Genomic DNA, 43824 nt, shown 5'->3' with positions numbered 1-43824 from the left:
AACAAAAAATGGACGAAAACCAAAAATCGGTTTTCGTCCATTTTTTATTGTACAGAGAACACTTATGTCACATTCTCTTTTTTACTGTTCATTATTCTGTAATTTTGAGTGATGCAATCCATAGGCGAAGTAGAAGATTACTCCTAAGATTAGCCAGGATGTTACTGAGATTTTTGTTAGGTTCGGTAACATTATTATGAAGTAGACGCTTAGTAGGCCTGATAGGATCGGTAAGAATGGGTACCAGGGCATTTTGAAGCCTTCGTTTACTATGTCTTTTCTTTTTCTTAAGGGGATGATCCCGAAAGAGATGAAGGCGAAGGCTAGTAGGGTTCCGGCGTTTATTAGGGATGCTAGTTCTGTTAGTGGTACCATTCCGGCGAAGAAGGTTTGTACTATTGTGGCTATGATGATGGCGTTGGTTGGGACGGCGTGTTTTTTGGTGATTTTACCCATGAATTTTGGTAAGAGACCGTCGCGTCCTAGGGCATAGACTAGTCTTGAACCACCGAAGAACATGGTGATCATAGCTGTGAAGATTCCGATCAAGGCTCCGATGGTGATTATCTTGTTCCAACCACTTAGTCCTACTACCTGTAGGGCGTAGGCTGCTGGGTCATCGACGTTTAATTTCGAGTAGTTGACTACTCCGGTTAATACGAATGAGAAGGCTACGTACAAAATAACTGCTACGATGACTGTTCCGATGATTCCTTTGACTACGTTTTTTCCAGGGTCGACGGTTTCGGCTGAATTAGCTGCCAGGGCATCGAATCCGATGAAGGCAAAAAATACGGTCGCTGCTGCGGTCGAGATTCCGCCTAATCCCCAAGGGGAGGAGTGGAATTGTTTTGGATAAAACGGTACGTAGTTGGATGACTTAATATAGAAGATACCGACTACGATGAATAAGATAATTATGGCTACTTTGATGACGACTGCGGTGTTTTCGATCCGTTTGGATAAGTCGACGCCGTGCAAAATTATGACGGCAACGACTAACACGATTAGAGCTGCTGTTAAGTTGATAACGCCACCTTCCATTGGTCCTGCTTGTAAGGCTTTAGGAACGTGGACGCCAATGGCTGCCAGGATGTTGTTGTTGAAGTACGAGGCAAAACCGGTCGCTTCCGCTGAGACGGCTAAGAAGTATTCTAGGATCAAGGCCCAACCGAGGAGCCAACCGACAAATTCTCCGTAGATGACTGATCCGAAGGAGTAGGCTGATCCCGCAACTGGCATGGCAGACGAGAATTCTGCATAGGCCATGCCGACCATTCCTGAGACTAATGCTGCGATCAGAAAGGCGATGGAAACTGCCGGTCCTGCATGTAGTGCTGCTTCGTGACCGGGGAGGATGAAGATCCCTGTTCCGATCACAGCGCCGATCCCTAGGGCTACTAGGTCTTTTGCGTGGAGGGATCTCACTAGGTGAGAGTCGGCTTTGACGTAGTTTTCGACGCTTTCTTTTTTAAAAATGTTTTTCATAATGATAACCTTTGATATTTTTTGAAATGCATATTCCATTATGGTGGAGATTAGAGGGAAAAACAATGATTATTTTAATATTGTGATAGTGGTTTTAATAATGATAGAAGAGAGCTATGGCAGACAGAAGAGTTTTTCTTGGGGCACGTTTTGTTAGTTTGTTTGGTGGTTGGGGTGTTGAGGTAGTATTTTGGGTGTACGTTCAATGCCGACTCCGGGGCCCGGGGATACAGACGCTGGAACGTGGTGGGCACATTTTGAACCAATCGAGCAAGGTGCGCTCGCTTGTTTCAAAACTGCACCTTCATCTAAGCTCCTTCGTCGCCAAGATGAATTTCACCACTGAGGTCTGTATCCCCGGGCCCCTCCGTCTAGATGAGGGGCACAATCCTTTTTTTGTTGAGTTTTACCGATTTATTTTGATCAAGTTGGCACTGTTTGCGCGTCCTATTTCTCACATGTCTATCTCAGTCTCTATTTATGTTGGTAAGATCAAAGACCCAAACCCAAACCCAAACTCCAAAACCAAATTTTTTAAAGGTAAGATATTTTTTTATTAAGTACATTTAATAGTAAGTACATAAAAAGCTCGTCACACTTATGTGTATGACGAGCTTTTGGATATGCTGAGTTTATTTGTTGATTTCTTTTACTTGTTCTCTTAGTTTGTTTTGACTTTTGATCAGCCATAATTCGTCTGGGTATTGGGCCATGATGTCGTCGCAGAATTTTACTGGGTCTTCGCCGATTATGTTTTTTACGGGGACGCTTTGTTCGGCGTTTTCTTGGAAGATTTCTAGGATCTGCTCGAGTATTGTTAGGAAGCCGTCTCCTTTGGCGAAGTTCCACATGTATTTTTCTAGGGCTTCGAAGGTTTCTTTATAGGGTGTTGGTAGGTTGGCTACTTCTGCTTTGAATTGACGGTATTTTTTCTTGTCGCCTACCATTTTCTTTAGTAAGTTTTCCATGATTAATTCTCCTTTAGTTGTTCCATTTTTTCAGATAGGAAGGTCCATTTGGTCCAAAATTCGGCTAGGTAGTCGGTTCCTGCTGTTGTTAATTTGTAAAATTTTCTAGGTGGACCGACTTCAGATTTTCTCTTTTCACTGTCGATCAAGCCGTTTTTTTCCAGTCTCAGTAGTACGGTGTAGACGGTTCCTTCGACGATGTCCTCGAAACCTAGGTCTATTAGGTAACTGGTTATTTCATAGCCGTAAGTTTCGCCTTTGCTGATGTGTTGGAGGACGATTCCTTCTAGGGCACCTTTTAGTAATTCGGTTAAACCTTTCATGTTTGAATACCTCATTTCGACTACTTAGTAATACTAAGTACATGTATATAGTAATACTAGGTAGTGCTTATAGCAAGGAAAAAATCCTTATTCTAATTCTTTTTTCAATTGCTCGATAAAAAGCTGACCAGCTTCGGGTAGTTTGCGCTTCTTGGACCAGATCAAGGATGCACCTTCGGTTAAATCGGGGCTCAAGCGCTTGAAAACTAATTCAGTATTACTCGTGTCGACGAGTGATTCGTAGGTCAAAGCCATGCAAGCGCCAGTTTCCACTAATAGCATTGCATTGAAGATCAAGTTGTAAGTTCCGATGTAGTTGTACTGCAGGCTTAGTCCGTGACTCCATTCTTCAAAAAATTCACTGATTTGCGATTGCCGTGAAGTGATCAAGGGTCGACCGACTAGATCAGTTGGCTTGATCGTCTCTAAACTGGCTATTTGTTCATCTTTTCGCATCAAAACGCCCCAGTGGTTGACCGTTGGGAATTTGAGACTGTGATAATTTTCGTATTTTTTATCGCCCATCATGGCTGAAAATTCCAGGATACCTGAATCTAGTTCGGCCAAGGTATTTAGTGAGTCGCCACTGTGAATATTGACTTTGATGGCGGGGTTTTGGTAGATGACTCTTTGAATCGATTCCATCATCGGACGTAAAACAATGCTTTCTCCGGCACCAATGTCTAACACTCCACTGACTGTGTCTTGTCTTTGAAGGTTAAAAGTTGTTTTATCGACTAAATTTAGGATTTCATTAGCTTGTTCTTGTAAATAATAACCGTCTTGAGTCATCTGGATCTGCCTATTTCCTCGGATAAATAGTTTAGTGCCTAATTGGTTTTCTAGTTCAGCAATCTGTCGTGACAAAGCTGGTTGTGAGACATGCAAACGGGCTGCAGCATGGGAGAAATTTAATTCTTCAGCGATGGCGATGAAGTAGCGTAAAACACGGATGTCCATAATAAACTCCTTTTTGATATAACAAAATGTAATAACTTGATATCAACTATAAGTATTTAACATTATCATATTCAGCCCATATACTGTAGTCAACCCTTAAGGAGTGAAAACAATGCAATCAAAAATGGATTTAGGAACTAAAGCTTATGACGAGATCGAGAAGATCGTCCAGAAAAATCAGGTTTTAGTTCAGCAATTAAATACTGGTGTTCACAACAGCGAAGAAGTTCGCAATGTGGTTAGTCAGATCACCAACGAAAAAATTTCTGACACGACCGAGATCAGATTGCCATTCACAACTGATTTTGGGCAGAACTTACATATCGGAAAAAATGTTTTTATCAATAGCAATTCGATGTTTACCGATATGGGAGGCATTTATCTCGGCGACAATGTCTTGATCGGACCAAACGTGACGATTGCTTCAGTCGATCACAACTTGGAACCTAGTATTAGAAGAAACTTGCAGCTGAAACCAGTTTACGTTCATCAAAATGCTTGGTTAGCAGCTAACGTTACTGTGACGCCGGGCGTGACTATTGGTGAGAACTCAGTTGTTGGTGCAGGAGCTGTGGTTACTAAAGACGTTCCTGCCAACAGTATCGTTGCTGGTGTGCCAGCCCGTTTTATTAAAAAAATTGAAAAATGATCCTTGTGTTCGAGTCAGCACGAAGGGATAAGATCAAAATACAAATTAGAAATAGCTATTAAGTAGCTTGAAGGAGAAAAATATGACAGTCGAAAATAAAGTAGTAGTGATCATGGGAGCATCAAGTGGTATTGGAGAAGCAACAGCTAATCTTTTAGCCAGTAAAAAAGCTAAGTTGACTATTGCTGCTAGAAGAATGAGCCGTTTGGAAGAGATCCAACAAAATAATGCAGGAGCCGACATTTTAGCCGTTGAAGCAGACGTTTCTAATGCTGATGAAGTACAAAATGTTATCGACAAAACAGTTGAAAAGTATGGTCGCATCGATGTGCTTTTTAATAATGCCGGGATCATGCCAGTTAACAACTTGAGTGCACTGGCTCGCGATGAATGGAAGAACATGCTCGAAACTAACGTCGAAGGTGTGTTGAATGGTATTGCTTCAGCACTTCCAGTAATGAGAAAGCAAAAGAGCGGTCACGTGATCACAACTTCATCTGTTTTAGGCTATGAATTGCTTCCTGGTTATGCTACATACTCTGGGACAAAATTTGCTGTTCGTGCCATCATGGAAGGCCTTCGCCAAGAAGAGCGTAGCAACAATATTAAGACAACGATCGTTGCTCCGGGAACTGTTCAAACAGAGTTGTTCCAATCGATCAATAACAAAGAAGTTCGTGAACAATTAGAAAGTATGCAAGACTTACCAGGTGCCGAAATGCAAGCTCTTCAACCAGAAGAAATTGCCCAAGCGGTAGCTTTTGTCATCGATACACCAGCTAACATGGCAGTCAATGAAATGATCATCAGACCTACAGGACAAGAAGTTTAATTCTTTAATAGCTTGCCTTAAAGCCCACTTGAGGGTTTATTAGCAAAGTGTTAAAAATTATCAATATTCAATTATATAAAGGAGAGATCATATGAGTGTTTTTGATGAAACAATCACATTAAACAGTGGCGTGAAGATCCCAAAATTAGCACTCGGAGTTTGGGAGATACCAGACGACGAAGTTGCTAAAGCAGTTGAATCAGCTATCGAGATCGGCTACAAGCATATCGACACAGCCCAAGCTTATGGCAACGAACGTGGCGTTGGCGAAGGCGTTAGAAATTCTGGTGTCGACCGTGATAAGCTTTTTGTTAACTCAAAAGTTGCTGCAGAATTGAAAAATTACGACGACGCTAAAAAGTCGATCGATGAAACGCTTCACAAGATGGACATCGACTACTTAGATATGATGATCATCCACAATCCACAACCTTGGAAAGAAGTTAATCAATCAAACGACCGCCACTTTGAAGGAAATCTTGAAGCATGGCGTGCTTTGGAAGACTCTGTTAAAGAGGGAAAACTCAAGACTATCGGTGTTTCAAGTTTCAATAAAGAAGACTTGGACAACTTGATCAAGAACAGCGACACCAAGCCAGCTGTTAACCAAGTCCAAGTCCACATTGGTGATACTCCATTAGATATCATCAAGTATTCACAAGACAACGACATCGCTGTCGAAGCCTTCTCACCAGTGGCTCACGGTGCAGCTTTGAAAGATGATCGTATCGTTGAAATGGCCAAGAAGTATAACGTCAGTGTTCCTCAATTGTGCATTCGTTACGATTGGCAATTGAACACCATCATCCTGCCAAAATCAGCTAACCCGGAACATATGAAGTCAAACGCTGAACTTGATTTTGAGATCAGTGATGAAGATATGAAGACATTAGCCGGAATTGACAATATGGATTACGGTGATGCTAGCGCTTATCCTGTATTTGGTGGAAAAATGTAATTATTTTAAAAAATAAAACTCAAAGCTGTGGGTTTTATTTTTTTGTATTAAAATAGTCTCATTAACAACTTGCTGGAGGTTTTAGTATGGATGTTGAAATTCAACGTGATGGATTGACTTTACGGGGGACACTAACCTTGCCTAAAGCCGATTCATTTGATCTAGCTATTTTGATGCACGGTTTTACTTCTGATCGGGGGATGAATCCTGATCAGTTATTATATCAAATGGCTGACCGATTGAGTGCTGAGGGATTTGCGACTTTGCGGGTCGATTTTAATGGTCACGGTCAAAGTGATGGGGCTTTTGAGGATATGACTGTATTGAACGAAATCAGTGATGGTAAGGCTATTTTGGATTATGCCCGAGAACTTTCTGGCGTGAAAAAAATTTATCTGGTTGGTCATTCGCAAGGTGGCGTTGTCGCTAGCATGTTAGCAGGTTACTATTCTGATTCGATCGAACGTATGATTTTACTAGCTCCAGCTGCTACTTTGAAAGATGATGCTTTGAAGGGCGATACTCAAGGCTACACTTATGATCCGCAACATATCCCAGATAAATTGCCGATCAAAAAAGGTTTGACTCTGGGTGGATTTTATTTACGAACAGCGCAGACTTTGCCTATTTATGAAGTCGCTCGTCAGTTTCGAGGTCCAGTTCAGTTGGTGCACGGATTGGATGATATGGTCGTCGATCCGATTGCTTCGAAACGATATGATGAAGTTTATGAAAAGAGTGATCTTACACTGTTACCGCATGCTGATCATGGGTTTACTGAAGGGGGATCTCGTGAGGAAGTTTTGGATATTGTTTGTAGTTTTTTGGGTGAAGATAAGTAAGAGAAGAAAGGAAAAGACATGCCGGGTAGCATGTCTTTTTATCATGAATTTTGTTGAGATTGGATTGGAGACGGTGAATTGATTTTGTTATTTAGGCAATTCTATCTTCGCATTTCGAATGGCACCTAAATATTTTTCCAACAATTTATTTTTAACATTATACTGAGCCCCAGGTCGTGTGTAGGCTGCGACTTGGAGTACCAGGGTACCGTCGTTTTGATTGGAGAATCCTACTATGTAAGGGCGTTTAGTTATTTGGAGTTTTTCTAGGTCGAGATTTTGGTTGATATTGTTGATTATTTTGGTGATTTCGTTGAATGGAGCGCCACTGGAGATAGGGATTTCCATCAAGGCTTGCATGCTGTTTCTCGACATGTTGCTGACGATAGTGATATTTCGATTCGGGATGTAGTTTAAAGTTCCGTCGATACTTTGGACTTGGGTAGTTCTGATACCGACGTAAGTCACACGACCTTCGATCGCACCGATCTTGATCATGTCGCCAACGCTGATCTGCTGCTCTAGCAAGATAAACAAGCCGTTGACCATGTCGGAAACGAAGCCTTGAGCTCCAAGACCTATTGCCAAACTGAAGATCCCGGCACCAGCGATCAAGGTCCCAACAGGAACTCCGATGGCTGACAGGAAGGCGTAGATCCAGAAGAATATTAGAACGTATTTGAAGACATTCAAAACTAGCGTATAAATTGTATCCAATTTTTTCGTGGGAACTTTGGCTAGCGATTTCCAATTGTTTTTAAAAATATGTCTGATGATCTTATTACCGATCCAGTTGATCAATAATAAAACAACCGTCAAAAAAACTAGTTGGATGACGACACTAGTTATGTGTTCTAAGACTTGTTCCCAATCGATCTTGAGAAACATTTTCTTGGCGATATTGAATACGTTAAATGACAAATTCAAAATAAAAAATCCTCCGATAATATCTATCAAACTATCTTATCACAGAGAACTTAAAACATTTCTGATAGAATGGTGGCGATAACCAAAATAATATCGGGAGAATCTTGTGAGTAAATTAGAAATAAAACCTTTGAAAAAATCAGACTATCGAAAATGCATTCAATTTGCGAAAAAAGGGATGCATTTCAATAAGTACACGAAAAATCCCGTCGGACTGGAGCTGTATAGTCGCTATTTTTGGTATAACGAATTGATTTCTGCAACCAAAATATACGCCGCTTATCAAAATGAGCAGTTGGCGGGAGTTTTGTTATTGAATGAGTTCGGCAAACAAAAACCTGCTGCGACTTTTTTTAAACGTGTCTTTGTTGAAATCATGGAAAAGCTCGTCCGTAACTTTGACCGAGCAAATCCGTATGATGATGTGAACAAGGTAATGTTAACTGACTATCGCAAACATTACAAACCAACGGCTGAGATCAATTATTTGGCCGCTGATCCCGATAATCAGACTAAAGGGATCGGGACGTTTTTGTTAGATCAAGTGGCTCAAGACTATGATGGTTGTGAGATTAATTTGTACACCGACACTGATTGCAGCTATCAGTTTTACGATTATCGAGGTTTTGAAAGATATCGTGAGGCTACTATTAGATATCGCCGCGGAGAAAAATTCGTACCGTTAACTTGTTTCTTGTATCGTCGAAAATTTTAAAATTTACACAAAAAATCTCTGAGGGAGTTGTCCTTCAGAGATTTTTTTACTTCACGAAGTTAGTTTTGAAACGTTTCAAAGAAATGGCACGAGGTGAGAATTCGTAGTCGGTCAAACCGAGAGTGATCGCGAAAGTAGGTGTGAATCCTTCGGGGATGACTCCTTCAGGGATCGAGCCTAGGCATGCCATGTTCAAGTTCGCACCAACTCGCTGATTTTCTGCTTCTAGTGCCATGTTTTGAGCAATGCATCCGGTGGAGATGAATTCCATTTGGCCAGGATCTTTGACGGAAATAACGATGACAGTGGGAGCGTCGTAAATGCCATTCATTTTTGAAAGTACGCTTTGGTCTTGGATGACAGTGAAGCGGTAGTTTTCGTATTCACCCATGCCGACTGGTCCCGCATAGCCAGCTTTTAAAATGCTGTCGAGTTGCCAATCTCTCATTTGTCCCTTGTATTCACGGATCGCCTTACGTGAGTTGATCATATTGGTAGTTTCCACGTTGATTCCTCCAATCATTTACTACTCCCATCATAAGCATTTATCGTCAATAATGAAACCGCTACCGGAAATGGAATAGGTATTTTCACAAAAAACATGAAAGTATTTCACTCGTCAATGGTCAACAATGGCTGTTTGTTCAAAAAACAGTAATATAATTTTGAATAATAAGTTATTTAGTATAGCATGATATATAATTTTCTGATAAAATATTAAATAGAGGGATATAAATAATTAAGTTTCGAGTAATTTTACGATTATTTTTTGAAAAGTAATTTTAAATGCTTGTTTTCACTTAAACACATGAAAGGATTGATTTTCTGACTAAATTTCACCAACTAACAACTACGGATGTATTAGACGAGCTATTAGTCGATGAAAAACGTGGCCTGAGTAATGACCAAGTCAAACAAAATCGCCAACTATATGGAACCAATAAATTAGATGAGGAAAAGGCTGACCCGATGTGGAAAGTTTTTCTTCGGGGCTTTAAAGAACCGATAGTGATCGTGCTGCTTGGGGCAGTTTTATTATCGTTACTAAGTTCTTTATACGCTTTTAATATCCAAGCTGACCCTAAACATGGGATGGAAGCTTTATATGAAGCTATCGCCATTAGTATCTTGGTAATAATCAACGCGTCGATCGTTTTTTATCAAGAGATGAGTACGAAGAAAAGTCTCGATGCTTTAAAGGAGATGAACGACCGAACCAGTGTCGTTTTACGAGACTGGGAGTGGAAGAGTGTGCCAACGACTGACTTAGTTGTTGGTGACATTGTTAAAGTTAAGATGGGGGATTTCGTGGAAGCCGATGTTCGCTGGCTAGAAAGTTCTGAACTACAAGTGATCGAATCCCACTTAACTGGTGAGCCCGACGCAATTCAAAAAGATATCCATCCGATCGAGGATGATGTCCAACTAGCTGACCGCAATAATATGGGATATTCAGGTTCGACGGTCGCCAATGGACAAGGCGTTGGTATCATCGTGGGCATTGGAAGTAATACTGAATTAGGTAATATTGCTTCAATGCTACAAAATACCGTGAAAAAGCCATCTCCTCTACAAAACACTATTAAGAAATTAACTAGCAGTTTGATGAAAGTTTCTGGATTGATCATTTTCCTAACTTTTGCCATTGGTATTATTAAGGCCGGTGAATTGAGCGTAGCTTCGATCACATCGGTGCTTTCGACATCGATCTCATTAGCAGTTGCCTCGATCCCTGATGCGATGCCAATCGTCTTGTCGATCGTATTAACTATCGGTGCGACCAAAACTGCTCTCAACAATGGTTTGATCAAATCGCTCAATAGTGTTGAGACCTTAGGAAGTACTTCTTATATTGCTTCTGATAAAACTGGTACATTGACACAAAATCAAATGACCGTGACGAAATTTTATGATGGAACTAACGATCATGAAGTGGAAGGGCTCGGTTATGATATCAACGGATCGATCAGTGACAGTACTGGACAATTCAATAACCATTCGTCCGAATTTTTAAAAGGTGCTGTTTTGAGTAATGAATCGAGTGTTAAAGAAGTTGATGGCAAAATGAAGCCGTTTGGTAATCCGACTGAGATTGCCCTAAACGTGCTCGGACAAAAAGCAGGAGTTACGAAAGAATCCCTCTTAAAACAAAGCGAACTCATGCGAACATTGCCATTTACTAGCGCACGTAAGATGATGAGCGTGATCATTAAAAATGACGGAGGATATCGCCTGTATACTAAAGGTGCTCCGGACGTCTTGCTGAAAAATAGTAAGAATGTATTAATAGATGGAAAATTACAAGATAGTCAACACCATGAAAAATTTACTGAAATTGTTGACGGATACGCTAAAAAAGCTTTAAGAACTCTAGCTGTCGCATATCGAGATATTACGCAACACCAAGCCGAAACTGGCAGTGTCGAAGAGCTAGAGCAAGAACTAAATATCGTTGGTGTGGCCGGCATCATCGACCCGCCAAGACCGGAAGTTAAGCAATCGGTCAAAACTTTAAACGAAGCTCAAGTCGAAGTAGTCATGATCACGGGTGATCACGCACAAACCGCCCGGGCCATCGCTTACGACTTGGGTATCGTAAAATCAAAAAATGCTCGAGTAATTGAAGGTGCCGAGATCGAGCAAATGACGGACGATCAGCTTTTTAATGCCGTCATTGGTACCAATGTCTATGCCCGAGTAACGCCAGAACACAAGCAACGGATTATCAAACAATTGCAAAATCATAAACAAGTCGTTGCTATGACTGGTGACGGTGTCAACGATGCACCAGCTTTGAAGGCTGCTGATATCGGGATCGCCATGGGGATCACAGGGACTGAGGTTACGAAAGATTCAGCCGATTTGATCCTATTAGATGACAAGTTCACCACGATTGAAAAATCGGTCCGAAACGGTCGGATGATCTACGCCAATATCAAAAATTTCATGCGTCACGAATTAACGACCAACGTTGCCGAAGTATCGGCCTTACTATTTGGGTTATTGTTTACTCAATCAGTGGGCCAAGTGACTGCCGGAACCGCGACATTAAGTGCTTTAATGGTCCTCTGGGTCAACATGATCAGTGACTCTTTACCGTCGTTTGCCTTAGGATATGATGTTGCCGAATCAGACATCATGAAAGAAAAACCACGTGACGTCAATGAATCAGTCCTAGCTAACCACACTTGGTCCAGGGTCTTGATCAGAGGTCTAGTAATGGGACTAACTGTCTTCTTTGCCTTCACCATGGCAGCAAGAGCTGGTTTCACCAGCAATCAAGCACAAACCGTGGCCTTCTTGACCTTAGTCTTCGGTCAATTATGGCACGTATTCGACGCCAGAAGTTCCAAATCGATCTTCAGAAGAAATCCATTTGAAAACAAACACTTACTACTAGCCGTAGCATTTGCCAGCGTAAGTTCGATCCTAGTAACAGCGATCCCATTCTTCAACACAGTAATGGGAACAGCACAGTTACCGTTCGTAGTTTACATAATGGTAGTATTCTTACCGGCGATCCCAACCTTGGTATTGTCGGGGATCAAAGAAATATTTGGGGTCAAAATCTGGTAAAAAACACAGAGAGCGCAGCGAGGTTGGTCAGCTGCTGAGGATTTAGAGACTGTCAGCACACAAGGTGCGACGAAGTCGTGCCTTGTGTGCTGACAGTTTCTAAACCGGAGGCCGCTACCTCGCGGAGCTCGTTTCAACATCCTTGAGGATAAAGAAAAACACCACTATCCAAACCACTGCAAATTTATCAGACAGAAATAGATGCCTCTATTTTTATTCAGCAAGTTTAGGAAAAATTCAAACAAACGTGCCGCGACCACCCGTGTTAACCGGTTACCGCTGTCACCAGGAGCTCGTTTCAACATCCTTGAGAATAAACAAAAACACCAACTCAAAATCAAAAATGGGTTGGTGTTTTTTCCGAAAAGAACTAAATCACTCAATCTGCTACAATTATTATTACCAAGCTAAAAATCCAGGAGATGAGTCCGACATGTCAATACAAGCAATTATCCTAATCGTGATAATAGTAGCAATAGCTCTTCAATATTTATTCGGCTACTTGAAAAATCCGTACTTGGGATTAATAGTGCCAGTTCTATCCATAATCCTAGTAATATATTTATTCGTCAAAGGAACGATGTCCTTAAATGTTAAAAACATCTTAATGCCAGTGATAGGACTATCAGCAATGGCTTTTCTTTACAGTGACGGCAAAACCAGACGACTCAAAAAAGAAGCAAAAGACGCTAACTAATTTTTATCAGAAATACAAAGATACGATTTCATATTTTATTTTTGGAGTATTAACTACGCTAGTAAATATTGTTTGTTTTTGGCTATACCACTATCCACTGGACATCAATTATCAAGTGGCGAATGTCATTGCCTACTTTCTATTGATCTTGTTTGCCTATGTACTAACAAATTATGGGTTTTAAAATCTCATACCACTAGCTGTAAAGCGTTCTGGTTAGAAATGAGATCATTCTTCTTGTATAGAGCCTCTTCGTGGGTAATCGTTTTAAATTATTTCTTCAGTAAATTCATCATTTTCAGAAAAAGAGAAAAAATTTCTCCTCATAATAGCGGAACTGCCCATTCAGATAAGCAATGTGGCAGTTTTTTTGATTGAAAAACCTTTCAAAAATATCTTTATCACAAAAATATAGAGAACATTCAACTAATTCAAAAAAATAATCATGATATATTGGTTCATTTTTCAAAGTAATCCTTATCGTTTTTAAAAGTATAATCTAATCTAACATTGCTAAAATCAACCATTAGATATCAATTGAAACGATAGGAGATCACGGTATGAAAAGAGCTTATTCTGCTATTTTAGTACTTGTTTCATTGCTAGTTTTAGCCGTTGCTATGGGTTTTACTAAGAAAGAATCCGAGGTAAATGCTGTTGAGCCAGTGACCAGCAGTGTCAAAATTAGCAAAACCGAAACCATACAAACTGGTAGTAAAAGCACCATCTCGTACAAACTAGATAAGGAACGACCGATATTGCATTTAACATCACCGCAAATAAAAGATGTGGATGTCGGATCTTTACAAAAAGAAATTGGCGATGACAATGTTGGAATTGACGATGAACATCAACAAATTCATCTTAATTTAAAAAATAAAGTAGATGAAAATGGAGAAGGGTCATTTACTTTAGTTACTAATAGTCCTGAACAAGTAATCATGGGATTTTCAGATATTAATGAAGAACAGTTGCTAGTAACAATGTTAAATCCTGAAGGTTCTAATTCCTATGCTGAGGGTAAGATCAGCGATGGGAATGAAGAGGAAATTGCCGGGGACAATAACGACGATGGCGTGGATGAAGATCCTAATATTTATGAGAATGAGGATGATCCAACGAAGGGCTGGACCAGGACGAATAGAATGATGATCTCACCTGGTCATGTTAAAACAAACCCTGATGGTTCTAAAACGTATCCTGTTATTTATTTTGGAGCCATTAATTATGCTTTACAAGGAATTACGATCGAAGATGCTGTTGCTGGTCGTCCACTATCTACGGGTGTAGCAGGACTACTCGGTAGGGTACCGATCGGTACCGGAAGAAAAGATAATGTTACGGCGGCGAATACTTCAATTATTGAAGTTCCCAAAAATGGAAAGATGACTGATTTACAAACAAATAAAAAATCTGAAAGCAATAAATTTTACACTAATACTTTTGGTGACGGAATGTTACCGCCACCAGGATTTGGACCCAATATTGTTAGTGCCGGTGACAAAAAGTATCGCGGATCGCAAAGAAACTTTGTAACTACTAATCTTTTTAATTATTACAAAAAGCCAATGCCCAAAGAATATCCTAAAATTTTTGGTCCTGATGAGAAAAATATTGGTGATTATACTGGACTGGTAAAAAAACAAACACGATTATATTACAAATTGTACAAAGATCCAGAATCCGATGAGGAAACAATCATGCAACGATTGATTTTTTATCAAAAAATGGGTGATTACCAAATCAGAGTTAAGATCACACAAAGATTTGATGAGAATAACGGTGTAATTATTAACCATGAATTTTTCAATGTAGGTAGTAAATATATCGATAGTTTTCAAGGGTATGTCTTTCGAGATGTTACGTTTATGAAGAACCATAAAATGGATCCAAAGGAACAGGATAACCCGATCAGATCATTAGGTGATCATCAAGGTGTTTATTCTTATTCTGAGAAGTATGGTCAACGTGTCGAAATGAAATTCGATGGATTTGAAGATGACCCGTATGCTTGGTCAAGTTCAGGAACAAGATCTGCGTATTATAAGGCTAGTAAGAAGGATCATTTTCCTTGGAATTATAATGGTGCCATAAAAAAACAAGATGCATTTACCAGTATTAATGACTTGGGAGATAAAAAAACTGAACCAGGTCGAGGAAATACCTGGGTAAATGAAAAATATACATACGATTCCGGCGTATCGATGCATACTAAAGATCAACCGCTAGCTCCAGGTGAAAAAGTTACGATGAGTTATGCTGTTAATGCGTTACAAGTCAAATTTGAGCCAGAATTGGAGATCCACAATGCAGCTAAAAAATCTATGCCACATGAATTGAAACCGGAAGATGAGTCGTTCAAAGTAGATGGAGAGTGGAGATCTGCCCATAATAGATATGTAAAAGTAAAATATTTGGTCAGACCAGCGGAAGATTTCTTTGAAAATGATAAAGATAAAGAAGAATTGTTAGAACATGGTATTGACGTATCCAAAGATTTCCAAAAGCAATCTGATCACGATAAAAATTCAGGTATACCACAAAATTGGTCGACTGAAATATCGTTGGATCAATTACAAGCTGGTATCAACGAAGTATATGCTATTGCTATCGACAAAGAAGGCCTAACTTCTGAAATCAGACGGACTTACGTTAATTTACCTGAGCGAGATTACCCTGTATTTATTCAGGTAAATACACCGAGTGATGGTACGAATATCAATAATCCTTATGAACCACGAACCGATAAGGAATTTATCGATAAGTTAGATATCTCAGGCGTAAGTTTCAGTACGAGTGGGATTTATGAAATAAGTTATTTCGTTGATGGTGTTTTGATTAAAAAACCACTTGAAATGGGTGATGGATCTGAACCTAATGCACCGAATTTCTGGACACTTCCGGGTTTTTCATTAAAACCATACCTAAAAAACACAGATACTCACACGATTCCATTTGTTATCAAAAGTACGGAAAAAGATGTTCACGGTAAAGACATAATTAAATACGCTGCACCGAATTTCTATTTCCGTATGAAACCAAAAGAACTACCAGATGGCGGTCGTTTTGAGATCATCGCTCCCGACAAAATCGACTTCGGGACGTTGAACTTAGCTTCGAACAGTGAAAAAGATGCTCGACCGACAGTCAAGGGTAATTTGTTTGTCGATGATTATCGTGAACCAGATAAAAAAGCCAATCCCGTTCATGTGACTTTGGCACATGAATCGTTTGTTAAAAAAGCGGGTGATGAGACTGAAGTATTGAAAACAGAACTACTGTGGGATAATTACAAAGTCGATTCAACTCGTTCATACGATATTAAACCTGACGACGTAACTAACCGAACCGTCTTGACTGATGTTCTTAAAGAAAAGCTCCACCTAAAAGTAAAACGAGATCAAGGAACGACTGACGGGCAATTCAAGAGCAAGTTTTATTGGAATGCCACTGATTCTCTGTAATATATGAAAAAAACACTTTTCCAATTGGCAATTTCCATACGGAGAGTGTTTTTTTTACGTGCAGCTTGTCACTTTGTTTTTTAAAATGCAAGCGTTTTATAATTTGTAATCAAATTGTAACTTATGAAAATATTTTTAACATGCTATATTTAAGCTCTGTGAAAAAATAGGAGTGTGTAAATATATGCCACGTAATTTTAAAGAAGAAGTAGTATTTACTGCCATCATGGCAGGATTAATGGTGTTAGTCATGACTGGATACAACGTAGCCATGGCTCAGGGGATCAGCAGTGACTTGCCAATGGCAATCTTGAAGGCTTATCCACTTGGCTTGTTAGTAGCTATTGTTTTAGACTTGCTGATCGTCGGACCAATCGCTAAAGGATTAGCGTTCAAATATATCATCAACGACTATATGAAGAAAAAGACTGTCTTGATCGGTATCACAATTTCCGTCTTGATGGTACTTGGAATGGTCACATTGATGTCATTGTTCGGTATTGCAGTTGAAGGAAAACTAACACAGGGCCACGTACTTGCTACATACGGCCATACTTGGATCTTCAACTTGATCGTCGCCTTACCATTGCAACTATTGATTGTTGGACCAATTGCCCGTGAAGTATTAGGTAGAATGCAACGTGCAGCTGCCAAAAAAGCTGAAATCGAAGCTATTGAAGAAGCTGAAGAGGAAGTATAAGAAGCCCCCATTATGGGAGCTTTTTTCTTTGCAAAAATATTTTTATTAATTATATTAATCATGTATGACAAATAATGGAGGTAATTTAGTATGGTTGAAAAGTATAAAGCAGATATTGTCCCCTTAAATGCTGAGAAAATTGGTAAGAAACCGCATGGATCAGCGACATTTGAAGTAAGCGACGACAATTTGATCATCGATATCGAAATGTTCGATACTCCAGAAAACACCCAACATTGGGAACATTTCCATGGCTTCCCTGATGGCAAAGATGCTGAAATTGCCACTGAAGCACAAGATGCCAACAAGGACGGCTTCGTTGACCTTCCGGAAACTGAGCCAGTTTCCGGAACGACCATGGTCCCATTCAATGATGCACCAGAAAAAATGGATATCCGGAATGACGAATATCCAGTGTCAGATGCGGCAGGTCATTTCAAATATGAAAAGATCGTTCCCTTATCAGCATTAAAAGCTAAATTCAAAGAAGCTTTTGGAGACGATCAGCTGCATCTCGACAAGCGAGTGATCTATATCCACGGAGTTCCAGACAGTCTAGAATTGCCAAGTACCGTTGCAGGTGAGGTTGGGTCTTATGACGCTCATGTGACATTGCCGATTGCTGTTGGTAAGATCGAAAAAGCTTAATTTGTATGTAAAAAGCTGGACAAATTTGCCCAGCTTTTTATTTTTTTGATACGAATCCTAGTCGACAGCAGCCTCCACTCGCTTATCTTGTAATTGATGTTTTTTGAATAAGATAAAGCGAGCAAAAGGCTGTGCCAAAGCTACTTCGACGAGAAATGATACAGCAAAGTTTCTTGGCCATTTATTAAAGAACTGAATGATTGGTGACCAGGAAATATGTCTGGTGCCGATCCAACTGCCGATCACAGTCAAAAAGACTGACATCATTAGAACGTTTATTAAACAATTAATGATCATACGGGCATTGAAACTGTCATTTTTTGCAAGTATTTGGTCAGTCACTTTTGATGCTGGACTGTTGGTGATCAAAACGAATAATACTACTACTAACCATATGAATGGTAGAACTTGTAAAGTTTGACCCCATGTGTGAAAACTAAATCCCGTTTCAAAACAGGTGATGAGTGGAGCAATGATATTAACGGAGAGAATCGAGACAATTGTAACGAACAGGGCAAATTCTCTTTTAGTGCGTGGGAGTTTCATATAAAAATCCAAAATATTAAACCTCTTTCTTTGTCTTTGCACAAAAAAAGCGCAAAGACACTGTTGTGTGCTTTACGCTGAACAATTATACGCAGTAAATACTTTTAAAATATATCATTTAAATTTTTTAAAATCAAAGGCTTTTTTATATTTTTTTAGTTACAAATAATGACGCAACTGTATTGCTGATAGCGTTAAATTTCTTGATGTTCGACTACGAAGTTGAATTCTATGCATTTGTGGAGCATAGACGAGTGCTTGAGGCAAAATGATTTATCTCAAAAATCACAAAATTATTTTAGTGAAAAATATCTACCATAGCTACTTATATTGTGCAATTATCCGTCTAAATAGGCATCTTTAAGTTCCTGTGGAGAGAACATTATTATTTTTGAGGATGAATCAAGTGGTAGTAAATATAGTTAAAAGCGGTAACTAGCAAAGTAACTGAGAAAAGATTTTCTAATAGACTTTTGTGAGAACCTAGTCCCAAATTAATAGTTAGTTGAGTAAGTCCGTGATTGCTCCAAAGATATCTGAATATGAGCACTAGTACTAAAACCCAAAGCACCTTAGTTAAAATAGAAGTGAATTTACGCATATGATTATTTTCCTTTGAGAAATTAAGATATCATCAATATTATCATATTAATAAAAATGATTTTAGTTTGAATATTGTGATATCATCTGTTGTACTTCTTTCAGATAGCCGTTTTTCAATGCTTCTGGGTAAATGATTGTCACGTTATTTCCTAGTGATATTAAATATTCAATCATGTAAGAAAATTCATTTTGGCTGTAACTACCTACCATAAACGATCGGTCAGATTCAGTTTGTAGTTCCATATTAGGATAATTGTTTTTTTGGAATAGTTCACAACCTTTTTTGGTCAAGGCACATTTGAATCGAATGGGGTGGTTTTGGATCACGTCTTGTTGATTTTTCACTTCTAACTGAGTCCGAGTAAGTGGCTTTGTATCATCACTGGTCGATATGTTGGTGATCTTATCGATCCGGTAAGTCCACCAACGTTGATCGGTGAAATCATACGCATTAAAAAACCAAATGCCATTCCGATACAGTAAGTCATATGGCTGCAGTAGTAGTCTTGATCCAGGAAATTGTTGCGACGTGACTTCAATAACTTTTTCGTCTAATGCCGTCTGCAAAATGGTTTCTAAAAATTTAGTCTGAGCAATCGTCGGTGCATTGTAATATTGGATGACTTGCTGCATTTTTTGAACTTGTTTTTGTTGTAGCTGCGGTAGAGTTGCCATCAATTTGTCATAAATGTGTGAATAAGACTTTTCGAACGGTGTGGCAGATAAAAGATTGAGTGATTTGATCGCAAAGAAAATGGCATTGACTTCTTCTAAACTGAAAGTTATCGGGATCATCAAGTTGTAGCTAATAATATGATAACCGCCGTTGCGCCCGTTTTCGGCATAGATCGATAACCCCATTTGTTCCAGTTCGGAAATATCGCGCAAGGCTGTTCGCTTAGAAATGGCGAATTCTTCGATCAAGTCTTTCACCTGAAAAAAGTTCTTATAGTTTAAAAATATCAATTCTTGGTTGAGTCGCTCAGCTTTGTTCATTTTTATCCTCGATTTTTTTAAAGATGTCATTACTTGTCACCTTTAGATTGTATGCTTATTCCATAGCAAAAAACAGTGAGGGATATTATGAAGACATTAATTATTAATACGCATCCAGATTTTTCCAATGAGAATCATTTTTCTAAGAAAATGGAAGGGATGTTTTTGAAGTTATATCACGATCGATTTCCAGGACAAAATGTGGACATACTCAACTTGTACGATGCCGAGATTCCACAGATCACTAATGAGCAATTGCTGGGCATCTGGAATAAGCAAGCCGCAGGGATGACTTTGAATGACGAGGGGCAAAGAATTTTTGAAGTGAATCAAAAGTTGTTGGATCAATTTAAAGAACATCACCGGATCGTCATTGTGGCGCCAGTTCATAATTTTAACGTTACTTCGAAGATGAAAGATTATATCGACAACATTTTAGTCGCCCGCCAAACTTTTCGCTATACTGCCGAAGGGTCGATCGGTTTGATGACTGACAACTATCGGGTGATCTTATTGCAAGCTAGTGGATCCGTCTATACTAATGGTGATCGTTACACGCCTTTGGAATTTCAACGGACTTATCTACAAGCTATGTTTGAAGAAATGATGGGATTTGATGAGTTTTCAATCGTTCGATTGCAAGGAACACAGACTAGCGGGGTGGATATTGAAGAGGCTGTGGAAAAAGCCCGTCGAGATCTGAAAATTGAGTTTGAGAGATTTTATCGTTAGTTCTGTTTATAGAGTGATAAATGTATGATATTGTTAAGTTGTAGTTAAATAATTAGAGATTGGTGGGGCTGGCTTTTCTGGAGTATTTTTATGGCGGAAACGAGTTCTGAAGCGTAGTCACTTCACCAAGCTCTTTAATGGAGGGTTTTATATGGCAGATAAAGAATTTACACTCGAAGAGTTAAAGAAGTTCGACGGTTCAAACGGCAATCCCGCATACGTGGCTATCGAAGGGACTGTCTACGATGTAACTAATGTTGAGCCTTGGGCTGGCGGTAAACATCATGGTAATACTGCGGGTAACGATTTGACCGAAGCTATCATGAAATCGCCACATAAACATTCAGTACTTCCTAAATTGCCAGTTGTTGGTAAATTAGTATAATTAATAAAAAACGCATCTTATTCAGGCGAATAAGGTGCATTTGTTTTATCAAAATAAGTTTCCCAGTTGTTTGCTTGATGGCATTCAAAAGCTAGCTTGAGATCCTCCGGCAAGATCCGACCGAGCGATAAGTTCAGCTTCAATGCTTCATCCAAGGAAAAGTATTGGGCATCGGAAGTTTCGACCCCACCGTGGAGGTCGTCGTCATTTGGCTCACATTCAAAAAGCAGCTTGTAAATGTAAGCAAAATTTTTCTTCGGATAATTATTTTTTTGCATATCTTTAACAGCTATCAAACGTTTGGGTTTTACTTGGATGCCGGCTTCTTCGAAAGTTTCTTTCACGGCAATTTCAGCGGGCGAGAAACCAGGATCTGCCCAGCCTCCGGGGATCGACCAGACTTCGCCACGTTTTTCTTTTACGAGTAAGATCTTGTCATCTTTAAAAGTAGCAGCGCGGACATCGACTTTTGGAGTCACATAACCGACATCAGCATCGAAAAACAAGGATAAATTTTTCCAGTCAGCATTGTCGACCAATTGGCTAGTCAATTTTTTCGCAACACGCTCTAGTTGCTCGTAACGCTCACGGTCAAAAATATCTTTACCATAATGTTTACCTGATTGGGCGATAGCTTGCAGTTGTTGGATCAATGAATCTATATCTTCCATATTAGTTCCTCCACTGATTTGTTATGATTATATCTATAATCAATTATACGTTAATGGAGTACAACAATGAAAATCACAAATGTAACAATGTCAGATCTACCGGCAATTTTGGCAATTGAACAGATGGGATTCAATAATCAAGAGGCTGGAACGGAGAAGCAATATCCGGATCGGATCGAGAAACTGGCAGATACCTTTTTGGTTGCCAAAGTAGATAACAAAGTTGCTGGCTTCATAGTCGGACCTGCTGCTAAAGAACCTTATGTTGAAGATTGGATGTATGAAAAAACACCTCACAATTTAGAAAAGGGTGGCAATCAGATCATTTTCACAATTGCAGTTGATCCTCACTTTCAGGGGCAAGGAGTCGGTTCCAAACTGCTGGCAGCAATCGAAGACATTGCTAGAAAGCATCATCGTAAAACAATAGCTTTGACTAGTCGCGACAAAAATGTACCGTTTTATTTAAAAAATGACTTCGTTAATATGGGTGTCGCCGAATCGGAACATGCCGGCGAAACTTGGTATAACATGCTCAAAAAAATATCAAATCAGTAAAAAAAAGCTACTTATTCATTCCATGTTGGAATAATAAGTAGCTTTTTCAATCAATTTGAGTGAATCGATGTAGATCTAAATATGGATAATTAACAATACGAACTTAGTCGAAACTTACTTCATCGCTTGCAACAAATTCATTTGTGGAAACTCGGTAGTAAAGTTTTCCTTTAATGGTTACTGTACGATCAGTTGCCCATTTTGTGTTTGGAGCTAAGCCACGAGTAGTGATTTTTTCGCCATTTGAATTTACCAAAGTAGTTATTTTATCTTTTGGTGTATTCAAAACTTTTGTAACGTTGTCAAACTCATAAGCATCGTTTTCGTGTACCCATTCGTTTGAAGATACTCGGTAGTACTTAACGCCGTTTTTGATCATCACTTTGTCGCAACGCCAATCTGTTCCGCTGAGAAGTGATCTGTGACCAACTTTTTTCAAGTCAGATGAATAAAGAGTAACGGTCTTATTTTTACCTAATCCATGCAATGAAATGACTTTGTTGACATCAATAAATTTATCATTGTTTGCTAAATCTACTAAAATTTCTTTTCCGTCGTTTGTTGAAGCCATTGCTTGTTGAACAGATATTTCAGCTTGGTTACCTTTTTTCAATTCGATTGTCGCTAAGCTAGTAGTTGGTACTACATCAAAGCAAACTGTTAATTTTAATTGCCCATTTTCTACCTTTTGGCGAAGGATTTTAACACCCTTTAGAGCAGTTACTTTATTGATAGATCTGCCATTTAGGTCGATCATCATATCAACTGTATTAATGGTGCGTTGTTTCTTTAAGTTGGTTAAATTAATTTTCGCTGTCTTACCATGTTGCGTTAGTTTCACAGTTTCAACATTACGTTGTTTCTTTGCAAGTTCAGTTTGACTTAGAAATGCTGATTTATCGAATACTTTAGCTTGGTATGAACTAGGTTCTTCGACTTGTAATGCTTTTAAAATAAGGGCGGAAATATCAGCATTACTACCACCATTTAAGCGACGTCCACTGTCAATGGTTTCACCACCTAGAGCAATGAAAATATTTCTGTTTTGGATCTCGTAGTTTTGACCATGGCTCTTTCCATCTCCACCATGATCAGAGTTGGCAATTACTAGAGTATCATGAAGATGACCTGTAGATTCTAGCTTATCCATCACCTTTTTGAATAGACCATCATATTGCTTGTATTGTGCCCAATAATTATCATTAAACCAGCCGTGACCATGTCCTTGACCATCCATGTAGTCACTTTGCATGTAGACTAGTGAAGTATTTTTAAAATCATCAGTTCCAATGTAATCAGCAACATCATCAAATGATTTTAATTTACTTGATTGCTTAGTTTTAGCTGCAGCATCAGGTTCAACAATTGAATTAACAATTGGTCCCCATTCAGAAAATGCAGCAGCTTGTTGATTAGGATTATTTTGTTGTAAAACTTTGAATACAGAAGGGAATAGGGGTGTTTCTTTTCCAAAGCCAGCAAAATATTGTTGTCCCATCGTTCCATTTATTCCTTGATATTCCTTAGGTAAAGATCCCCATGGTCGACCGTGCAACATTGAAATATAATTTTGTGCAGAAATGGATGGTTTTACGGAATTGGCAGTTGTACTCATAGCAAATTTGTTGTTGAACAGATCCATTGTATATTGGTTAGTACGTTTACTCATGATGTTTGGATCATCTGTCCATTTTGGAGTCTTAGTTGTTGCATCAGATCCTTCGGCATAGAAAATCCCACTTGGATCCCAAGGATTACTGCCACCATCAGTTGTTAAAACGATAACGTGTTTATACGGTTTGATTTCTGCTTTAGCAGCAACGTCTGATTTCTTGTCCTTAGGTGCTAAGGCAATATCACCGGCTCCGATGATGCCATCACCATTGTAGTCAAGGGAATTTTTAGCTTGAATATCTACATTTAATGGTGAAACTAGGTCAACTTTTTCAGAACCATTAGTCGATTGAAATTGAATGGCAGTCTTTCCAGACGCATTTGCTTTTGCACGTAGATTAATGTGTGCCAATCGAGTTTTAGCATAATACATGAAGTCTGAATCTGATAAGTCGGCTGAAGTAGTAATGCGCACTCTTCCCGGTTCATTTTCGACCGCCTTAACAGCGGTGTTTTTGCCAGCCATTGTTCGATCTGCATCAACATATTCAAATAAGTCCGGATTAAAAACAACATCGAATGACATTGATTTTGCATCTTCATCCGTCAATTGACTAGCTTGAACATTAAAACCATAGGTTGCTCCTGCAGCAATTTGCTTAGGACCAACTAATTTTGCACGGATTGTTTTGTCAATTGGAGTTTCTGCATGAAAATCTTTTTGAACATTGTTGCTTAGTTGAGCAATTTGGTCATCGGTTAGAGTCTTATCGTACAAACGAGCTGATTTGATTTTTCCTGTCATTTGTGAAGATACAGCCGGTTTTGTTGAGTCTGCTGGATTTATCGCAGCATCTCCACCAAGTACTAGACTTTTAGTGCCTTGTGCGAATTTTAAATCACCAGGCATATCCTTGGAATCAACTTTAGTTCCATTGATATACAAACTAGCTTGTTTGTTTTTATCGATCACACCAACAGCGTGGATCCATTTGCCAAATTCGAGCTTTGCAGAAGGTTCTTTATAACCAGCGCCATCATGAGCAAAAAAGATGATCCGTCCATCTTTAACCCCTAAGCCGAAGCCACCTTTTTCTTGACTAGAGAAAATTTCGTGTTCAGAGCCATTGGTATTAGCTGCTGGGTCGTATTTAAAATATGCTTCGATCGTTAAGCCATTTTTTAGGTTATTTATTTGTTTGTCAGTAAGAGTTTTGTAGTAAGCTGAATGACCATCGAATTTGATGATCTTTCCATTCATTGAAGTGTCAGCTTTAACAGTTGGATTTCCAGTTTTAACCCAAGCACCATAATTCTTAATATCTTTGAAGTCGTTTCCTCGGATACCCAAATCAGCGACAGCAGTTGACCTTACGTCATTTTCTGGTGCTTGTAATTGTGCTGCTTGCGTTGCATTTGTCGTCGTCACTGCCGCAACTGCAGGTGTGACTGTTGTTGCTAATGTTGCTGAACAAATCAATAAAGTGGTTAAAATACGTGGTTTCATTTAAATCTCTCCAAGTTTTTAAAATTTAACTAGCACAATACTTAGCTGCATTTCTGCAAACTCTGAATATCAGTGAAATATTGTGTGGATCGATAGTTTGTTATAGGACTATCGATCGAATCCTTCGTTCTAAAAAGTTGTTATATTTCAGTTTTGATATTTTTAATGAGTTGAGAATTAATGATCCATCTAGGTATCAAGAGTGCTGCTAAGACTTGAAGTAATTTAAAATTACATAGGTGTATATCTAATCTTCGGATATACGGTTGATAAAATTTGGAACATTCCCCCTTAAATATTGAATAATTTCAATTTATCATTGAGATATGCAATATTAAAAATTTAAATTTTCGTAGAATGTATAAATGAGGATAATAAATTTATTGTTGTATCAATACAATTACAATTTAAATATCATTGAATTAGGCATATTTTCTAAAATGAAAGCGTGTATCAAATTGCTGACTTATCCGTCAACATAATTCAGAAATGACAATTTAGAAAAATAATATTTGTAGGATATATAAATAAAAAATATCAAATGAGCTTGTTTAGGAGAAAAATATTAATTTTTTATTGAAAAAAATAGACTACTTAACATTCGCATTTGAGCGACGTCAGCAGTCTGTTTTTCTGATCCAACTTGGATTATTTAGCTTTTTAACGAACTTTGGCAATTAATTTTTCAGCAACTGCTCGTGTCGAAAATGGGTTTTGACCAGTGATCAATTGACCATCTTCAACAGCAAAACTCTTATAAGCACGTTTGGTTTCAAAGTTTGCTCCATGAGCTTTGCCTACTTCTTCATTCAGGAAGGGAACGACTTTTTTCTTACCAGCTAAGACTTCTTCACTGGTTGTAAAACCTGTGATATTTTTACCAGCGATCAAGTATTGACCGTCTTTATTTTTCACATTCAATAATCCGGCGATACCGTGGCAGACTGATGAAACGTAGCCTCCTTGATCATAGATTTGGTTGGTGATCGTTTGAAGTTCCTTGTTGTTAGGGAAGTCCCACATCACACCGTGTCCACCTGTATAGTAAATGGCATCATATTCTTTGGGATCGACCTGAGATGGCTTGAGTGAGTTCATTAAAGCTCGATCTTGAAAGTCGGCACTTTCATAAACGTCCATGATCGATTCATCTGCATACTTCATTCCTCTTGGATCCAGTGGGACAAAGCCACCTTTTGGACTGACGTAATCGACATCGATGTCAGCTTTTTGCATCTCGTCAACGAATTCAGCAGCTTCACCTAGCCACAATCCGGTGGGATCAGTCGTGTTTTGATATCTAGTTGTGTTAGTTAGGACAATCAATACTTTTGTCATAATTTATCCCCTTTGTGGTAGCAAGGCTGAGAGACCTTGTTTTCTAATTGAAAATCCTAGTGCACCCCAGGCGCTATTGGTGTCGATAACATGCTTACCTGAGGCAATACGTTCCATTTGCTGCTGATAATAGCTCAATCCGATCAGTGAACTGATTTTCTTATCGAACGATTTTGATCCGGTCGTCAAATAGTGAACATTGGCTCTGGTAAAGGCTCCGCGCTCCATTTGATTAGGTAAGTCCGGAACTATTACTAGCGGACGTGCTAAACCTACAAGGTCAGTTTCATTGTTTTCGATAGCATTGTCAATGCCGTTAGCAGTATTAAAGCCACCAGTCACAGCGATAGGCATGTCGATCGATTCTTTGACTTTGGCAGCATAGTTGATAAAGAAGGCACCTTTACCAACACCTTGCATCGTTGGATTTTCATAATTACCGCCGGATATCTCAATTAAATCGATCCCCAGTGAATCCATTTTTTGAATAACCTTGAGTGAATCTTCTTCCGAAAAACCATTATCGCTGAAATCTGATGAATTGATCTTTAAGGCGATCGAGAAGTCATCACCAACTTTTTCGCGCATCCCCGTGTAAATCTCAACTATGATTCGCACGCGATTTTCAAGTGTACCACCGTATTCATCAACGCGACGGTTGTCATGTGGTGAAAGAAATTGATTGAGTAAATACCCGTGAGCTGCGTGGATCTCGACCCCAGAAAAGCCAGCTTTTTTTGCAACTACAGCGGCATTGATGAATTTCTGGATGATCTCTTTGATCTCAACTCGACTAAGGGCTCTTGGTGCGTTAAAAGCAAAGGCATTGTCACCGGTCATTGGTACTGCACTTGGCGAAACCGGTTGTTTGCTGATAGTTTTAGGGGATTGTTTGCCAGGATGGTTCAGCTGTAAGAATATTTGAGCGCCGTTATCAGTAGCAGCATGAGCCCATCGGGATAGCTGATCCAAATTAAGCGTATCTTCAACAACAACGTTGCCGAATTCTCCTCTGGCTGAACTGTCGACCATTACGTTTCCTGTGATGATCAGTCCGGTGCCACCTTTAGCCCAGTTACGATACAAATTGATCAATGTGTTGGTAGGGCGATAATATTTGTCACCCAGGGTTTCGCTAGTAGCTGCTTTCATGAATCTGTTTTTTAAAGTAGTGCCGTTTTTAAGTGTAAGTGGTGTGAATGGTGTAGTCATAATTTTCTCCTCTATATCTATAGGTTTAAACATTTAAACATGTTCTTTAAAAAAATTTCATCCTAATTGGATGAAATGCTGTTTTCCAGCGAAGTGGTCAGATCTTTTAAGTACTGAAAGGTCTCATCGAGCGATACTTGATAATATCGTTCTTTGCCAACTTTTTTAAAAGTTATTACGCCAGCATCTAGCATTAGTTTTAGATGATGCGAGACGGCGGGGCGGGATAGTTCTAATTGGTCAGTGATTTGATTGACGGTTAATGATTTGTGATCGCAAAGTAGCATTATTATTTGTTGCCGGTTTTCATCTTGAAATACGGAAAATAATGGCATTCCTTGACGAAATATTTTGATAGGTTCTTCTGCCATTCGGATTTCCTCTTTTCTTATATGTTTAAATGTTTAAACGTATGATAGTATTTATTTTTTGTTTTGTCAAATGTTTTTTAAGGGGATAGTGGTAGATTGATTTGTTGTACGTTCAATGCCGGTTCCAGGTCGAGGCACGATAATCAAGGAACGTAAGTGCTACCGCACTTGCGCAACCGAATTTATGGTGGCTACTCCACCGAACAACCAAGGTCGGGAACGTGGTGGGCACATTTTGAACCAATCGAGCAAAGGGCGCTCGCTTGTTTCAAAATTGCACCTTCATCTAAGCTCCTTCGTCGCCAAGATGCATTTCACCACTGAGCCCATATCACGCCCCGACCCTCCACCTGAGTGGTATGTATATCCACTTTTTTTGTTTTTCTTTTCCGATTTCTGTTTATTAAATCGGCAGTGTTTTCTCTTCCTATTTCTCACATGTCTATCTCGCATTTCTTCTGAAATTAAATCTTGAAACCTTAAAACCTTAAGACCTTAAAACTATTACAATTTATGACTTTAGGATTTAAGGTTCTATAACTTAATGTTTTAACTGAAATTTGGTTCTTTTATTTTGATTACTGATTTTGAATGCGATTTTCTATAGTTTGCCAATACATTAATTTTTTTCTGATTGTCGTATAATGTTTAATGAATATACTTATCAATAAATACGGAGGCGTTTATGGCACAAATTACACGTTTTTTGGAAACTTTTGAACCTTCACATTACGATGTTTACATCGATGTAAACCGTGGTACGAAGGAGATCAGTGGTAAATCTACTATTACTGGTGTGGCACATACGAAACCGGTTTATATCCATCAGAAGAATATGGATATTGAAGCTGTTAAGGTTAACGATTCTGATGTTGCCTTTACAGTTGATAATAAGACTGAATCGATCAAGATCGATGTGCCTGAGATGGGCGAGATGACTTTGGCTATTACCTATAAGGCACCTTTGACTGATTCTATGATGGGAATTTATCCTTCATATTATGAGGTTAATGGCGAAAAGAAGGAATTAGTTGGTACGCAATTTGAAACTACTTTTGCTCGTCAAGCTTTTCCATGTGTTGATGAACCTGCTGCTAAGGCAAAATTTGACTTGGCTATCAAATTCGATGAAAAACCAGGCGAGACTATTTTAGCTAATATGCCTGAGGTCCGCGAAGAAAACGGCGTTCACTATTTTGACACGACGGTTAGAATGTCGACTTATTTGATCGCCTTTGCCTTTGGTGACTTGCAAGGTAAAGAGACAACTACTAAAAGTGGTGTTAAAGTTGGTGTCTTCTCAACTAAAGCTAATCAACCTAAAGAACTCGATTTTGCTTTAGATATTGCTAAGCGTTCGATCGAATTTTATGAAGACTTTTATCAAACGCCTTATCCACTACCACATTCATGGCAATTGGCTTTACCTGATTTTTCAGCTGGTGCAATGGAGAACTGGGGTCTGGTGACTTATCGTGAAGCATACTTATTGATCGATCCTGACAATACAGCTCTTGATACTAAGCAATTAGTTGCGACTGTTATTTCTCATGAGTTAGCTCACCAATGGTTCGGTGATCTCGTTACTATGAATTGGTGGGATGATCTCTGGTTGAACGAAAGTTTTGCCAACATGATGGAATACGTGGCTATCGATGCTATCGAACCAGACTGGAACGTTTGGGAATTGTTCCAAACTTCTGATGTTCCTGCAGCTTTGCAACGTGATGCTACAGACGGTGTTCAATCAGTTCACGTTAATGTTGAAAATCCAGCTGAGATCGATTCGATCTTCGATTCAGCTATCGTTTATGCCAAAGGTGCTAGAATGCTCGTTATGATGAGAGCACTCGTTGGCGACAAAGCATTACGTGCAGGTTTGAAGAACTACTTTGCTGCTCACAAGTACAATAATGCCAAAGGTGCAGATTTGTGGAATGCTGTTGGTGACGCTGCTGGTATGGACGTTGCTTCAATCATGAATACTTGGTTGGAACAACCAGGATATCCCATCGTCAATGCCAAAATCGTTGACGGCAAGTTGACCTTGTCACAACAACAATTCTTCATTGGTGCCGGCAAAGATGAGGGACGTCAATGGAAGATCCCATTAAATAGCAATTACGATGTGGCCCCTACGATTTTTGGCGACAAAGAAATTACTTTAGGCGATTATCAAACATTGCGCAAAGAAAATGGCAAACCATTCCGTCTTAATGTCGGCAACAACTCGCACTTTATCGTTAAATATGACGACACTTTGATGAAAGACATTCTAGACAATTTAGACGACGTCGATGCCATCTCACAAATGGCTATTTTGCAAGACTTACGTCTATTAGCTGAGGCACGTCAAATTTCTTATGCGGACGTTGTTCCATATTTGAAACACTTCAGCGACCATCGCTCAACCGTAGTAAATTCTGCCATTTATCGTATAGCTTACAACTTGCGCAAATTCATCACGCCTAATACCGATGAAGAAAAAGCTTTGAAGAAGTTGTATGGTCAATTGAGTGAAAAGCAATATGCTCGCTTAGATTGGACGCCAAAAGATGGTGAATCCATCGATGATCAACTTACTCGTCCAACTATCTTGAATGCTGCTTTATATGCTGAAAACGACAGTGCAATGGCTAAGGCACACAAGCTTTTTGACGAAAATAAAAATAACCTCGATGCCTTGCCAGCCGATGTCCGGATCTTCGTTATCAGAAATGAAGTCAAGAATTACGGTAGCCAAGAATTAGTCGACAGCTTGTTGAACGAATACAAGACAACGACTGATCCAAGTTACAAATCAGACTTGAACGTGGCTATTACAAGTACTAAAGATTCTGAAATGATCAAGAAGTTGATCGGTGAATTTGAAAATGCTCAAACCATCAAGCCTCAAGACTTACGTGCTTGGTTCCGTGGCGTACTCGACAATCCTGTTGGTGAACAAGCAGCTTGGGATTGGATCAGAAATGATTGGGACTGGCTTGAAGCAACCGTTGGTGGAGATATGGAATTTGCTACATTCATAACTGTAACCGCTAGTGTCTTCAGAACTCCTGAAAGACTCAAGGAATTCAAAGAATTCTTTGAGCCTAAGATCAATACACCAGGATTAACACGTGAGATCACGATGGATATCAGCATTATCGAAACTCGTGTAAACTTGATCGAGGATGAAAAGAAAGATGTTAATGAGGCAATTAAAGCTGCTCTATAATTGAGTAAGGAGCTTTCACTAGGAACTCGTTTTCAATAAATATAATGAGAAATGTCAGACGATTCTGTCTGGCATTTTTTTATTTGTGTAAAATATTATTTCTCATAATAAAAATGTGTCACTAATGTTATTAATTAGATTTTACTGATACCATACCCTTATAAAGCTATTAATTAATGAATATTTTTGTAGGGGAACCTTTCATGAATACTTGCACGAATTGTGGTGCGCCATTGGCTACAGGGACAAAATTTTGTACTAAATGTGGACAAGCGGTCAATACTGCTGCATCCATGAATACAACTACGGCAACGGCTACGATGATTAACAACAATCCAACTGTCACTGCCTTTAAGCAACATTCAGCCAATTACTTTGCTTGGCTCAAGCAAAGTGTTTTTGATCCAACTATCGATAAAGATGATACTCAATATTTCGGACTAATTTCATTTTTGATCCATATTTTACTGATCTCTTTTGGAGTATTCCATATTGAAAATGGCGTTTTATCAAAGATACAGCAAGCACTTCAAGGTAATGAGTTTACTGATTCAATTACGAAAGGATTCGGGTTAAATATTACAACGGGATTCCCATTGTTCATGAAATTATTTGCTACTGTGGCTTTTTTCTATGTCGTATATTTAGCGGTAGGTTTCTTCACCAAAAAGTTTTTCGCTGATCCAAAAGTTAATTTCTTTAATTACACTAATACCTTAGCTAGATATAGCAATGTTTTGTTATTCGTCGAGGCAATTTTTGCATTATTAATGGTTGTATTATTACCAGCCAATTTTACGACGGAAAATTTTGAAAATATTATAAAAGTTCTATTTTTTACCGTGGTAATCGGTGGGGCAGCTTGGTCAGTGGCGTTCATTGCATCGATTATCATCGATCAAGCCAAAATGAGACTCAACCGAATTTACGTTGCTATGATTGCTTTGATTGGTAGTCATTTGGTTCTCTGGTTCGTTGTTAATTTCATGTTGAATGAGTTTGCCAATAAATATGGCGAGATGATCAAGAGTGCCATTAGTCGTTTTTCAGATGCTTGGTTTTAATCGATGAGGTCAAAATGGATAGTTTGCCTATTATTACTATTTGCAGTGGGGTGCAGTAATAAACCAGCAACGACTGAAAAGTCGAATAAGCCTGCAGCGGCCACAAAGATCAAAGCTAGCCAACCGAAATCGAAGCCAAAGACAATCTTAGAGACCTTTAAAAAATCTTCTAAGAAGCAACTTCAGTATTACGCACTTGGTGATTCGCTATCAGTAGGGTTATTTTCGGATAATCAGAATACCAGATTTTCCACATTGTTTACCAAATCGTTAGAGGATAAAACAGACAAACAAGTAGTGGAATCTAATACGAGTTCTGTGGGAAAAACGGTGACTAATTTTGGAATTGACCATGTTCAAGAAGTCATTGCCAAACATCCGGATATCGTGACCGTTGAATTTGGGACCAACGATGCAGCTTATGGTGTCGATCCCGTGAATGTGAATAACTTTGTGACTAATTTAAATTCCGTGATTTCAGAGTTAAAGCACCAAACTAAGGCAGAGATAATATTGATGACATGCTGGTCGCCAAGTAATGGCAAATACATCACTAATGACCAAGTCTATGACCAAAAGATCAAAGAAATAGGTCAGAAATATCAAGTGCCAGTAGTGGATCTATCAACTATTTGGAAGAATAATCCTAATGTCACTAAGAACGATCTCGGCATTAGTAGTGTATACAATATTCAAAAAGATGAATTCCATCCGAATCAATCAGGTCATCAAGCAATTGCTGACTTGTTGATAAAAACTGTGGAAGAAACTAAAGCTAATTAGGGGGATGTTATGGAATCGACAATTTTTTGCCCAAATTGTGGAAATAAAATCGCAGAAGGTGAAGCTTTTTGTGGAGAATGTGGATTCAATGTTAAAAAGTTTTTGGCAGAACAAGAAAAAGCTGTTGAAAACGGTGCGTTGTCAGAAGATATCCACACAAATGAATCACAAGGTAATGCCAGTGAGCCGATAAATTTTAACATGAGTAAAGAATCTCAGACGTCGGGGATTCAAGCCGATGCATCAATGAATGATTCTGGAAAATCAGGCATTGAACAGCCGACAATCCCTGCTGAACAAACTTATCCAAAACGTAAAAGCAAGCGAGCACCAATAATAGCCGGATTACTTTTAGTTTTGATCATAGTTGGAGGTTACTATGCCGGTTCGAAACATTATAGTAAAGCCAGTCAAGTGTCGGCCTTGCGGGATGAAGTAACAAGTGGAACGACCTCAAAAATGAAGTCAGCACTAGTTGATTCGGATGGTAAACCTTTGTCTGCTAAACAAATCGATGCTTTGAAACGTCTCTATTTGGCTAGTCCAGACGCTACAAAGAATATCGAAAAAGAGATCACTGATAACAGTACCAAAGATGTTTTCACTGTTACCACGGCAGGGAAGTATTTTGGATTATTTGATAAATATAAGGTGAAAGTTACGCCTAAAATATTATTCATCAATACAAATATCGAAAACCCAGCTTTTTTCATTAATGGGAAAAGCATTGCTGCTACAAAAGCCTCAGGTGAATACCGGATAGCAGACTTGACCCCTGGGGTCTACGATTTGAAAGTCAAAGGTTCAGATAATTCTAAGTCGGAGCAAGTAAACATCACTCCAATAAAAAAAGACGATACGACACAATTATTGGTCAAGGAAAAATCACATGACGATGAGCCGACTTCTGACTATCTCTCACATGCATCTAGTTTTGTATCAAATGCAAACGTTGATGATTCAAGTAACCACGCAAACGCGATTCCGGCTAAAAAACCAAGTGGATCTTCAGCAAATTCAATGTATGGAACTTATCACGGCAGTCCTGATTTAACATTGAATTCAGACGGAACCTACACATTAGGTAGTAAGTCAGGGACTTATTCAATGACACAAAACGGTGATGAAGTTTCAATTACTTACTACCAAAATGGTGGTGGATCGATCACCGAAACTTATGATTATGATGGTTCAGAATTGTATTCTGACAAATATGGCCAGGGTTGGATCAAAGATTAGAATTATTAATAAAAAAGGGAAATAGATAGATCAGAAACAATAAATGGCCATACCCCTGCAGAATACAGGAGTATAGCCATTTAAGAAGTATTCAATTTTATATTATTTCAAATGTCAACTTGACAGAGACCAGCGCAACAATTGGAAAATGCTCTTTTTTTAAATATTTATATCGATTGTGTCCTTCTTTGCTATCTTCTTATATGTCGATAACCATACTGTATCAGATACGTTAGCTTCACCGTATTCGGTATTGCCACTAAATGTTACTTTGAAGTCTTTCAAAAAGTTTTGTTCTTCGTGCTTATGATAAATGGTAAATCTTGCAATTAGAGCTATTACGACAACAATGATCGTGATAGCTTTTTTGCTTTTTAAATCTTTTAGTTGGAATTTCATTACTTTCTCCGCAGAAATCCCAATAGCAACATGACGTTAATATTTTACTATACGTAAAATGTATATTTTTTGTATAAGAAAAACCTATGGTTATCATAAGAAAACCCTGATATTATATTGTGGTGAGTTTATTTATTTTGGAGGTGTTTTAAATGACAAAGAACGTATTACTAACTTGTGGCGCTGGAGCATCATCAGGTTTCATGGCTGCTGCTGCAAGAAAGGCGACAAAGAAACTGGGAATTGATTTGAACTTTACAGCAAAAAGCGAGTCAGAAGTAGAGGATCTTCTTCCCGAAGTCGATGTGCTTTTAGTGGCACCACATTTGAAGTATATGCTTGCTGATATTCAAGAAATCGCAGAAAAAAACAATGTCATCTGTGATGCCATCCCGCAACGTATTTATGGAATGCTTGATGGTAAAGCCTTGGTCACATTCGTAGAGAAGGAATTAGGTAAGTAATATGTCAGATTTTAATAGGGATGATTTAGCCAGTGTTTCCATGCAAGTAATATTACATGCGGGAAATGCTCGTGAAAGAATATTCAAGGCTGTCGATTTGGCATCCGAGAATGAATTTGATAAAGCTGACGCATGTATGGAGCAGGCAAATGCTGAATTAGTGCTTTCACATAAAGCACAAACGCATACTTTGCAATTGGAAGCTGAAGGGATCGATATCCCATATTCAACATTATTTAGCCATGCTCAGGATACTTTGATGTCAGTTAAGACTGAACAAAACTTAGTTAAAGAGATGATCAAACTTTATAGAAGATTAGGGGAGAACTAGATTGAACTCATTTATGAATTGGATGACTGAAAGCTTTGCACCTCGAGTTAATAAAATTGCTAAGAACCCATGGGTCGATTCGATCCAACAAGCTATTTTAGCGGGTATGCCGTTAATCTTGATAGGTTCTTTTGCAACAGTTTTGGGACTGATCAAAGAATATGTCCCAACTTTTCCAGATTTTTCGTTATTGAATACTTTCTCACTGGGACTATTTTCACTATTCTTATCGTATTTGATTCCTGAAGCAGTTATGAAGCACAAAAAGCATCAAGCAGTTTCTACTCAAGCTGGCTTGGCTGGGATCGCATTTTTCTTGATGCTCGTTTTTCCAAAGATCAATTCGAAAGCGGGAACGATTACTTTTGATCTGAATTCTTTAGGAACTGCGGGGATGATTGCAGCACTTGTTTCCGGTATTTTTGTAGGAATGGCGATGAATCTTTTTTGTAAATTCAAGTTAGTTAAGGAAGATTCAACAATGCCAGATTTTGTGGCTGTTTGGTTTAATACTATTTTTCCAATTATTGCCATCCTGTTAGTTGGCTGGCTATTCACCTTTCAATTGAAAATCGATCTAGCTAATGTGATCAATCAATTCTTCAGTCCTTTGACAGCACTGGGACAAAGTTTTTGGGGGTTGTTGATATTAACCTTCTTGTCATTTGGTTTCTTATACTCATTCGGAATTTCCACTTGGGTGTTAACGCCGATTATGTATGCCATCGAATTGCCGGCTATTGCTCAAAATCAGGCGGCTGTTTCTGCTGGTCATCAAGCAAGTAATGTTTTTACAGTCGAAGCCGTTGCTCTGACTCTGATCGGTGGTGGGGGAGTTACATTGTCACTTTGTATCATGATGGCATTTTTGGCTAAATCAGAAAGATTGCGTGTGATCGGTAAAGCTTCACTGATCCCTTCAATTTTTAATATCAATGAACCGTTAGTTTTTGGAGCACCGGTGGCATTTAATCCGATATTAATGATCCCCATGTGGATCAATACATTAGTTGCGCCAATATTGCTCTGGGTAACTATGAAAACAAATCTTGTGCCGATCCCGCAGGCACCTTTCCAGCTCTGGTATACTCCGAGTCCGATTATGGGGTGGGTTGTAACTAAATCCATTATGGGAGTTGTGTTTGTACTATTATTATTTACAATTTCATGGGTGATTTACTATCCATTCTTTAAAATTTACGATCGGCAAGCAATCGAACAAGATCAACAACTAGAAGAGGAATAATTATGAGAAATAATAAGTATCCATATTTTCCAAAGGATTTCTTGTGGTCTGGTGCTCAAGCAGATAGCCAAGCAGACGGAGCATTCGAGATCGACGGAAAGCGACCTAATCTCTCAGATGTCCAACCTTTTCGAAAAAACATTACTAATGAAGAAATCCAAAGACTGGAACAAGAAGGGATGTCTCTAGAAGAGATCCAAAAGAATTTAGTTGATGATATCGATTATTATCCAAAACGACATGGGATCGATTTTTACCATACGTTTGAAGCAGACTTGGAATTGTTGGCGGAAGCTGGATTGAAAGCATTTCGCACTTCAATTGATTGGTCCAGAGTATTTCCTAATGGAGATGATCAAACACCTAATGAACAAGCTCTCAGACATTATGAAAAAATGATCGATAAGATGATCTCACTAGGGATCGAGCCAATTATTACGATGCTTCATTATGAAATGCCAATTAATCTGACTTTGAAATATGGGGGCTGGACTAATAAAGAATTGATCCCTATGTTTGTTAAATATGGCAAGGTCTTATTGAATAGATTCGGTAGTAAAGTTAAATATTGGCTTTTGATCAATCAGATCAACATGATCCAAGTGGAACCGTACTTATCTTTAGGGATCGCTAGCGATCAATATGAGAATACTGAAGCAGCGATGTATCAAGCGGTGCATCATCAACTAGTAGCTTGTGCCAAAATACAAGAATATGCTAAATCATTACCACTCAAAGAATTACAAATGGGTACGATGGTGGCTGATGGAACTGCCTTTCCCCAAACTTGCAAAACGGAAGATGTAGTATTAGCAATGTGGCACAATCGAATGCAATACTTTTTTACTGATGTAGCATTTCGCGGTGAGTATCCACAATTTGTGCTCAATTATTTTTCAGAGCATGAATTGAATATTGAGATAACTTCAGAAGATAAACAATTATTGAAGGATAATACGTTAGATTTTATGGGGATATCTTATTATTTTTCCCAAATGGTCGATTCTACCAAGAATGAATTCAATCCCAATTCTGTGTCAAAGAACCCTTATTTAGAAACTAATCCGTGGGGATGGAATATCGATCCGCAAGGGTTATACAATACTTTGTCTCAGTATTGGGATCGATATCAAAAGCCAATATTGATCGCTGAAAATGGTTTCGGCAACTATGACAAATTGGAAAATGGAAAGATCCACGATGAGTATCGTTCCGATTATTTAGCAAATCATATTGAACAAGTTGGCCGAGCTATTTATGACGGTGCCAATATTTTTGGATATTGCATGTGGGGACCAATCGACATCGTAAGTTGTTCGTCTCAACAAATGTCCAAACGATACGGTCTGATCTACGTAGATATCGATGACTATGGCAAAGGGAGTCGCAAGCGGTATAAGAAAGATAGTTTCTATTGGTATCAACAGCTGATCCGTGCTAACGGAAGTCAAATATAAACAATGTTATGAAAAAACTGCCAATATTTTCACTGTAGGGCAGTTTTTTTGGTAAAATTTGAGTAAATGATGCTACGTCATGACTAGTTAGTGCTTAAATAATAATTGTAATGATTGTGATTTCATGGGGGATGGGTTCATGCTTAAGACTGATCGAATGATTTTTACAATTGATAATAAAGAGATCTCTTTTGAGAAAATTTTGCAGTGGGAATTTAAACGTTTGGTCCGGGCTCACAAGGTTTTGACGAATGTTTATGGGATTCATTTTCAAGATGAAGTTGCCCAGTGGATCAAGACGAAGAATTTGAAGGCACTCGATGATGAGATCACTCGGGTCAAAATGACGATCGAACCAGATAAACTACGTGAGGCTTTGAAGTCGAAGTATGACCTAGGCAATATGGGCTTGATGGTGGCCGAAAAGATGTCGGTTGGAAAGAGACGCTTTAGTACGACTGAGATTTATGTCCCCGAAAGTGATTTATCAGCTCAAGAAATTGCTGACAAGATCTGGCACATTATGCAGGTCAATACTGACATCAATATGCGTTTAAATTTAGATGCTTCACCAGATCACTTCATTTTTCGTCAAGCTGGGGAAAATGTCCAAGAGGTCGTTGAGATCAGTGGTGGTACGGTCGTCCCACAACATTATTTTATTCACTATAATGACATGCAAGGAGTTCAATCGGAAGCTAGTCAAGATTATCCGATTCAAATTGCCGGGACGATGCGTTTGTCTAACCGGACGATCGTTGGGGCGATCCGCTACCAATTTAAGCCAGAGGGTTCAGGGTTTAAAGTCAAGATATTGATGGAATATCCGAAATTGATCCCGATCGAAGTGGTGCTCAATCAGCAGATCCATCAAGCTGACGAATTTGGACACTGGATCTCTGATGTTTTGGATTCGTAGGCGGCAATCAAATTTTTTATCAAATCGATGTTCGATTGTTACAATATGGTCATTCGATGAATTAGGGTGATATTATGTTAGAACAATTGACGAGCGAAAATTACGCAGTTCGTAATCAAACAGGCGTTAGTGTGATCAGTTTTAATAACGATTGGTGTGCTCAATGTTATACGCAACAACCGATTTTGGAAAAAGCTGCTGAGAAATTTGCGGCCGCTAAGTTTTACCAAATGAATGCTGACAGAAATACAGACATCATTTCGCAATACGATGTATATTCTGCCCCATCTTTAGTGGTAGAAAAGGATGGCACGGCCGTTTATGCTGTCGCTGGATTTTTAGATGCTGATCAGTTAGACAATATTTTGAAATATTATTTGTAAAAGAAAAGCCGTGGTACAAACGAAATTGTTTGCATCACGGCTTTTTAAAAAGTATCTTAGTTGCTGTCGCCAAAAATAGATAAGAGACTGATGAAAATGTTGATGAAGTCTAATACTAAACTGATCGAAGCAACTAGGGCAATGGCACCTAGATTTTCTGAAGCTTGTGCTTGAGCATAAATACGTTTGATGTTTTGAGCATCAAAGGCAATGTAGAACAAGAAAACGATGACCACGGCGATGTTTACTAATAAAGCGACCATTGAACTCTTGAATAACAAGATATTGATCAATGATACGGCGATAACGGAAACTAGTCCGATCATCAAAGTTCTACCCCAAGAAGTTAAGTCCTTCTTCGTTACGAATCCAGTGACTGAAGCGACGATGAAGATAACTGATGTCACCGTCAAAGTTTGGATGATCGACTTAGCTGAATACAAGTAGAAAATCGGTAAACCGAAAATTGCTAAGGCAGCTAAGAAAAATACGTAACTGATAAAGGTTAATAAGTATGATTTAGTTGCAGCACGACTTGCCATAGTTATGAAGCCCATCGATACTGCCAAAATAGCGATGGAGAAAATGAATGGGTGCTTGCTCATTCCTGACATAACCATGTTTGAGAATGCTGCACTTCGAGCCATAGCATTGGCAGCAAGCATCCAAAATGCAACTCCTAGTCCAGTGTACAAGTACACTAGAGAAGTGAAACGCGCCACGCCAGTGGCTTTAGTTTGATCTATAGTTTGCATAAAATCCTCCTCTTTTTTGTACTGAATAGTATAACAAATTTTAGCTTGGGTAACATTAATTGTGATTGACTAATATCAATATTTAAGTAAACTCTAAAAAATAAGATGATTTATCATTTGATAATAGATATAATTAAGTTGGTAGCTAACAAAGTTGCATAGGAGGGCTTGTCATGAAAAAACTCTTTTACAGCATATTTTGCAGCTCGCTTTTAGCAGTAGGGGCAATTCAACTATCTCCAGCAACTGCATCAGCGCAGCCATGCGATGGATCAGGAATGGCCAATCGTTCAAGCCGCTGTGATGGCACTGGACCAAAAATGAACAACGGCAACCAACAAAGAAGAGGAATGGGTCAAGGATACAGATATCAAGCCAATCAACAAAGAATGGGCCAAGGATATCAATATCAAGCAAAGCAACAAAGAATGAACCAAGCAACAAACGATCAAACTCAACCATTCCAAGGACCATGCTATTTGATCCGTCAGGGTAATTATCAACTGCAACAAAATGATTTTTTAAGTAACTGTCTCAGAATGAACAGTACTAATTATATGAACCAATAGCACAAGTCTTGCTACCGGACATGTGATCAGTATTACGGCACGCCAATTAGGCGTGCTTTTTTTTAGTTGCTCTTTGTGGCGAAGCCACTTAGAGCAACTTATCGGACACCTCCAGGTGTCGGGTAACCATTTGGCGAAGCTACTCAAATCAACATATCAGAAGGCCTAAGGCTAACAAATCCACCAGATCTTGTAATTTACCAGTCTAAAACCAGCAAGTTCATTGAAATATAAAGACACGGGAAAAACAAAGGTATACTAAAATATAAATATATTTATATTTTAGAGGTGAATGTAATGAGTGTATGGGGAAGTATCGCAGATTTGACTCAGGCAATCGTTGCTATTGCAGCGTTTGTCATGGCATATATGTCTTGGAAGTTATCGAAGGAAAATAGTAAAAAGAAACCGCACCTAAGTTTTGAAGTCGTTAACAACGGTGAAGGTGATGGCATTTCTGAAAAAGGTAAGGGATACAAAGTGATTTGCGTCAACTCTGGTGATGAAATCGCAAATTTGAAGAGAAATATCCATCAACCGTATATTAATGATAATTGGATCAGCAAGTCGATGAAAAATAAAGAAGGTCATCCAATGAAGACCGGCTGGTATACTGAAGAAGCAAAAAATTCATTATTCGTTAAACCAGGCGAAACAGTGACATTAATGAGGATCCGTCCTAATTTTTACTATATTTTGAAGTCGTCGAAGAGTGATTACAGCATTTGTTTCCGTGACAGCGAAACAAAACGCGATTACAAATACAAATTCGATATGGATCACGTCGATGGGTCCATCAATTTAGCACCGATCCAATAAACAAGAAAAGAAGCATTACAAACAAAAAAATCTTCAAAGCTCAATTGAGTTTTGAAGATTTTTTGTTATTTTGGTAAGTGTGCAATGGCGTAATCAGCTTCTTCAGGCGTGAATTTTTCACCATATTCAGAAGTTAATTGATCATGAATCGCCTCGGGTGACATTGCCATATCATCCTGATATGTCTTAGCTTTGGACAAGGCATTCTTATTGTAATCAGCATCCAAATTTTCCAGCGCGTAATTAGCAGCTTCTTCAGTAAATTTACCACCGTATTCCGAAGTCAATTGATCATGGATGCCCATTTTTGACATGTGCATGAAAGATGAGTAAGTCTTAGCTGACTTAAGCGCCGATTCATATTCCTTAGGAACGTCATTTTCTGGCTTATGCTCCTTAGTAAAAGCGTTAGTGCCATCGACTCTTTTTTCAGATTGTCCGGCAGTTTTCGACTCATCAGAACTAGAACCTCCAAAAGAAGCTCCAACACTAAAAATAACAACAGCAACTAAAACCCAAAACCACCATCTCTGAAAAAATCTTTTCTTCTTATTATCTTGATTTTTCATTTAATTATCCCCCAAAAATTATTATTCATTGAAATGAAATCAATCATTTAACGATACAGAATGATTCAATTTATTTAGCTTCAATTTTTGAGTAGATCTATTAAATAGAATGAAAGAATTTTAAATTAATTTTTTGTAAAAAAGAGAGATCGAGATAATGGAGGCACTTTCCATAACGAAAAATCGCCCAACAATGTTTAGAGGACTCTAACGATTGTCGGGCGATTTTTTCAAATCTATAAATAAGATACTGCATAATTAGCTTCAGCTTCAGTAAATCCTTCACCATAACTAGAAATTAATTGCTCGCGGATCTCTTCGGGAGTCATGCCCATTTCTTGATAAGAACGAGCAGACTGTAATGCATTGTAATTGTAATCAGCTTGCAAATTATCAATAGCATATTGAGCAGCGGCAGCCGAGTGATCCTCACCATATTCAGAGATCAATTGGTCATAGATACCTTGGAGTGACATATGTAACAAGGATGAATAAGAACGAGCATCCTCCAAAGCCTTATAAAAATCACTAGGAACAGCCGGAGTAGAAGGCGTTGAACTAACAGCTTCTGAAGCAGGAGAAGAAACAGACTCAGTTGATTCCGTCAAATCCTCAGCTTCTTCAGAGTAGTCAGACTTAACAGAATCAGCAGATCGATCCTCATCGTCCACAATTTTTTTCTTAGAATGCTTCTCAGCAACAGCTTTTTCAGCTTTAGGACGAGATTTAGAAACACGACCCTCCTTAACAGCAGGATCGATTTCATCAGAAATATGATCTCGCACACTCATCCCGATCAACAAAGCCCCAACAACAGGCAAAGTCCAAAACCACCATTTTTTCAAAACCGAAAATCTATCAAACATTTTCCCCATAATTATAATCCCCTTAAAAAAATTTCAATCTAACTAGTTTATAGAAAAAAATCAGAAAAAAGAAATCAAAATAAGGGCCAAGAATTTATCCCAATTGACAGAATAACAATAATAAAAAAATTAAAATAAATAACAGAAACTATAAATCGTAAAAACTATAAATATAACGCAAAGCAATCAAAAAAAATAGGGAAAGAATTTCCCTATTTTATCCATGCCCTTGACCTTCTCAATAAACAAAGAAACTGAGATAGACAAGTAAGAAATAGGAAGCACCAAAAGTGCCAATTTAATAAACAAAAGTCGGTAAAACTAAAAAAAGAGGGGGAATATATACACTATCTAGGTGGAGGGGCGGGGTGCTATATGGGTTCAGTAGATCGAGTAGGAGGTAGCTAGGCTACCGACCTCTCACACCACCGTACGTACGGTTCCGTATACGGCGGTTCATTAAC

General features: G+C 38.7%; 45 protein-coding genes. 28 read left to right on the top strand and 17 right to left on the bottom strand.

Features of this window, described 5'->3' with window-relative positions:
• Positions 1-81 precede the first annotated feature (81 nt).
• Positions 82-1488, bottom strand: coding sequence for an APC family permease (locus EKM78_RS06520; RefSeq protein WP_125770566.1), 1407 nt, complete (start codon positions 1486-1488; stop codon positions 82-84).
• Between the two features lie 190 nt (positions 1489-1678).
• Here EKM78_RS06520 and EKM78_RS12590 point away from each other — a divergent pair, with 190 nt between their 5' ends.
• Positions 1679-1834: a hypothetical protein gene (locus tag EKM78_RS12590; protein ID WP_164507225.1), complete on the top strand. Its 156-nt coding sequence runs from the start codon at positions 1679-1681 to the stop codon at positions 1832-1834.
• A 286-nt stretch (positions 1835-2120) separates the two neighbouring features.
• Here the strand turns inward: EKM78_RS12590 and EKM78_RS06510 are convergent, their stop codons facing one another.
• From EKM78_RS06510 to EKM78_RS06500, 3 genes are all read right to left on the bottom strand, one after another.
• Complete coding sequence (locus tag EKM78_RS06510) at positions 2121-2456, bottom strand: DUF1048 domain-containing protein (RefSeq protein WP_125770562.1); 336 nt, start codon at positions 2454-2456, stop codon at positions 2121-2123.
• Positions 2457-2458: 2 nt separating this feature from the next.
• Complete coding sequence (locus tag EKM78_RS06505; protein WP_125770560.1) at positions 2459-2779, bottom strand: PadR family transcriptional regulator; 321 nt, start codon at positions 2777-2779, stop codon at positions 2459-2461.
• Between the two features lie 87 nt (positions 2780-2866).
• Positions 2867-3739, bottom strand: coding sequence for a LysR family transcriptional regulator (locus EKM78_RS06500; protein WP_125770558.1), 873 nt, complete (start codon positions 3737-3739; stop codon positions 2867-2869).
• A 112-nt stretch (positions 3740-3851) separates the two neighbouring features.
• Here EKM78_RS06500 and EKM78_RS06495 point away from each other — a divergent pair, with 112 nt between their 5' ends.
• The 4 genes from EKM78_RS06495 (at position 3852) to EKM78_RS06480 (ending at position 7020) form a co-directional block, all read left to right on the top strand.
• Positions 3852-4388 (top strand): sugar O-acetyltransferase, encoded by a 537-nt coding sequence (locus tag EKM78_RS06495; protein ID WP_125770556.1) that lies wholly within the window; start codon positions 3852-3854, stop codon positions 4386-4388.
• Between the two features lie 82 nt (positions 4389-4470).
• Complete coding sequence (locus tag EKM78_RS06490) at positions 4471-5220, top strand: SDR family oxidoreductase (protein ID WP_125770554.1); 750 nt, start codon at positions 4471-4473, stop codon at positions 5218-5220.
• Positions 5221-5311: 91 nt separating this feature from the next.
• Entirely contained in the window at positions 5312-6178 is an 867-nt protein-coding gene (locus tag EKM78_RS06485; protein ID WP_125770552.1) for an aldo/keto reductase, read from the top strand.
• Between the two features lie 86 nt (positions 6179-6264).
• Positions 6265-7020, top strand: coding sequence for an alpha/beta hydrolase (locus EKM78_RS06480; protein ID WP_125770550.1), 756 nt, complete (start codon positions 6265-6267; stop codon positions 7018-7020).
• 87 nt (positions 7021-7107) lie between these two features.
• Here EKM78_RS06480 and EKM78_RS06475 read toward each other — a convergent pair whose 3' ends face one another.
• Positions 7108-7947, bottom strand: a complete 840-nt coding sequence (locus tag EKM78_RS06475) for a mechanosensitive ion channel family protein (RefSeq protein WP_245994825.1) — start codon at positions 7945-7947, stop codon at positions 7108-7110.
• A 106-nt stretch (positions 7948-8053) separates the two neighbouring features.
• On the opposite strand from EKM78_RS06475, the gene EKM78_RS06470 reads away from it, so the two are divergent.
• A complete protein-coding gene (locus tag EKM78_RS06470; protein WP_125770548.1) occupies positions 8054-8662 on the top strand; it encodes a GNAT family N-acetyltransferase in 609 nt (202 codons plus the stop codon).
• Positions 8663-8708: 46 nt separating this feature from the next.
• Here EKM78_RS06470 and EKM78_RS06465 read toward each other — a convergent pair whose 3' ends face one another.
• Positions 8709-9167, bottom strand: coding sequence for a nitroreductase family protein (locus EKM78_RS06465; protein ID WP_125770572.1), 459 nt, complete (start codon positions 9165-9167; stop codon positions 8709-8711).
• A gap of 320 nt (positions 9168-9487) precedes the next feature.
• Between EKM78_RS06465 and EKM78_RS06460 the strand changes: the two genes are divergently transcribed.
• The 6 genes from EKM78_RS06460 (at position 9488) to EKM78_RS06435 (ending at position 17747) form a co-directional block, all read left to right on the top strand.
• On the top strand, positions 9488-12238 hold the full coding sequence (locus EKM78_RS06460) for a cation-translocating P-type ATPase (protein ID WP_125770546.1): 2751 nt from the start codon (positions 9488-9490) through the stop codon (positions 12236-12238).
• Between the two features lie 433 nt (positions 12239-12671).
• Entirely contained in the window at positions 12672-12935 is a 264-nt protein-coding gene (locus tag EKM78_RS06455; protein WP_125770544.1) for a hypothetical protein, read from the top strand.
• Positions 12886-13119 carry a GtrA family protein gene (locus tag EKM78_RS13360; protein WP_342768442.1) on the top strand — a complete coding sequence of 78 codons (234 nt, stop codon included), beginning with the start codon at positions 12886-12888 and terminating at the stop codon, positions 13117-13119. The genes EKM78_RS06455 and EKM78_RS13360 overlap by 50 nt, the downstream gene beginning before the upstream one ends.
• 376 nt (positions 13120-13495) lie before the next feature.
• Entirely contained in the window at positions 13496-16399 is a 2904-nt protein-coding gene (locus EKM78_RS06445) for a hypothetical protein (RefSeq protein WP_125770542.1), read from the top strand.
• Between the two features lie 184 nt (positions 16400-16583).
• On the top strand, positions 16584-17099 hold the full coding sequence (locus EKM78_RS06440; protein ID WP_125770540.1) for a DUF2798 domain-containing protein: 516 nt from the start codon (positions 16584-16586) through the stop codon (positions 17097-17099).
• Between the two features lie 90 nt (positions 17100-17189).
• Positions 17190-17747 (top strand): hypothetical protein, encoded by a 558-nt coding sequence (locus EKM78_RS06435; RefSeq protein ID WP_125770538.1) that lies wholly within the window; start codon positions 17190-17192, stop codon positions 17745-17747.
• Between the two features lie 57 nt (positions 17748-17804).
• Here the strand turns inward: EKM78_RS06435 and EKM78_RS06430 are convergent, their stop codons facing one another.
• Together EKM78_RS06430 and EKM78_RS06425 are read right to left on the bottom strand one after the other, a co-directional pair.
• The gene (locus EKM78_RS06430; protein WP_245994823.1) at positions 17805-18293 is read right to left on the bottom strand and encodes a hypothetical protein; all 489 of its coding nucleotides are present in this window, start codon (positions 18291-18293) and stop codon (positions 17805-17807) included.
• A gap of 663 nt (positions 18294-18956) precedes the next feature.
• A complete protein-coding gene (locus EKM78_RS06425; RefSeq protein WP_125770570.1) occupies positions 18957-19892 on the bottom strand; it encodes a helix-turn-helix transcriptional regulator in 936 nt (311 codons plus the stop codon).
• A gap of 87 nt (positions 19893-19979) precedes the next feature.
• Here EKM78_RS06425 and EKM78_RS06420 point away from each other — a divergent pair, with 87 nt between their 5' ends.
• Together EKM78_RS06420 and EKM78_RS06415 are read left to right on the top strand one after the other, a co-directional pair.
• On the top strand, positions 19980-20624 hold the full coding sequence (locus tag EKM78_RS06420; protein ID WP_125770534.1) for an FMN-dependent NADH-azoreductase: 645 nt from the start codon (positions 19980-19982) through the stop codon (positions 20622-20624).
• 151 nt (positions 20625-20775) lie between these two features.
• A complete protein-coding gene (locus EKM78_RS06415) occupies positions 20776-21009 on the top strand; it encodes a cytochrome b5 domain-containing protein (protein ID WP_125770532.1) in 234 nt (77 codons plus the stop codon).
• Positions 21010-21026: 17 nt separating this feature from the next.
• Here EKM78_RS06415 and EKM78_RS06410 read toward each other — a convergent pair whose 3' ends face one another.
• The gene (locus EKM78_RS06410; RefSeq protein ID WP_125770530.1) at positions 21027-21680 is read right to left on the bottom strand and encodes an NUDIX hydrolase N-terminal domain-containing protein; all 654 of its coding nucleotides are present in this window, start codon (positions 21678-21680) and stop codon (positions 21027-21029) included.
• Positions 21681-21746: 66 nt separating this feature from the next.
• On the opposite strand from EKM78_RS06410, the gene EKM78_RS06405 reads away from it, so the two are divergent.
• Complete coding sequence (locus tag EKM78_RS06405; RefSeq protein WP_125770528.1) at positions 21747-22238, top strand: GNAT family N-acetyltransferase; 492 nt, start codon at positions 21747-21749, stop codon at positions 22236-22238.
• 103 nt (positions 22239-22341) lie between these two features.
• On the opposite strand, the gene EKM78_RS06400 is transcribed toward EKM78_RS06405, so the two are convergent.
• The 4 genes from EKM78_RS06400 to EKM78_RS06385 form a co-directional block, all read right to left on the bottom strand.
• Complete coding sequence (locus tag EKM78_RS06400) at positions 22342-25359, bottom strand: LamG-like jellyroll fold domain-containing protein (RefSeq protein ID WP_125770526.1); 3018 nt, start codon at positions 25357-25359, stop codon at positions 22342-22344.
• A gap of 660 nt (positions 25360-26019) precedes the next feature.
• A complete protein-coding gene (locus EKM78_RS06395) occupies positions 26020-26697 on the bottom strand; it encodes a type 1 glutamine amidotransferase domain-containing protein (protein ID WP_125770524.1) in 678 nt (225 codons plus the stop codon).
• A gap of 3 nt (positions 26698-26700) precedes the next feature.
• Entirely contained in the window at positions 26701-27909 is a 1209-nt protein-coding gene (locus tag EKM78_RS06390) for an NADH:flavin oxidoreductase/NADH oxidase family protein (protein WP_125770522.1), read from the bottom strand.
• A gap of 62 nt (positions 27910-27971) precedes the next feature.
• Positions 27972-28280, bottom strand: a complete 309-nt coding sequence (locus tag EKM78_RS06385) for an ArsR/SmtB family transcription factor (RefSeq protein ID WP_125770520.1) — start codon at positions 28278-28280, stop codon at positions 27972-27974.
• A gap of 168 nt (positions 28281-28448) precedes the next feature.
• Here EKM78_RS06385 and EKM78_RS12585 point away from each other — a divergent pair, with 168 nt between their 5' ends.
• The 5 genes from EKM78_RS12585 (at position 28449) to EKM78_RS06365 (ending at position 34583) form a co-directional block, all read left to right on the top strand.
• Positions 28449-28604 (top strand): hypothetical protein, encoded by a 156-nt coding sequence (locus EKM78_RS12585; RefSeq protein ID WP_164507224.1) that lies wholly within the window; start codon positions 28449-28451, stop codon positions 28602-28604.
• 361 nt (positions 28605-28965) lie between these two features.
• On the top strand, positions 28966-31497 hold the full coding sequence (locus EKM78_RS06380; protein WP_125770518.1) for a M1 family metallopeptidase: 2532 nt from the start codon (positions 28966-28968) through the stop codon (positions 31495-31497).
• A gap of 203 nt (positions 31498-31700) precedes the next feature.
• Positions 31701-32561, top strand: coding sequence for a zinc ribbon domain-containing protein (locus EKM78_RS06375; protein ID WP_164507223.1), 861 nt, complete (start codon positions 31701-31703; stop codon positions 32559-32561).
• Between the two features lie 45 nt (positions 32562-32606).
• Positions 32607-33344, top strand: coding sequence for an SGNH/GDSL hydrolase family protein (locus EKM78_RS06370; RefSeq protein ID WP_164507222.1), 738 nt, complete (start codon positions 32607-32609; stop codon positions 33342-33344).
• 9 nt (positions 33345-33353) lie between these two features.
• Complete coding sequence (locus EKM78_RS06365; RefSeq protein ID WP_125770512.1) at positions 33354-34583, top strand: zinc-ribbon domain-containing protein; 1230 nt, start codon at positions 33354-33356, stop codon at positions 34581-34583.
• Between the two features lie 159 nt (positions 34584-34742).
• On the opposite strand, the gene EKM78_RS06360 is transcribed toward EKM78_RS06365, so the two are convergent.
• Positions 34743-34982, bottom strand: a complete 240-nt coding sequence (locus EKM78_RS06360; protein WP_125770510.1) for a hypothetical protein — start codon at positions 34980-34982, stop codon at positions 34743-34745.
• A 152-nt stretch (positions 34983-35134) separates the two neighbouring features.
• Between EKM78_RS06360 and EKM78_RS06355 the strand changes: the two genes are divergently transcribed.
• The 6 genes from EKM78_RS06355 (at position 35135) to EKM78_RS06330 (ending at position 39782) form a co-directional block, all read left to right on the top strand.
• Positions 35135-35446, top strand: a complete 312-nt coding sequence (locus EKM78_RS06355; RefSeq protein ID WP_125770508.1) for a PTS sugar transporter subunit IIB — start codon at positions 35135-35137, stop codon at positions 35444-35446.
• A 1-nt stretch (position 35447) separates the two neighbouring features.
• A complete protein-coding gene (locus EKM78_RS06350) occupies positions 35448-35777 on the top strand; it encodes a PTS lactose/cellobiose transporter subunit IIA (protein WP_125770506.1) in 330 nt (109 codons plus the stop codon).
• A 22-nt stretch (positions 35778-35799) separates the two neighbouring features.
• Entirely contained in the window at positions 35800-37023 is a 1224-nt protein-coding gene (locus EKM78_RS06345) for a PTS sugar transporter subunit IIC (protein ID WP_245994821.1), read from the top strand.
• Positions 37024-37025: 2 nt separating this feature from the next.
• Positions 37026-38480: a glycoside hydrolase family 1 protein gene (locus tag EKM78_RS06340; protein WP_125770502.1), complete on the top strand. Its 1455-nt coding sequence runs from the start codon at positions 37026-37028 to the stop codon at positions 38478-38480.
• Positions 38481-38619: 139 nt separating this feature from the next.
• The gene (locus EKM78_RS06335; RefSeq protein WP_125770500.1) at positions 38620-39399 is read left to right on the top strand and encodes a hypothetical protein; all 780 of its coding nucleotides are present in this window, start codon (positions 38620-38622) and stop codon (positions 39397-39399) included.
• A 74-nt stretch (positions 39400-39473) separates the two neighbouring features.
• Complete coding sequence (locus EKM78_RS06330) at positions 39474-39782, top strand: thioredoxin family protein (RefSeq protein WP_125770498.1); 309 nt, start codon at positions 39474-39476, stop codon at positions 39780-39782.
• Between the two features lie 56 nt (positions 39783-39838).
• Here the strand turns inward: EKM78_RS06330 and EKM78_RS06325 are convergent, their stop codons facing one another.
• Positions 39839-40537 (bottom strand): Bax inhibitor-1 family protein, encoded by a 699-nt coding sequence (locus EKM78_RS06325; RefSeq protein WP_125770496.1) that lies wholly within the window; start codon positions 40535-40537, stop codon positions 39839-39841.
• Positions 40538-40710: 173 nt separating this feature from the next.
• Here EKM78_RS06325 and EKM78_RS06320 point away from each other — a divergent pair, with 173 nt between their 5' ends.
• Positions 40711-41106 carry a hypothetical protein gene (locus tag EKM78_RS06320; RefSeq protein ID WP_125770494.1) on the top strand — a complete coding sequence of 132 codons (396 nt, stop codon included), beginning with the start codon at positions 40711-40713 and terminating at the stop codon, positions 41104-41106.
• Between the two features lie 297 nt (positions 41107-41403).
• Positions 41404-41925: a hypothetical protein gene (locus tag EKM78_RS06315; protein ID WP_125770492.1), complete on the top strand. Its 522-nt coding sequence runs from the start codon at positions 41404-41406 to the stop codon at positions 41923-41925.
• A 65-nt stretch (positions 41926-41990) separates the two neighbouring features.
• On the opposite strand, the gene EKM78_RS06310 is transcribed toward EKM78_RS06315, so the two are convergent.
• Both EKM78_RS06310 and EKM78_RS06305 read right to left on the bottom strand, forming a co-directional pair.
• A complete protein-coding gene (locus EKM78_RS06310; RefSeq protein WP_125770490.1) occupies positions 41991-42494 on the bottom strand; it encodes an Ltp family lipoprotein in 504 nt (167 codons plus the stop codon).
• 236 nt (positions 42495-42730) lie between these two features.
• A complete protein-coding gene (locus EKM78_RS06305; protein ID WP_245994814.1) occupies positions 42731-43369 on the bottom strand; it encodes an Ltp family lipoprotein in 639 nt (212 codons plus the stop codon).
• Positions 43370-43824 lie beyond the last annotated feature (455 nt).

Origin of the sequence: Companilactobacillus furfuricola (genome assembly GCF_003946325.1) — a bacterium.
Lineage (GTDB): Bacteria > Bacillota > Bacilli > Lactobacillales > Lactobacillaceae > Companilactobacillus > Companilactobacillus furfuricola.
This window is presented reverse-complemented; position numbering and strand designations above follow the sequence as displayed.

Coding starts and splice junctions, on each gene's coding strand:
- EKM78_RS06520 (WP_125770566.1), bottom strand. CDS start 1,488: ATGAAAAACATTTTTAAAAAAGAAAGCGTCGAAAACTACGTCAAAGCC.
- EKM78_RS06380 (WP_125770518.1), top strand. CDS start 28,966: ATGGCACAAATTACACGTTTTTTGGAAACTTTTGAACCTTCACATTAC.
- EKM78_RS06415 (WP_125770532.1), top strand. CDS start 20,776: ATGGCAGATAAAGAATTTACACTCGAAGAGTTAAAGAAGTTCGACGGT.
- EKM78_RS06425 (WP_125770570.1), bottom strand. CDS start 19,892: ATGAACAAAGCTGAGCGACTCAACCAAGAATTGATATTTTTAAACTAT.
- EKM78_RS06435 (WP_125770538.1), top strand. CDS start 17,190: ATGGTTGAAAAGTATAAAGCAGATATTGTCCCCTTAAATGCTGAGAAA.
- EKM78_RS06455 (WP_125770544.1), top strand. CDS start 12,672: ATGTCAATACAAGCAATTATCCTAATCGTGATAATAGTAGCAATAGCT.
- EKM78_RS06320 (WP_125770494.1), top strand. CDS start 40,711: ATGAAAAAACTCTTTTACAGCATATTTTGCAGCTCGCTTTTAGCAGTA.
- EKM78_RS06495 (WP_125770556.1), top strand. CDS start 3,852: ATGCAATCAAAAATGGATTTAGGAACTAAAGCTTATGACGAGATCGAG.
- EKM78_RS06310 (WP_125770490.1), bottom strand. CDS start 42,494: ATGAAAAATCAAGATAATAAGAAGAAAAGATTTTTTCAGAGATGGTGG.
- EKM78_RS06485 (WP_125770552.1), top strand. CDS start 5,312: ATGAGTGTTTTTGATGAAACAATCACATTAAACAGTGGCGTGAAGATC.
- EKM78_RS06315 (WP_125770492.1), top strand. CDS start 41,404: ATGAGTGTATGGGGAAGTATCGCAGATTTGACTCAGGCAATCGTTGCT.
- EKM78_RS06385 (WP_125770520.1), bottom strand. CDS start 28,280: ATGGCAGAAGAACCTATCAAAATATTTCGTCAAGGAATGCCATTATTT.
- EKM78_RS06360 (WP_125770510.1), bottom strand. CDS start 34,982: ATGAAATTCCAACTAAAAGATTTAAAAAGCAAAAAAGCTATCACGATC.
- EKM78_RS06490 (WP_125770554.1), top strand. CDS start 4,471: ATGACAGTCGAAAATAAAGTAGTAGTGATCATGGGAGCATCAAGTGGT.
- EKM78_RS06410 (WP_125770530.1), bottom strand. CDS start 21,680: ATGGAAGATATAGATTCATTGATCCAACAACTGCAAGCTATCGCCCAA.
- EKM78_RS06445 (WP_125770542.1), top strand. CDS start 13,496: ATGAAAAGAGCTTATTCTGCTATTTTAGTACTTGTTTCATTGCTAGTT.
- EKM78_RS06500 (WP_125770558.1), bottom strand. CDS start 3,739: ATGGACATCCGTGTTTTACGCTACTTCATCGCCATCGCTGAAGAATTA.
- EKM78_RS06340 (WP_125770502.1), top strand. CDS start 37,026: ATGAGAAATAATAAGTATCCATATTTTCCAAAGGATTTCTTGTGGTCT.
- EKM78_RS06395 (WP_125770524.1), bottom strand. CDS start 26,697: ATGACAAAAGTATTGATTGTCCTAACTAACACAACTAGATATCAAAAC.
- EKM78_RS06345 (WP_245994821.1), top strand. CDS start 35,800: ATGACTGAAAGCTTTGCACCTCGAGTTAATAAAATTGCTAAGAACCCA.
- EKM78_RS06405 (WP_125770528.1), top strand. CDS start 21,747: ATGAAAATCACAAATGTAACAATGTCAGATCTACCGGCAATTTTGGCA.
- EKM78_RS06510 (WP_125770562.1), bottom strand. CDS start 2,456: ATGGAAAACTTACTAAAGAAAATGGTAGGCGACAAGAAAAAATACCGT.
- EKM78_RS06480 (WP_125770550.1), top strand. CDS start 6,265: ATGGATGTTGAAATTCAACGTGATGGATTGACTTTACGGGGGACACTA.
- EKM78_RS06505 (WP_125770560.1), bottom strand. CDS start 2,779: ATGAAAGGTTTAACCGAATTACTAAAAGGTGCCCTAGAAGGAATCGTC.
- EKM78_RS06440 (WP_125770540.1), top strand. CDS start 16,584: ATGCCACGTAATTTTAAAGAAGAAGTAGTATTTACTGCCATCATGGCA.
- EKM78_RS06365 (WP_125770512.1), top strand. CDS start 33,354: ATGGAATCGACAATTTTTTGCCCAAATTGTGGAAATAAAATCGCAGAA.
- EKM78_RS06305 (WP_245994814.1), bottom strand. CDS start 43,369: ATGGGGAAAATGTTTGATAGATTTTCGGTTTTGAAAAAATGGTGGTTT.
- EKM78_RS06390 (WP_125770522.1), bottom strand. CDS start 27,909: ATGACTACACCATTCACACCACTTACACTTAAAAACGGCACTACTTTA.
- EKM78_RS06335 (WP_125770500.1), top strand. CDS start 38,620: ATGCTTAAGACTGATCGAATGATTTTTACAATTGATAATAAAGAGATC.
- EKM78_RS06375 (WP_164507223.1), top strand. CDS start 31,701: ATGAATACTTGCACGAATTGTGGTGCGCCATTGGCTACAGGGACAAAA.
- EKM78_RS06325 (WP_125770496.1), bottom strand. CDS start 40,537: ATGCAAACTATAGATCAAACTAAAGCCACTGGCGTGGCGCGTTTCACT.
- EKM78_RS06420 (WP_125770534.1), top strand. CDS start 19,980: ATGAAGACATTAATTATTAATACGCATCCAGATTTTTCCAATGAGAAT.
- EKM78_RS06430 (WP_245994823.1), bottom strand. CDS start 18,293: ATGAAACTCCCACGCACTAAAAGAGAATTTGCCCTGTTCGTTACAATT.
- EKM78_RS06400 (WP_125770526.1), bottom strand. CDS start 25,359: ATGAAACCACGTATTTTAACCACTTTATTGATTTGTTCAGCAACATTA.
- EKM78_RS06330 (WP_125770498.1), top strand. CDS start 39,474: ATGTTAGAACAATTGACGAGCGAAAATTACGCAGTTCGTAATCAAACA.
- EKM78_RS06355 (WP_125770508.1), top strand. CDS start 35,135: ATGACAAAGAACGTATTACTAACTTGTGGCGCTGGAGCATCATCAGGT.
- EKM78_RS06350 (WP_125770506.1), top strand. CDS start 35,448: ATGTCAGATTTTAATAGGGATGATTTAGCCAGTGTTTCCATGCAAGTA.